Origin of the sequence: Paractinoplanes bogorensis (genome assembly GCF_018829635.1) — a bacterium.
Taxonomy (GTDB): Bacteria; Actinomycetota; Actinomycetes; order Mycobacteriales; family Micromonosporaceae; genus Actinoplanes; species Actinoplanes bogorensis.
On sequence record NZ_JAHKKG010000021.1, the window covers coordinates 1 to 55,574 of the forward strand.

Here is a 55,574-nt window from a genome sequence, read left to right on the forward strand (position 1 = left end):
CAGCGCGGCCGACCCAAACCCCAGGACCAGCACTTCGGAAAAGTCACAACCCGAACCCGCCAACCACCAGCCTAAAACACCACCCACCACAAACCCTTGACAGAGGGGTGCCGGGAGCGACGGTCTGTACCCACCGCCCCGCTGGGACATCTAAGAAATGCAGGCGCAGACGATCAGCGCGGCGCCGAAGTGCGAAGCCGCACTCACCAGGGCACCGCCGTGGCGCTCGGGCGTGCAGATGACCTCGCCGAGCTTGCCGGGAGTCATCCAGTCGAGCACCAAAAACGCCGCGCCCATGATGGCGATGCCGATGATCCCGAAGATCACCGTCGACGCCAGGCCCTGGCCGAACGAGTCGTAGGACGTGAAGATCGCGGTGAAGACGATCGCGGCGATGCCCAGCTGGTTCGCCGCGAGCAGCAGCGACGCGTTGGGGTTGCGCTCCACGAAGATCAGGTCGCGCAGCTTGCCCGGCGTGAGCAGGTCGATGAGCACGTAGCCCACCGCCATCAGCCCGATGCCGACGAGTCCGAACACGATGCTGCGTCCAGCACCCTCGAGCAGATCTTGAAGCACGGCCTCTCCCTGGTCAGCGCGACGTCAAGGAGAGACCGTACAAGACTGGATCTACGTAGTTACAGCGCGCCCAGGTAACGCTGCCGCTCGTAGGGCGTCACCTCGCGCCGATATTCTTCCCATTCTGCCGTCTTGTTCCGGAGGAAGAAGTCGAAAACGTGCTCGCCGAGCACCTCGGCGATCAGCTCGGACTTGCTCATCACGTCGATCGCCTCGGCCAGATTTTCCGGCAGCGCCTCGTAGCCGGCGGCCTTGCGCTCGGCCGGCGACAGCGACCATACGTCGTCCTCGGCGCCGGGCGGCAGCTCGTAGCCCTCCTCGATGCCCTTGAGGCCGGCCCCGAGCATGACGGCGAACGCCAGGTAGGGGTTGGTGGCCGAGTCGATCGAGCGGACCTCGACGCGGGCCGAGTTCGACTTGCCGAACGCGGGCACCCGCACCAGGGCCGACCGGTTGAGGTGACCCCAGCTGACGAACGCGGGCGACTCGGTGATCGTGTTGGGCAGCTGCAGCGGGAAGAGCCGCTTGTACGAGTTCACGTACTGGTTCGTCACCGCGGTGTATTCCCGCGCGTGCACGAGCAGGCCGGCGATGAACGCGCGGGCCGTCTTGGACAGCTTCTGCGGGTCGTCGCCGTCGTAGAACGCGTTGCGCTCGCCCTCGAACAGCGACAGGTGCGTGTGCATGCCACTGCCCGGCTGGTCGGTGTAGGGCTTGGGCATGAAGGTCGCCCGCACGCCCTGGGACAGCGCCACCTCTTTGACCACGTGACGGAAGGTCATGATGTTGTCGGCCGTGGTCAGCGCGTCGGCGTAGCGCAGGTCGATCTCTTGCTGGCCGGGCGCGACCTCGTGGTGGCTGAACTCGACCGAGATGCCGATCCGCTCGAGCGCGAGGACGGCCTGACGGCGGAAGTCGCGGGCCACCGAGTGGGTGGTGTGGTCGAAGTAGCCGCCGGTGTCGACCGGGACCGGCACCGAGCCGTCGAGCGGGCCGTCCTGGATCAGGAAGAACTCGACCTCGGGGTGGGTGTAGAAGGTGAAGCCCTTCTCGGCCGCCTTGGCCAGCATGCGGCGCAGCACGTGCCGCGGGTCGGCCCACGCGGCGCTGCCGTCGGGGAGCAGGATGTCGCAGAACATCCGCGCGCTCTCGCCGCTGGCGCCGCCCTCGAACGGGAAGACCTGGAACGTGGTCGGGTCGGGCATGGCGACCATGTCGGACTCGTAGACCCGGGCGAAGCCCTCGATGGCCGAGCCGTCGATGCCCATGCCCTCTTCGAAGGCGGACTCCAGCTCGGCCGGGGCGACCGACACGCTCTTCAGGGTGCCGAGCACATCGGTGAACCAGAGCCGGACAAAACGGATGTCGCGCTCCTCCAGAGTACGAAGCACGAACTCCTGCTGTCGGTCCACGGTCACCCCTCGTATCTATGCCCTGACTAGCCAGTCTGGCCCGATCCAGTTACGCCGACATTACGCTGGCAGGGTGTGAAAACCTCCACTGACCCCTGACCGCGGCCGATGCCCGGGTGCGACTATCGGATCCAGACCCGGGGACCGCAACCGCGCGGCCTCGAGGGAAGGAGAAGCACGATGTCGGACATCCCGACCCTGTACGGTGGCCCGCCCACCCGACGGGTACGCACGCGTGACCTGATCGCCGCCAAGAGCCGCGGCGACCGCTGGCCGATGCTGACCTCCTACGACCAGTACACGGCCTCGATCTTCGACCAGAACGGCGTGCCCGTGCTGCTGGTCGGCGACTCGGCGGCCAACAACGTGTTCGGCCACGAGACCACCCTGCCGATCACCGTCGACGAGCTGATCCCGCTGGTCCGGGCCGTGGTCCGCGCCACCAAGACCGCGCTGATCGTGGCCGACCTGCCGTTCGGCAGCTATGAGGAAGGCCCGACGCAGGCGCTGCGCACGGCCGTCCGGTTCATGAAGGAGGGCGGCGCCCACGCCGTCAAGCTCGAGGGCGGCCGTCGCGTCGCCGCCCAGATCGAGGCGCTGGTCGGCGCGGGCATCCCGGTCATGGGTCACGTCGGCTTCACGCCGCAGAGCGAGCACACCATCGGCGGTTACCGGGTGCAGGGCCGCGAGAACGAGGGCGCCCAGGTCGTGTCGGACGCCCGCGCGGTCGCCGACGCCGGGGCGTTCGCGGTGGTGCTCGAGATGGTGCCGGGCGACGTCGCCAAGACGATCACCAAGGAGCTCGAGATCCCCACGGTGGGCATCGGCGCCGGCCCCGACACCGACGCGCAGGTGCTGGTCTGGCAGGACATGGCCGGCCTGCGCACCGGCCGGACGCCGCGCTTCGTCAAGCAATACGCCGATATGGCGGGAATGCTGTCGGCGGCGACGCAGCAGTTCGCAGCCGAAGTTCGCGGCGGCGAATTCCCGTCGTCGGAGCACACTTTTTAAGATCTTGATGTCCCCGCGGGGTGGGGCGTACAGACCGTCGCTCCCGCGGGGACCGCGCCGTGCCCCGCTGGCCGCTGGCGCGTCCAGAACGCGGGGCGCGTCACGGCGACGTGCGTGAGTGGTTGCGCCCGAAAACCCCGCTCAGGTCCGTTGCCGGCGCGCCGAACGGACCTGTGTGACTCTGTCACGCCGTACGGGCTGGCTGCTCCTGGCCGCCGCAGCCGCGATCGCGCTGGGTGGCAGCATCGCCGCCCGCCGCCGCGCCAGGCCCGCCGGCGCCGAGCCGGCTTCTGTCAGTCCGCCCGCGGGCGGCCCCGTCCGAGGAGCCGACCCGTCCCGGTCGCTCGTCAAGATGGCGATCGGGGCCGGCATCGTCGTCGTGCTGGCGATCCTCACCGTGATCGTGACCCGGCCCTCGAACCGCAACGCCACCCCGACCGCAGCCGTCGCCGCGATCCCCTACCCGTCGGAGTCCGGCGGCGGCCTCCCGTCGAGACCGCCGATGTCGCTGGCCGACTGCCAGCTCACCCTCGCTGTGAACCTCAACGCGACCGACGGCATGATCTGCGGCTACGAGACGGCCGGCTGGGACCGCGTCTACGACGAGCCGTCGGCCGACCCGAACGACCCCCGCTACGCCGGCGCCGCCCTTCCGGTCGGGATGAACACCGACGGCCGGATCTGCGTGGCCGGCTCCGAACGCCCCGTCCTCGACACCGTGCGCCCGACCCTGTCCGCGTCGTTCACGCCGGTGCCGGGGCTGCGGTACATCAAATCGACGTTCCAGATCACCGGCGTCTACGGCCGCACCGCCGAGGACCAGCTACTACCGGGCGACACCCTCGACCCGCTGAAGGCCACGCTGGAGTTCTTCCGGCACGGCGACCTGGAGCACGGCGAGTCCTACCGATGGCGGGTCCGGGGCACGCCGCCGACCATCGGGGCGGCCGGCTGGTCGCCGTGGTGCGAGTTCACGATTCCCGAGAAGACCCCGGACGACCTGGGTCTCGACGACAACCGCACCTACTCGGCCACGCTGACCGCGGCCGAGTGGAAGCAGGTGCTGGCCGCATACAACGTCACCGAGGGCAACGCCGCCGGCAAGGCCGCGATCGGGGCCGCGATCAAGGACGGCACGGCGCCGGTCACGCTCAAGGGCAGCGACTGGGTCGACCTCGTCAACTTCCTGGCCTGGACGGCCTCCGAGAACCGGGACCAGGCGACCTGGAGACTGGCCGACCTGGTCTCGTCTGCGGTGGGCGGCCCCGACCCGGTGACGATGGGCCACGAGCGTGTCTAGGGCACGAGCACTGTGCGTACGCCGGGCTCCTCCGGGGCCGACCAGGCCCGCTCGACGTCGGTCAGCGGGGCCGTGCGGGTGCGCAGCGACAGCCGGCCCGCGGTGATCTCGTCGATCAGGGACGGGAGCTCGGCCAGGTAGGCCCGCGCCGAGACCGCGCCCTGGCCGTTGCCCTGCAGGCGGAAGTTGGCCGAGCGCAACGCCACCGACGGCAGTTCGATCGTCGGGCCGGCCACCGAGCCGATCTGGATCCAGTTCAGTTCGCGGCTGCGGTCGGCGCGCGCCTTCAAGATGGCCATCATCGCCTCGGACGCGGGCGCACCCCACAGGTAGTCGAGCACCACATCGACCTCGGCCGCCACGGAAGCCACATCGGACAAGGCCACGACCTCCCCCGCCGCGCGACGGGCCGCCCCGACGACCTGACCTGCGCCGAGCAGCGACGCGACCTGCATGGCCATCGCACCCGCGTTGCCGGCGGCGCCCAGCACCAGTACCGACTGGCCGGGTTGCAACGGCACCCGGCGACGCAGGGCGACCCACGACGACATGGCCGGGTTCATGGCGGCGGCGATCCGCACGACGTCGGCGCCGGGCGGCAGTTCGATGCTGCGACGAGGGTCGACCAGCGTGCGCGTCGCCATCGGGCCGGGCACGTCGTCGTCGGCCACGAAGTAGACGGTCCGGCCGTCCTCGAGTCGCCCGACGCCGTCCACGCCGGGGATCATCGGAAGCTCCCCCGTGCTCGTGTAGTGCTGTCCCGACGCTCCGGTCCGGACCCGCGGGTGCAGGCCCACAGCCAGCACGTCGGCGACCTGGAAACCGTCGGCGACCGGCAGCTCGTACGGCTCGTAGGCGGGCGGCCGGTCGAACGAGCTCACGACCGCGGCGTGGATCTTCATGACATCCTCCCCGGATTGGTTTGTGGCACGTACTAATTAGTTTGTACCACGAACCTTCTCGGATAGGATCCCCCTGTGACGGACACCAACCTCGTCGACAACCTGGCCCGGCTCTCGTTCCTGGTGCAGAACACACTGGCCGAGCTGGCCGGGCGGCACGACCTGTCGCTGATCCAGACCCGGCTGCTGGGCGTGCTGCGCGACCACGAGCCGACGATGCAGGAGCTGGGCCGTCATCTCGGCCTCGACAAGTCGTCCATCAGCGGACTGGTCGACCGGGCTCAGCGGCGCGGCCTGGTGACCCGCACGGCGGGCGAGACCGACCGGCGCGTGACCCGGGTGTCGATCACCGCCGACGGCCTGGCCCTGGCGACCGAGGTGGCCGGCGTCTTCGCCGAGCGGATCGCCGAGTTCACGGCCGGCCTCTCCCCGGCCGAGCGCCGCACGCTGGCCGAGCTGGCCGGCCGAATCGTGAGCTAGTCCTGCTCGAACTGCACCTTCCGGGTGGCGGGGTCGGCCGAGACGAGACGGGCCTGGATCCGTACGCCCAGTGACAACGCCCCCGAGCAGCGGGCCCGTACGGCCGGCTCGTCGATCGCCACCGTGCCGCCCGGCCCCCGGTTCTTCGACGCGTCGTCCACGTCGATCACGCCCGCCTCGAACACTTCGCCGACCCGATCCTGCAGCAGCACGGCCTCGGCCAGGTCGATCGCCCCGCGGTTGGCCGAGCCGGCCAGCCGGTCGGAGTCGGACATCGCCTTGGGCAGCCGGGGCAGCGCCGCCCGGGCCCACTCGGGAACCGGGGTGCCGGCCGCCAGCGCCAGGCAGACCTCGGTCGCATACCGGTCGGCCAGCCGGCGCAGCGGGGCGGTGACGTGCGCGTACGGCGCTCCGACCCCGCCGTGCCCGGTGATCTCGGGCGGCGTCCCGTCGAACGGCGTGTACGCCGCACCCCGCAACAGGTCGGCCGCCTGATCGAGGAACGCCGCACCCCGCGGGCTGGCCGGGTCGACCGAGGCCACCACCTCGCCGACCTGGGCGCCGGACGGCCACAACACGCCCAGCGACTTCGCGGCACCCTGCAGCTTGGCGACCGCCTCGGGCTTCGGCGGCGGCATCGTGCGCAGCAGTCCCACCCCGCCGCGAAGCATCAGCTGGGCCGCGGCCATGCCGGTGAGCAGTGAGATCTGAGCGTTGTGCTCCTCGATCGCCAGCGGCGCCCGCAGCACCAGCCGCCAGCCACCGTCATGCTGTTCGACCTCCTGCTCGGGCAGCGGCAGGTTGACCGCGCCGCGATCGGACGCGCGCTTGGCCAGCAGCGTCCCCAGCTCGGGCAGCAGCGCCAGCGGCTCGGGCACCGTGCCCGCGTCGACCTGCTGCTGCACGGCCTCGTAGCTGAGCTTGGCCCGGCTGCGGACCCGCGCCCGCTCCAGCGCGACCGACGTGATCTCACCCTCGGCGTCGAGCTCGATCGTCCACACCACGGCCGACCGGTCGACGTCGGGGAACAGGCTGACCGCGTCTTCGCTGAGCACGGGCGGGTGCAGCGGGATCCGTCCGTCGGGCAGATAGATCGTCTGACCGCGCGCCCACGTCTCGGTTTCGAGAGCGCCACCCGGCCGTACGTAGGAAGCGACGTCAGCGATGGCGTAGAGCACCCGATAGCCGCCGTCCGGGAGCCGGCTCAGGTGCATGGCCTGGTCGAGGTCTTTGGACGTGGCCGGGTCGATCGTCACGAACGGCACATCGGTGCGATCGGCGCCCTCAGGCGGAGCACCCGCCGCCGCCTGTTCCGCCTCGGCCAGAGCGTCGGCCGGAAACTCCTCCGGCAGCTTCAGTTCCCGCCGCAGAGCGTCGAAGTCGATGCGCGGCGCCCACACCCGTCTGATCGGCACGGGTCATTACTACCAGCGATTTCCCCGTACGCCGAAGGGCCGCGCCCACCGGACGCGGCCCTTCGATCGAGTGATCGTGCTCAGCGCCGCCGCGCGGCCGCCTTCCGAGCGGTCGTGGTCGACGCGTCCATCATGTCGGCGGCCGGGGTGTTCCCGAGCGCGGCCTGACGGGCGGCGGCCGCGTTGGCCGCCTTGGCGACCCGGGCCCGGTTGGTGGCCGAGTTCTTGGCCGTGGCGCCGGCCCGCGGCGCGTTCGCCGATCGCGTGGCCCGGGCGCGGGTGGCGGCCGACTCGTTCGCGGTGCTGCGCTTGGCCGTCGGGGTGGCCGCGGGCTTGTTGCCGCCGCGCGACACGACCGGGCTGAGCCCGGCCACCTTGGCCACCGCCGACCGGCTGCCCGCGCCGGTCGTGGCCTTGGGGGCAACCCCTTCCACCGCCGTACGGCCGAGAGCGCGCGGCGTCGTGGTCTTCCGAGCCGCCGTCCCGGTCGCCTTGGTGGCCGCACTCCGGGCGGGGGCCGCCTTCCGGGCCGTGGTCCTGGCCGGGGCCGCCTTGGTCGCCGCCTTCTTTGCCGGCGCCTTCTTGGCGGCCGTCGCCTTAGTGGCCGTCGCCTTGGTGGCCGTCGCCTTCTTGGCCGCGGTCGCCTTGGTGGCCGTCGCCTTCTTGGCCGCGGTCGCCTTGGCCGGGGCCTTCTTGGCGGCGACCTTCTTCACGGGCGCCTTCTTGGCGGCGGTCGCCTTGCTCGCGGTCGCCTTGACCGCCGTCGTCTTCTTGGCCGCCGTCTTCTTGGCCGCCGTCGCCGTCGCCTTGGTCGCGGTCGTCTTCTTGGCCGCCGTGGACTTGGTCGCGGTCACCTTCGTCGCGGTCGTCTTCCGCGCCGCCGTCGACTTGGCCGCCGCGGCCGTCCGCTTGGTCGCGGTCGCCTTCTTGGCCGCCGCCGTGTTCGAAGCGGCCGTCTTCCGCACCGCCGACGACCTGGCCGCCGCCTTCTTGGCCGGCGTGGTCTGCGCGGCCTTGGCCGTCGCCTTCTTGGCCGCCGCGGTCGCCTTGACCCCGGTCGCCTTGGCCGCGGTCCGGTTCGCCGTCGCGGTGGCGCTACGGTTCTCGCCCGCCTTGGCCGACGAGGCCGCCGCCCGGTTGGCCGAAGCGGTCGCGCTGCGGTTGTACCCCGACCGGCTCGTCGTGGCCGCCGCCTTGTTCGCCGCGGCCGCCGCCTTACGAGCCGCCGCGCCACCGGCCGTCGCCGCCTTCGCCGCCGTGGCCGCCTTGCGGGCGGCCGCACCGCCGGCGGTGGCCGCCTTGCTACCGGCCGCGCTCTTGGCCGGCGTCGCCTTGGTAGCCGCGCGACCGGCCGGCGCCTTCTTGGCCGCGGTCCGGCTGGCCGGACCAGTCCCGCCCGCCTTGGCCGGACGCGCCGCCTTGGCCGCCGTGCCCCTGGCCCCGGTCGCCTTGACCGCGGTCTTCTTCGCCGCCGCAGCCTTGGTCGCCGTCGCCTTGGTGGCGGTCGCCTTGGTGGCGGTCGCCTTGGTCGCCGCGCTCTTGGACGCCGTGGACTTGGTGGCGGTCGCCTTGGCGGCCGTCGCCTTGGTCGCCGCGCTCTTAGCCGCACTGGACTTGGCCGCAGTCGCCTTGGCGGCCGTCGCCCTAGTCGCCGCCTTCGTCGCGGTCGCCTTGGCCGCGGTCGCCTTCGCGGCGGTCGCCTTGGTCGCGGTCGCCTTGGCGGCCGTCGCCTTGGCGGCCGTCGCCTTGGCGGCCGTCGCCTTGGTCGCTGTCTTCTTAGCGGCGCCCGCCTTGGTCGCCGTCTTGCTCGCTGTCGTCATCGCCCCAGCCTTGGTAGCCGCCGTCTTGGTGGCACCGACGCGGCCGGCCGCAACCTTGGCCACCCCGGTTGCAGTTCCCGCACTCTTGCCCGCCGCGCCCGCGTTCCCGCGAGACGCCGTGGTCTTCGACTTCGCGGCCGTGGGCCGCTTCCCCTTCGCCGACGCCGCCGACGACGTCGCGCTCCCCGCCGCCGGGTCGATGGTCGCCGTGGTCATGGCCGGCGACGTGCTGACCGCCGCCGAAGTCCGGCGAACACCCGCCCGTCCCCCACCGACCTTCGCCGCCAGCACCTTCGGAGATCCGGCCTGGGCCGCCACCGACTTACCGGTCCGCTGCCGGGGAGCAACAGCCTTCCCAGCACCCTTGGCCACACCCGTCCTGGCCGGACCCGCCTTGATCGCAGTCACCTTGACCGCGCCGACCTTGGCCGCGCCCGCCTTGATCGCAGTCGTCCTGGCCGTGCCCGCCTCAGCGGCACCAGCCTTCACCGATCCGGCCCGGCCCGCAGAAGCGGGAGTCTTCTTAGCCGTCCCCGCAGCCGCCGTAGCGGCACCGGTCTTACCAATCCCCGCGCGCCCCGCAGCCGTCTTGGCCACCCCCGCGCGACCCGCAGCCGCCGTAGCCACACCGGCCTTACCCACGCGCCCCGCAGCCGTCGTGGAAGCGCCGGCCTTGGCCACACTCGCCCGGCCCGCAGCGGTGATCGTCGTCTTGGCAGCCGCCGTCTTCACGGCACTCGCGCCCGACCCGGCCCGGCCCGCAGCCGGCTTGGCAACGGCGGCGCGGCCCGCAGCCGTCGTCGCCGTCTTGGCGGTACCCGCCCGGCCCGCGGTGGTCTTGGTCGCGGCGGCGGGCTTGGTGACGGACTTCGAAGCGACCGACTTCGCAACGACCGTCTTCGCAGCGGTCTTCGTCGCAGCGACCGACTTCGCAGCGACGGACTTCGCGGCGGAAGCGGCGGCCGGCTTAGCGGAAGCAGCGGCCCGAGCCGAAGCGGTCACGGTCTTGGGGGTCGCACCCCGAGCGGCCACCGTCCCCGATCGCGCGGCGGCGGAACGAGCAGCGGGCTCACGCGCCGGCGTACGGGAAATGCGGTTTTTGTCCGCTCTAGTGGCAAGACTGGGGGCCTTTTTGGCAGCGGCCATCTGGGGTGTTCCTCCTTGCGAATGACTGCGCGAATGGCTGCGGGCCCGTCTCCGCGCGGAGACTGCGGCGATCGGTAAACGAGCAGCGATCAGTGATTCAGGTGGTCAGCGGTTCAGCGTGGACTCGGGCGGCGGGCGCCGGCGGTCAGCCGGCCTCCCCGGTCCAACGAGCGTCCTCGGCATCCCACTCGGCATTGCGCTTCTCGACCGTCTCGAGGGCACGCGAAGCTTCGTCGGCCGTGGGGAACGGGCCTAGTCGATATTGAGCAGGACAGACGTCGTCTCCGCTCTCGACCCGATGGTGGCGAAGGCACCAGAAGTAGCCTCCGCCGGGCCCACTGTCGCTCATGCAATCACTATGTCCCTCAAACCGAACATCCGCCACCGATTCGGGCAAAAAGTCCTAGATTTCCACATTGGAGGGTGAGGCGAGCACAACAAAAACCGCCCCGGCCGGGTGGCCGGGGCGGTGAATGAGCTAGAACGCGCGACGCGCGCGCTACAGCGAGGCGGCCACCAATTCGGCCACCTGCACCGCATTGAGGGCGGCACCCTTGCGCAGATTGTCGTTCGACACGAAGAGGGCGATGCCGTTCTCGACCGTCTCGTCGGCGCGGATGCGGCCCACGTAGGACGGGTCTTGACCGGCCGCCTCGAGCGGGGTCGGCACGTCGGTCAGCACCACGCCGGGGGCACCGTCGAGCAGCTCGCGCACCCGGGCCGGGCTCAGCGGCCGGGCGAAGCGGGCGTTGATCTGCAGCGAGTGGCCGGTGAAGACCGGGACGCGCACGCAGGTGCCCGAGACGAGCAGCCCGGGGATGTCGAGAATCTTGCGGCTCTCGTTGCGGAGCTTCTGCTCCTCGTCGGTCTCGTCGCGGCCGTCGTCCACGATCGAGCCGGCCAGCGGCAGCACGTTGAAGGCGATCGGCTTGGCGAACGAGCGCGGCGCCGGGAACTCGACGGCCGACCCGTCGTGGGTGAGTTCGGTGGCGCGGTCGCTGACCTTCTTCACCTGCTCGTCGAGTTCGCTCACGCCGGCCAGCCCGGCCCCGGAGACGGCCTGATAGGTGGTGGCGACCATCGCGACCAGCCCGGCCTCGTCGTGCAGCGGGCGCAGCACCGGCATGGCGGCCATCGTGGTGCAGTTGGGGTTGGCGATGATGCCCTTGGGCCGGTTGTGGATCGCGTCCGGGTTGACCTCGCTCACCACCAGCGGAACCTCGGGGTCCATGCGCCAGGCGGACGAGTTGTCGATGACCACGGCGCCGGCTTCGGCCACCCGCGGGGCGAGCTCTTTGGAGCTGCCCTTGCCGGCCGAGAACAGCACGATGTCGAGACCGCGGTAGTCGGCGGTCGACGCGTCTTCGACCGTCACCTCGCCGCTTCCCCACGGAAGCGTGCGGCCCGCGCTGCGAGCGGACGCGAACAGACGGAGCTCACCCAACGGGAATTCGCGCTCGGCCAGGATGCGCCGCATGACGCTGCCCACCTGTCCCGTCGCGCCCACAATGCCGATCCTCATGCGCACAAAAGTACGGCCTGAACTGCGTACGGAGAAATCAGTTACCCGACCGTGTATCACATAGCGAGATTATTGTCCCACATATGAGGACGGCGGGCGTACGTTGCAAAGCATGGCGACGTACACCCACGGTCATCACGAATCGGTCTTGCGCTCCCACCGGTGGCGCACCGCAGAGAATTCGGCGGCATACGTTCTGCCCCACCTTTCCTCCGGCGTCACGGTGCTCGACGTCGGTTGCGGCCCCGGCACCATCACCGCGGATTTCGCGAGCCTGGTCACCCCGGCGAGAGTTACCGCGCTGGAGGTCACCGAGGGCGCGCTCGACCTGGCCCGGGCCGAGATCACCCGGCGCGGTCTGACCAACGTCGACTTCGCGGTCGGCGACGTGCACCGGCTCGACTTCGCCGACGACACGTTCGACGTGGTGCACGCGCACCAGGTGCTGCAGCATCTCGGCGATCCGGTGGCGGCACTGCGCGAGATGCGGCGGGTCACCAAACCGGGCGGGCTGATCGCCGTACGGGACAGCGACTATGCGGCCTTCGCCTGGTATCCCCGGTTGCCCGAGCTGGACGAGTGGCTCGCCCTCTACGAGAAGGTGGCGCGGGGCAACGGCGGCGAGCCCGACGCGGCGCGGCATCTGCTGGCCTGGGCCCACGCGGCCGGCCTGACCGAGGTGACGGCGACGTCGAGCACGTGGTGTTTCGCGACCCCGGCCGATCGCGCGTGGTGGGGCGGCATGTGGGCCGACCGCATCCTGAAGTCGGACATGGCGGCGACCGCCGAGCGCACCGGCGCCGCGACCCGCGACGACCTCGAGCGCATCTCGGCCGCGTGGCGCGCGTGGGCCGACAACGCCGACGGCTGGATGTCACTGCTGCACGGCGAGATCGTCGCGAGAGCGTAAAGGCGAGATCATCGCGAGAGCGTAAGAACGTCAGGCGGTCGGCGGCCGGTACGCCCAGTGCCAGTTCTCCCGCGGCACGTTGTTGATGAAGCCGTACTTCTCGGCGTTGTCCCGCATCCAGGACAGCGCCTTCGGGTTCAGGTCGAGGTCGGTGGCCATGCCCCAGCCGTGCTCGCTGGTGCCGGGCTTGGCCGCCAGCCCGCCCTGGGAGTAGAGACCCTTGCGGCGGGCGAGATCAACCTGTTCCTCGTACGGGCGGTACGAGTCGGTGATGCCGATGTCGACGCCCTGGGCCTTGGCGTCCTTGATCATGCTGTTGAGCGAATCGGCGGCCGGCGCCCAGAGTTTGTGCCGGGTGTCGCCGACCCGTTCGAGCGCGTTGGCCGGGATCTTCCCGTTGCCGTAAGCGGCCAGTTCGGTCGGGACGCCCTTGCTGTTCAGCGTGTAGGTCTTGTTGCTGGTCTGGGCGACCGCGCTCTCCAGGGCACTGGCGAACGACCCGCCCTCGGCGGAAGACGCCGACTTCGTCGACTGGGCCTGCACGTTCCGGCCGGCCTGTTGCGTCTGCAGCGCGATCATGCGGCTCTGGATGTCCGCGATCCGCGAATGGATTCCCTCGATCCCCACGGACTCCTGTTCGGCACCCGTGCGGAAACCTTAGACAGGCAGCGCGATTGTGTGGCCCGTGTGCGCCACCTTGGCCTCGAGGTAGCGCCGGTTGGCCGGAGACGCGTGCACGGCGGTCGGCACCACCTCGCGTACGGAAATCTGGTTTTTCCGCAGTTGAGATACTTTGTCGGGATTGTTGGTCAGCAGGTCGATCGTGGTGGCCCCGAGATCGCCCAGCATCTGCGCCGCGACGGTGTAGGAACGCTGGTCGTCGCCGTGGCCGAGGGCCCGGTTGGCCTGGTAGGTGTCGAGGCCGGCGTCCTGCAGCGTGTACGTGTCGAGCTTGTTGTAGAGCCCGATCCCGCGCCCCTCCTGCCGCAGATAGAGCAGGTAGCCGCCGGTCGCGCCGATCCGCTCGACGGATTCGCGCAGCTGGGCGCCGCAGTCGCAGCGTTGCGAGCCGAACACCTCGCCGGTCAGGCACTCCGAGTGCAGGCGCACCAGCGGGAACTCGCCGGGCGTGCCGAGCCGGAGCGCGAGGTGCTCCTTGCCGTCGGACAGGCCGTCGAAGGTGATCATCTCGGCGGACGTCGCGAAGCCGTCGGCGAACTGCAGCGGCACGGTGACTCGGGTGCGTACGGGCATGTTCCCGTGATCGGCAGGACGGGTGCCGTCGATCAGAGTTTTACCGGTTCGCGTCGTTCCGAACCTTCGAGCCGGTGCTCCAGGTCGAGGTCGACCTCGGAGGTCTGGTTCCGGCGGTTGGGCAGCATGTTGGTGATCAGCACGACCAGGCTGCCGATGCCGGCGTAGAGGGCGAGCACGATCAGGTGGCCCCGGATCTCGGCGGCCGGGAAGTACAGGTTGTCGCGGACGGCCTGCACGCCGGCGCCGGTGGGCAGGTTGGCCCCGAAGTAGCGGCCGAACGGGGGCAGGAACTCGGGCAGGATGCTGGCCCCCGAGATCACCGTGCCGAGAGTGAAGTACATGGCGCCGATCAGCGCGCCGGCCGGGCCGAAGAGGGCCACCGCACCGGCCGTGGACGCGGTGATGGCCAGCGAGATCAGCGAGAAGATGCCGAGCATGTCGGTGCGGTCGGCGGTGATGCCCACGCCGAACCAGCCCATCGACCACAGCACCGCGGCGGCCGAGCCGACGGCGTAGACGGCCAGGATGCTCACGTGCGCGACGCCCCGGCGCCACGATCGACGCGTACGGGGGATCAGGCGGCCCAGTCCCAGCGAGGCGATCGTGCCACCGAGGGCGAGGGCCTGGGTGAGGAAGCCGAGCGAGACGCCGTTGACGTCGTCGTCGGGCAGCGGCACGACGTCGGTGATCGGTGGGGGCGAGTTCAGCTGCTGGGCCTCGGAGACGGTCATCCGGTCGCCCTCCTTGGCCAGGGCGGCCAGCTGGGCGGCGGCCTGCTGCTGCACCACGCTGGTGAAGGTGGTGCGCAGCAGCGAGGCGGCGGCCGGTCCGGCGGCCGAGGCGACGTAGAGATGCGGGCGCGTGCCGGTGATGTCGACCCCGCCGTAGACGTCCCGGCGCTTGATCGCGACCTCGAGGTCGTCGGCCGTGGCGTAGTCGGTGACCTTGAAATAGCCCCGCTCGGTGAGCAGCCCGGCCACCTCGGCCCGGTCGGCCGCCGGCGACACCAGGCCGACCGGCACGTGGTGCGGCTGGGCCTTGTGCCCCATGCCGAGGTAGTACGCCGTCAGCCCGAGCTGGACGAGGACGCCGATCAGGCAGACCGCCAGCGCGAACCGCCGGAACTGCAGCACCGACTCGGCCGGTTGTTGCTCAGCCACGCCGCTCCCCCTTTCGGCCCGATATGTGAAAGTTTTACGGACGAAAGGCAATCATGAGACCGTTTCGGGCTAACCGACCTTCTCGTCGAGCAGGCTCAGCAGGGCCCGGGCCGCCGCACTGGGCCGCCGCAGCGCCGAGACGGCGACTCCGATCGGCCAGTCCAGGTCGGCTCCGGTCACGGTCTTCAGCACCAGCCCGGTGCGGTCGTCCGGCACCACGAACAACGGCAGAATCGCCACCCCCAGGCCTTCCCGTACGAAGTTGGCCCCGTTACCGATGTCGGTCACCTCGATCGCCACCTGCCGCTGCACCCCGGCCCCGGCGAAGGCCCGGTCGACGACCGTGCGGTTGCCGTAGCCGAGCGGGAAGTCGACGAACGCCTCGCCGGCCAGGTCGGCGATCCGCACCTCGGGCGCCGCGGCCAGGCGGTGACCGACCGGCAGCACGAGGTCGAGCCGCCGCGACTCGATCGGCCGGATCCGGATGTCCGCGGGCGGGCGGCCCGGCACCGACACGATCGCCACGTCGAGGGTGCCGTCGGCGAGACCGTCGAGCAGCCCGTCGGAGCCGCGCGGCGAGGCGATCAGGCGCAGCGTCACCTGCGGGTGCACGCGGTGGAAGGCGCCCAGCAGGGCCGGCACGTCGACCAGCGGGACCGAGGTCATGGTGCCTATCCGGACCGTGCCCCGCAGGCCGCCGCGCACCTCGTCGACGGCGTCGCGGGCCGCTCGTACGGCGTCGATCGCGGCCCGCGCCCGGGGCAGCAGCGCCTCGCCCGCGTCGGTCAGCTCGACCCGCTTGCTGGTGCGGTCGAGCAGCCGGGCGCCGAGTTCGTGCTCGAGCGATTTGATCACCGCCGAGACGCCGGACTGGACGACGTGCAGACGGGTCGCGGCGCGGGTGAAGCTGCGCTCCTCGGCGACGGCGACGAAGTACTCGAAGTGACGTAGTTCCAGCACGATTCGTGATCGTAGCTAGCAGAAATCATCGTTGGCGATGATGCTCGCGCGAAGCAGTCTCGGGGCATGACCACTGCTGTCCTGGAGCGGCCGCGCGCCGGCTCCACCCGCCACGGCCGGGGCTTCTGGCTGATCGCCGCCGTCTACCTGGTGGCGCTCGCCTTCTCCACCGTGCCGACCCCGCTCTACCCGCTCTACCAGCGCGCGGACGGCTTCTCCGCGTTCGTCGTCACGGTCGTCTTCGCGGTCTACGCGGTCGGCGTGATCACCAGCCTGCTGCTCGCCGGGCACATCTCGGACTGGACCGGGCGCCGTCGGGTGCTCTACGCCGCACTCGGTCTGGAGATCCTCGCCGGCGTGGTCTTCCTCACCTGGACCGCGTTGCCCGGCCTGATCGCCGCCCGGTTCCTCACCGGCCTGGGCGTCGGGATGCTGACCGCGACGGCCACCGCCTATCTGCTCGAGCTGCACAAGGCGCACCGTCCGGGGGCGGCCGGGACCCGCTTCGAGGTGGTGTCGTCGGCCGCCAACCTGGGCGGGCTCGGCGCCGGCACCCTGGTCGCCGGGGCGCTCGCGCAGTTCGTGACCGCTCCCCTCCGTACGCCGTACGTGGTCTTCCTGGTTCTGCTGGCCCTGAGCGTGATCGCCGTCGCCGCCGCGCCCGAGACGGTGGACACGCCCGCCGCCCGGCCGAAGTACCGGCCGCAGGGCGTGCGCATCGCCGGTGATCGTGGGGCGGTGGTCGTCGCCGCGCTCTCGTCGTTCGCCGCGTTCGCCGTGTTCGGGCTGTTCACCTCGCTCGCGCCCGGGTTCGTGGCCGGCGCCCTGCACCACCCGAGCCGCCTGCTGGCCGGCGTCGTCGTGTTCGTCGTGTTCGGCGCGGGCGCGGCCGGTCAGGCGCTGAGCCGCCGGTTCACGACCGGGCTGATCACCCAGGCCACCGGCCTGGTCGTGCTCGCCCTCGGCATGGCCACCACGTCGCTCGCCGGTTTCCTGGCCGGCGGGATGATCGCCGGAGCCGGAGCGGGCATCCTGTTCAAGTCGGCCGTGAGCACGGTCGCGGGCGGCGCACCGGCCGCCCGCCGCGGCGAGAGCCTGGCCGGACTGTTCCTGATCGCCTACTCCGGGCTGGTCGTGCCGGTGCTCGGCCTCGGGCTGGCCGGCCGCTACGTGGCCTCGACCACCTCGATGCTCTGGTTCGCCGGCCTGTTGCTGGCGCTGCTCTCCGGCACGGCCACCCTAAGCTGGCGGCGTGGCCGATGACCCCCTCGAACTGGAGCGCCAGGTGTGCTTCGCCCTGTCGGTGGCCTCGCGCAGCGTGGTCGGGCTCTACCGCCCGCTGCTCGAGCCGATGGGCCTGACCCACCCGCAATACCTGGTGATGCTCGCGCTCTGGCAGCAGGCTCCGCTCTCGGTGCGCGAGCTCAGCGACCGCCTCCGGCTCGACCCGGGCACCCTGTCACCGCTGCTGAAGCGGCTCGAGGCGATCGGCTACGTGGACCGGCAGCGCGACCCGGCCGACGAGCGCAGCCTGGCCGTGACCCTGACCGCCTCCGGTCGGGCGCTGCGGGCCGAGGCCGAGAAGATCCCGCCCGCGATCGTGGCCCGATTGGGCATGCCTATCGAGGAGTTGGAGTCGTTGCACGCGGCACTCACTCGGGTGATTGCGGCCACCGACTGATCGATTCCGGAATACGGTGGGAAGTGACCGGGGGCGGAAATTCCCGGTAGCTGAAATTGTTCCACCGGAACATCGACTGGCCGAAATGCGCAACGCTCATCCGAAAGGCGCAGACGACCCGATCGGCTATTGGCAAGGAACGGCAGGTCGATGGGCCGGACGCCCCTGATGCATACCCGCGTCCGGTGTGGATCATGGATATGGTGTGACACGCCGTGCGTTGACGTGCAAGTTGCACGACTCATAGTGTCGAGGCTGTAACACGGGGTATCCGTCCCGGCGTTACGAGTGCCAGCACGATCTTCATCGGCCGAGGAGAGCCTTCCCATGAGTGTCACGATCGGCATCAACGGATTCGGGCGGATCGGCCGAAGTCTCGCACGGATAGTCGCGGCGTCGCATGATCCGGGAATAACCATTGCCGCGGTAAACGACCTTGCCTCGACCGAGAAAATGGCCTACGGGCTGCGCCGGGACAGCATTCGTGGTTCATTTCCGGGCACCGTCACGGCCCGCGCCGACCACCTTGTCGTGAATGACCATGCGATCCGCACGTTCCACCATGAACGCCCGGAACGCATTCCCTGGGCCGACGCCGGGGTCGACGTCGTCATCGAGGCCACCGGGCGGTTCCGGGCCGGCTCGACGGCCCGCACCCACATCACCCACGGCGGTGCCCGCAAGGTCGTGATCAGCGCCTCGGCCGACGACCCGGACGCCTTCCTGATGTACGGCGCCAACCACCACACGTACGACCCGGCGAACCACGACGTGGTCTCCCCCGGTTCGTGCGGCGTGAACGCGCTGACCGTGATGGCCAAGGTGCTGCTCGACCGGTTCGGGCTGCGGGCCGTGAACACCTCGGTCGTGCTGGCCACCCAGGGCTGGCAGAAGCCGCAGGACACGTTCAGCGGCACCTCGCGCGACGACCCGCGCCTGGGCCGGGCCACCGCCGAGAGCATCATCCCGCACAACTACGTGGTCGGTGACCTGGTGCGGGTGGCGCTGCCCGAGATCGGCGAGATGCGCTACAGCTACTACTGCGTGCCGACGCCGATCGGCTCGCTGGCCGAACTCTCCGGGCAGACGAACCGGCCGGTCAGCGTCGAGGAGGTCAACCGGGCCATGGCCGAGGCCGCGGCCGGGCCGCTGCGGCGGGTGCTGGCCTACGACCCCGACCCCACGGTGTCGATCGACGTGAAGAACAACCCGGCGTCCTGCCTGTTCGACCCGTCCGGCACCCAGACCACGGCCGACGGCGGGGTCAAGGTGCGCGGCTGGTTCGACAACGAGTGGGGCTTCTCCAACCGATTACTCGACATCGCCCGGCTCGTAGGTGAGCGCACTCCCGTGACATCGCGACAGGTGTCCTGGAGCATCGCCTAAGGTTTCCGGGTGACATCGGTTCAGATCGACGACGTACGGGCGGCGGCCTCCCGCATCGCCGGACGCGTCCGCCGCACCCCGGTGATGCGGGCCGACGACGGAGTCTGGTTCAAGCTCGAACACACCCAGCACGCCGGTTCGTTCAAGACCCGCGGCATGGTCAACCAGATCCTCGCCGCCGCGTCGATCCCCTCGGCCGGCATCGTCGCCGCCTCGGGCGGGAACGCCGGGCTGGCCGCGGCCTATGCGGCGCGCGAACTGGGCGTGCCGGCCGAGGTCTTCGTGCCGGTGACCGCGCCCGCGGTCAAGGTGGCCAAGCTCGGCAAGCTGGGTGCCCGGGTGGTCCAGGTCGGCAACGAGTACGCCGAGGCCTACGCGGCCGCGGTGGTGCACGCCTCGTCGACCGGCGCGCTGTTCTGCCACGCGTACGACGACCCGGCCATGGTGGCCGGCAACGGGACCCTCGGGCTGGAACTGCTCGAGCAGATCCCCGACGGCTTCGACACCGTGCTGGTCGCGGTGGGCGGTGGCGGGCTGATCGCCGGGGTGATCGCCGCCCTGCACCCGTTCGTCCGGGTCGTGGCGGTCGAGCCGGTCACGGCGTCCGCCCTGCACTCGGCCCTGGAGGCGGGCGGCCCGGTCGACGTGCCGGTGTCCGGGGTGGCGGCCGACTCGCTCGGCGCCCGGCAGGCCGGCCGGATCGCGTACGACCTGGCCGTGGCCGCCGAGACGCCGTCGGTGCTGGTCGACGACAAGGCGATCGTCGACGCGCGGCGCCGCCTGTGGGACGACTACCGGCTGGCGGTCGAGCACGGGACGGCGGCCGCGTACGCCGCGCTGACCTCCGGGGCCTACGCGCCGGCCGACGGCGAGCGGGTCGTCGTGCTGCTCTGCGGCGCCAACACCGACCCGTCCGACCTGGCCTAGTCCGTACGGCCGTAGGTGAACAGGTTGACCAGGGTGCCGTCGGGATCGCGGAACAGCAGCGAGCGGTTGCCCCACGGCATCGTGGTCGGCTCCTGCACGAGATCGTCCAGGTGGTCGCGCAGACGGGCGAACTCGGCGTCCACGTCGTCGACCTGGAACTCGACGATCGCGGTCCGGTTGGCCGCCGCCTCGGCGACTCCCGCGCCGAACAGCGCGACCGTGGCCGTGCCGCCGATCGCCAGGGTCGCGCCCGGCGTGACGATCTCGGCGAAGACCGGGGTGGCGCGCTTGGCGGTCAGGCCGGTGACCAGCTCGTAGAAGGCGGCCAGACGGTCGACGTCGGCGGTGATGATGCGTACGGATGCGAGATTCATGCCCCCGACGCTAGGCCGGATACCGGACAGGTTCCGCCCGGTATTCTGACCCTCATGAGCCGGCCGACCGCGAGGGTGCTCGCCCTGCTCGAGATCCTGCAGGGCGGCGGCACCCACACGGCGGGTGATTTGTCGGTACGCCTCGGCGTGGACGAGCGGACCGTACGCCGTTACGCCGATCATCTGCTCGACCTCGAGATCCCGATCGAGTCGGTGCGCGGGCGATACGGCGGCTACCGGCTGGCCCCCGGCTTCCGCCTGCCCCCGCTGATGCTGACCGACGATGAGGCGCTGGCGATCCTCCTCGGGCTGCACACGGGCCGGTCGGCCCAGGCCGCCGACAGCGCCGCGGCCAAGGTGCGGCGGGTTCTCCCGCGCGGGTTGGGGGCTCGTCTCGACGCGCTCTTCGAGACGGCCGACCTGTCCGCGCCCGGTCCGGCCGAGGCCACCACCCTGCTGCGGCTGGCCACCGCCGCCCGCGATCGGCAACCCGTCTTGATCAGTTACACGTCCCGCGACGACCGACGCAGCGAGCGCACCCTCCACCCGTACGGCATCGTCGCCCATCACGGCCGCTGGTATGTGACCGGCGCCGACTCGGCCTCGGGTGAGGTGCGCACCTTCCGCCTCGATCGCATCGCCTGGGTGCGCCCCACCACCGGCACGTTCGAGGTGCCGTCCGATTTCGATCCGACGGCCACGGTCCTGACCGGCTTGGCCTCCGCGCCGTGGCGGCACGAGGTCGTTTTCCGCGTACGCGGTGGGACCGCTCGCCTGCCCCGATCGGTGGCCGCCGTCGCCCCGCCCGACGCCGACGGCTGGTCGACCGTACGCATGCGCGCCGAACGTCTCGACTGGTTGCCCCCGATGCTGGCCGGGCTGGGCGTCCCGTTCGTCATCGAGAAGCCGGCCGAGCTGCGCACCCTGACCCGCGAGTGGGCCGAGCAGATCGCCGCTTACGCCGCTTAGTCCAGGCCGGCTGCTCCGGCTGCGTCGCGGCGTTTGTCAGGCCGGCTGCTCCTGCAGCGTCGCGGCCAGGCCCTCCAGCTCGGGGAGCTGCTCGGCCCGGGCCAGCGATTCGGCCAGCACCCGGTCGTGGATCGGGCGGGCCTCGGTGAGCAGCGCCAGGCCCGCCGCGGTGAGCTCGGTGTAGATGCCACGCCGGTCGTCGACGCAGAGGAACCGGCCGAGCAGGCCCCGATTTTCCAACCGGGTCACCAGGCGTGTGGTCGCGCTGCTGGAGAGCGCGGCGGCGCGGGCGAGCTGCTGCATGCGCATGCGGTGCTCGCCCTGGCGGCTCAGCGCGTCGAGCACGGTGAATTCGACGACGGACCTGTTCGCGGGCAACATCGCCGGCGGCTGGGCCGCCGACCGGAACCTCCCCCGCACCCTGATCGTCACGCTGACCGCGCTCACCGCGGTGCTCGCCCTGTTCGCCCTGACCGCGAGCAATCAGATCGCCGCCGTCGCCGGCCTGCTCCTGATGGGCGGCATCGGGTTCGGCACCGTGCCCGCCCTGCAGATGCGCGTGCTGAGCCAGGCCGAGCAGGCTCCGACCCTGGCTTCCGGGGCCAACATCGGCGCCTTCAACCTGGGTAACAGCCTGGGCGCCGCGCTCGGTGGGCTGACCATCGACGCCGGCCTCGGCTACACGTCACCGCTGTGGGTGGCGGCGGCGGTCACCGCCGGGGCGCTGCTGGTCTACCTGACGGCGACGCGGCTGCCCGGCGGCGAGTTCGCGGCACGGCCGCCGACGCCCGCCCTGTCCAGCCGCTGACCGCCGCGCTCTCGCGTCGCCGATCCGCCGCAGTGCCCCAGCCGCTGACCGACACGCTCTCGCGTCGCCGATCCGCCGCGCTCTTGCGCCGTCTATCCGCCGCGCTCTCGCGCCGTCTGTCGCGCGCCGAGGTACCGCGGCGGATGACTGCGGCCCGGTCGGTCAGGCCGCGCTGCTCCACGATGGTCAACTGGAGGGCGAGCGGCGGCACGCGCACCTCGTGACCGCGCCAGTTGACCGTCTCCAGGTGGGCGCCGGCGTACGACCCGGACTCGATCGGCTCGGGCGCGGTGGCCTCGGCCGTCCATTCGAAGAGTGCGCCGTGGAAGGCCCGCCCGGTCCAGCGAGCCACCCAGTCGAGTGGACCGGTGACCGGCTCGACCAGCAGATCGTCGAAGATCCGGGCGGCGTGGTGCGACCGGGTCGCTCGTCGTCACCACGAAGATGGCGATGTCACCGTCCACGCGCAGCGTCGTCTCCAGGTCGGGGATCAAGCCACTCTCCGCACGCGTGGGTCGCGACCGAAACCCCACGCACGGCGGCCGGCAACGCGAGCAGGATTTCGGACTAAAGCGACACGGCCGAAATGTCGGGTTTGCCGAGAGCGGAGCCCGATACTCTCCCGATGACCGCAGCCGTGCACCCGCCGCCGACCCCGACCAAGGCGACCTGGACCGACGCGGACTACCCGATCATGGCGTGGCACGACTGCCGCATCCACGGGATCAGCCTGGCCGGCCACGACGAGCTCCTTTCCGTACGGCTGATGATCGACCTCGACTACATCGTGCGGTGGGTCGACCCGGTCGCGCCGGAACAGCACCTCACCTTCTGGATCGCGCCGGCCACGCTCGTGTTCGAGAACGCGTGGGGGGTGTGCGGCGAGTTCGGGCCGGTGTTCGAGCAGCTCGAGATCGCCGACATCCACCGCCTCGACCCGACCGACGACCACCCGTCCCCGTCGTGGCACGTCGAGGGCGAGAACTTCGGCTTCCATCTGCGCGCGACCGGGTTCCGCCAATATCTGCGGCGCGCTCCACAACTCGTACACCGGAAGGTTTTGACCTCGGCCGAACGCGGTGGGGTCAGCTTTGCCGAGGAGTCGTTCGGGTAAGCCCGAAATGGCGGATCGCCAGCTCGGCGACCTCGTCGGGCGACCGATTCGTATTGTCCACGCGCAGGTGGTCGTCGCGCCCCTCGAACTCGTTCGTCGAATTGAGCTGATAGGTCTCGTCGTCGCGGATCAGCCGGGCCCGGGAACCGGCGAGGTCGCGTTTGGAGGCCTTTTCGGCCAGCCGGTCCTCGCCCACGTTGCGTTCCAGGCGGGCCTGCTGCGACGCCTCGAGCTCCAGGTAGAGCACCCGGCGGCCGCGCCTTTCAAACGGTTTCCCGTACGCATCCACGACCGCGGCGTCACCCGGATGGCCAAAGGCCCACACGAATGTGAACACGAGACCCGGAAGGTCACTGGCGGCCACTTCCTCGAGCACGCTCATGCGGAAGCCGTCCACGATCCGCTGAAATGGTGGCGTGCCGAACTCGAAGAACCGCAGAGCCGGCTCGATCGCCAGGTGATTGTGGAACACGCGGAACCCGGTGCGGGCCGCGATCGCATTGCCCACCGTCATCTTGCCCACGGCGGGCGGCCCGATCACGAACAACAGAGTCATGGCTCGCTTTTTCATCAGGTCAGGTCAGGGCTCGGTAGAGCAGGAGCAGGCCGATCGCGGTGCCGAACGTGACGATCACGGCGCGCAGCACGCCGGCGGGCAGCCGCTGGGCCAGTTTGGCGCCCGCGTAACCGCCGACGATGGTAGCCGGGGCCAGCACGAGGACGGCGGCCCAGTCGACCGGGGCGAAGAACGCGAAGACCAGCACGGTGATCAGGCCGACCGAGGCCGAGAGGACGTTCTTGAGGGCGTTGATGCGGTTCAGGGGTTCGTCGAGGATCAGGGCGAGAGACGCCACGTACATGACGCCCAGGGCCGCTCCGAAGTAGCCGCCGTAGACCGCGCCGACAAAGACGACCACCTGCAACGTGATCGCTGCACGCCGCTCGGACATGGCCCGCGGATGCCCGACCAGCCCGCGCAGCCGCTGCTGAAACGCGAGCGTCGCCGCGGCACCGAGCACCAGGAACGGCACGATCAGTTCGAAGGCGCTCTCCGGCGTCACCAGCAACAGCACACACCCGGCGGCCGACCCGGCCACACACGTCGGCAGGACCCGCACGAGGCGACCGCGCTGCCCCGCCAGGTCGGCACGGCTGCCGACGACGCTGGAGACGTACCCCGGAAAGACCGAGACAGAGTTGGTGACGTTGGCCGCCACCGAGGGCAGCCCCGTGGCGATCAGGCTCGGAAAGGTGATCAGCGATCCGCCGCCGGCGATCGCGTTGACCGTGCCCGCCGCGAGCCCGGCGACAACCAGTAGGAGCACGTGTGGGAGATCCATGGCAGGCTCGAATCTACGGCCTCGTACACTGGCGGGGCGACGGACGAGTCGGCCAGGCGGTCGCGTCGGCACCCTCCGGGGTGTCGCCGAGGAACGTCCGGACTCCGCAGAGCAGGGTGGTTGTTAACGGCAACCCGGGGCGACCCGCGGGACAGTGCCACAGAGAACAGACCGCCGGCCCCTCGTGGGCCGGTAAGGGTGAAACGGTGAGGTAAGAGCTCACCAGCACCCCGGGTGACCGGGGTGGCTAGGTAAACCCCACCCGGAGCAAGGCCAAGAAAGGCCACGGCCGCAAGGCGGTGGCCGGCGCAGGCGTTCGAGGGCTGCTCGCCCGAGCCTGCGGGTAGGCTGCACGAGCCGAGCCGGCAACGGCCGGCCTAGATGGATGACCGCCCAGGGCGACGCAGGTCGCCCGGACAGAATCCGGCGTACAGGCCAACTCGTCCGTCGCTTCCAAGATTGGCGCCGAGCCGATGATATCGTGATATCATCGGCGGCTCGGAGGTGCTCATGCCTAACATCCTGATCCGCGATCTGAGCCAGGAAGCCATCGACCGCATCGATGCCTCGGCCGCCAATCTCGGACTTTCTCGTAACGAGTATCTGCGCCGCAAGTTCGAGGAGGGCCCACAGCCGACCGGTGAACGAATGGTCACCGACGAGGACTGGCAGCGATCCGCCGACGCCTTCGCCGATCTGACGGACCCCGCGGTGATGGGCGACGCATGGCGGTGACGAGCTGGCTGATCGACAAGTCCGCCTACGTGCGGCTGCAACTCGGCCAAGCGGCAAACCGCGGTGAATGGAGCGCGCGGATCAGTCGCGGACTCGTCCGGCTGTCCACGATCACCCGGCTCGAGCTGGGCTATTCGGCCCGCTCCGGCGACACCGGACGCCGTCAGTTCGCTCTGCCTCCCCTGTCCTTGATGCCGATCGAGCATCTGACACCGGCCATCGAGGACAGAGCCTTCGAGGTGCAGATGCTCATGGCCGACCGCGGCCAGCATCGCGCACCATCCATTCCCGACCTGCTGATCGCGGCAACCGCCGAGAAGACCGGGCTGACCGTCCTGGCAGTCGACAAGGATTTCGACCTCATCGCCTCGATCACCGGCCAGCCCGTCGAGACTCTCGCGAGCTGACTGCCGGCCTGGGCCGCTCCTCCGCCTGCGCGCTTGCCGGGCCCTCGCGGACCAACGCAACTTTCCTGGCCTAGATGGCCGGCGCCGGCGATGAGTAGCTTCGGCAACCGCCCGATCGGGGTGTTTACATTTCCTCCGGAAAGCGTCAGTTGCTGACTAGCAAGCGTTGACGGGCCGGCCCGCCGGTCAGCCCGGGAGGGCCGGCCGCTCCACCTTTCGACCGATGCGGGCCGACAGGGCGGGCCGATCCGGGCCGGACACACCGTCGGGCCCGGGGGCGGCGCGGCTGCCCGGGCCGATTCCGCTCAGAATCATGGTGCTCAGATAGGCGAAGGCGGCCGCCATCAGCGGGCCAACGATCTCGGGAGCGAGCAGGCTCGACTTGGGGTTGCTCCGGTAGAGGAACGCGATTCCCGCTGTCACCAGGACCAGGGGGATGAGCTGGAGAAGGCCGCCGCCGAGGCGAAGCCGTCGCCGCGGCACCTCACGCGGGCTCGATGTCTGCTCGGGAGCGCCGGTCACGTCGATCGACTCCCATGCACCCAGCTCGCCCCGGGCCGCCGAGATCAGCAACTTGGAAACGCTCTCCCGCAATTGTTCGTAATCGCCGGCCCGTGGGAGCAGGCAGCGGTGGGCAAGCACTCGCACATGGTCGGCCACTCCGGACAACTGCTGACGAACGGAGGTCTGCAGCGCCGTCCCCTCACCGAGACCGAACCATCTCGGAAGACGATCCTCCATGCAGGACGCGACGTGATTCAGGGTGCTGCCGGCCCGTATCGAGTGCCCCGCCAAGTCACCCCGAGCCCCTTGACCGTTGGACGCTTTCTCGGCTTGATCCAACCGATGAAGGACCGATGCGAGGCTCTGCACTATCTCCTGATCGGTGTACCTGGACCAGGTATGGCGATAGGTGAGAGCGATCACGACGCGAGACACCTGGGTCACCATGGCTACCAGAAGGAGGAGCGTGAACGAGAAGAACGCTCCCACAAAGATGGCTTCGCTCCAGAACGAGCCGATCCGGTAGAGGTCAAGCAAACCGTAACCGGAGGCGACCAGGATCAACGTTCCGATACCGTTCCGCCAGCTCCGTGCGGTGATGAGTCTACTTTCACTGATCAGGAGCAGAAGGAGGAAGGTCCCGAACGCGCTGGCCAGCGCGACCACCAGGTAGAGGGCTCCCAGACCCAGCCGAGACCACGAGAATTCCTGGACGACATGGACCGTGGCGGCAACAAGGCAGCCGGCGAAGGTTCCGCCGGCAACCCAGCTGAGGACGCTGTCGCTGTACTCCGAGTCGACCAGCACGTAATCCCAGACCTGGTACGAATTTATGTCGACAACCGCCCTTTTCGCGGCCTCCTCGGCGGCCCCTCCCCCGTTGAATTGGCGGATCGCCCCGACCGCCTGCGCGTATTCGGCATCGACGGTCTCGCGGAGAAGGCGCGTGTAAACCTTGCGCGCGCCCAGTATCGCCGCCGCGGATCGGGCCTTCCGGGCCGCGTCGAGCACGTCGTCATCGATCCTGGGCGGCTGCGTTTCGGCCGCCGCGGACTCATCGTTTTCCATGCGCTCTCACCCCGGTCGATCTCCCGGCGTTCCGGTCGTTCTGACGTCTCTCGGCTTAGCCGGAGCCGGGGCTTGACCACAAGCGGGATTGTTACTGTGCACTCCCGTCTGTCCGGAACAGGACCGTCAGCCCTTGAGGCCGGTGTGGGCCAGGCCCTCGATGAACTGGCGCTGGGCGATCACGAAGACGATCAGGACGGGGATGGCGGTCATGGACGCCGCCGACAGTTGGACGTTCCAGAGTTGGCCCTGGTAGGCGTCGGTGAACTGGGTCAAGGCCTGCGGCAACGTGTATTTCGTCCGGGTCGAGATGTAGACGACTGGTTCCAGGTAGAGGTTCCAGCTGTGCAGGAACGTGAAGATGGCTACCGCTCCCAGTGCGGGGCGGGCCAGTGGCAGGGCGATTTTGCGGAAGATGGCGGGGCGGCCCAGGCCGTCCATGCGGGCCGCCTCCTCCAACTCGCCGGGGAGCGTGATGAAGAACTGGCGCATGATGAACGTGGCCAGGACGCTCGGCGGGCCCAGCATCGGCACCAGGATCAGCGGCCAGTGGGTGTCGACCAGGCCCAGGCTGTTGAAGATGCGGAACAGCGGGACGATCGTCACCTCACTCGGGATGAGCAGGCCGACCAGGACGACCAGGAACAGGAAGTTCTGGCCGCGGAAACGGATGCGCGCGAAGGCGTAGCCGGCCATCGACGAGACGACCAGGGTGCCCAGCGTGACGACCACGGCGATGTAGGCGCTGTTCCAGTACTGCTGGGCGAACGGCTGCATCTCGAAGACCTGGCGCCAGGGCTCGAACGTCCACGTGGAGGGCCACAGGGACGGCGAGAAGATGTCGGCGTTCGGTTTGAAGGAACTCGTGATCATCCACCAGGTGGGGAACACGAATGGTACGCAGAGGACGAGCAGGATCCCGTACAGGAAAAGCTTGGTCCTAGTTCTCATGGAAGACCCACCTCTTGCGCATCTGCCATTGCAGGACGGTCAGGGCCAGCACGATCAGGAACAGCAGGATCGACAGGGTCGAGCCGTAACCGAAGGCGTGGAACTGGAACGCCTGCTGATACAGGTAATAGACGAGCACCGTGGTCGACGTGCCGGGGCCGCCCTGGGTCAGGACGCTGATCTGGGCGAAGACCTGCAGCGAACCGACGACCGTGATGATGGACGTGAGCAGAATGGTGGGGCTGATCATCGGCAGCGTGATGCTGCGGAAGACCCGCCACGGAGAGGCGCCGTCAACTCGGGCTGCCTCTTGCAGAGAGACGGGAACACCCTGCAGCGCGGCCAGGAAAAGCACCATGTTCAGGCCGACGTTCTTGAAGACCTGGACGATGACGACCGAGATCATCGCCGTTCCGCCGGAGCGCAGCCAGTTCGGGCCGTCGATTCCGATGGCGTTCAGAATGCCGTTCAGGCCGCCGTTGTCCTGCAGCAGGAAACCCCACACGATCGTCCAGGCCAGCAACGAGACGACGACCGGCGAGAAGAACAGCACCCGGAAGAACGTGGTGCCGCGTAGTTTCTGGTTCAGCAGCACGGCCAGCAGCAGGGCCAGGGCCAGATTGAAGACGACCAGGCCGATCGAGAAGAACGCGGTCGCGCGCAGAACGGCGGGCACGTTCGGGTCATCGGCCAGCTTGCGGTAATTGTCGGCGCCGACGAAATTGAACGTGTCGGCCAGCACGTTCCATTCGTGCAGGCTGTACCAGACGACCAGGGCCAGCGGCAGGAACACGAACGCGAGCGAGCCGAGCAGGGCCGGCGTGATGAAGACATACCCGGTCAGTTGATCGCGCCGCCGCGTGGTCCAGAAGCGGCGGCGCGTCAACGGGGTGCGAACGGTCATTTGGCGAGCAGCGGCGTGATGGCCGTGCACACGCCACTGAGCACCGCGGGAACGTCGGCGTCGGGCTTCCACAGCGGGTCCAGAGCCGCCCGTACGGCCTGATTGATCTCGGCACTGCCGGTGTGGCTCGGCTTGACCACGCCGTCGGCGATGCCGTCGATCACCACGTCCTGCAGCTGGTCGGGCTTGAGCAGCGGGTTCGCCTTGGCCAGCGTCTCGGCGTTGAGCTGGGACTTCCGGGGCGGCGGGAAGAACTGGGCCAGCTTCGCGCTGTTGGCCTCGTTGGTGAAGAACTTGACGAACTCGGCCGCGGCCGACGCGTTCTTACCCTTCTTGAGTACGCCGAGGCCGCCCTGCCCGATCACCGAGTAGTCACCGGCGGGACCGGCCGGCAGCGGCACCAGCGTCCAGCCGAAGCCGTCCTCCTTGAGCAGCGACGCCCGCGAGATCTGCGCGATCGTCATGGCCGATTCGCCGGCGAAGAAGTCGGCGGAGACGCCGGGGGCGGGCAACGCCTTGTCGGTGAAGATCGCCTTGTGCAGGAAGGTCATCGCGTCGACCATCGGCTTCTGGTCGAAGCCGCAGGTCTTGCCGTCGGCCGACCACGCCTCGGCGCCCCAGCCGCGGAAGACCGAGGTCAGGTTGGTCCAGTCCTTGTAGTCGAAGTCGCGGACCACCAGGCCCTGTTTGCCGGTCTTCTTCGCCGCGGCCGACGCCGCCGCGATGGCGTTCTCCCAGGTCCACTGGGCCGGGAGCGTCTTGACCATGTCGGTGTTGACGAAAACCCCGAACGGCGACGTCGAGAACGGGTAGGCCATCAGTTTGCCGTCGGACTTCCACAGGGCGGTCGCGGCCGGGACGAGGTCGGCGGCGTTCTCGATGCTGTCATCCAGGGGCGCCAATGCCCCCGAGGCCACGAAATCGGGCGCCGACCCCTCGAGAATCCACGCGATGTCGGGCGCGTTCCCGCCGGCGATCTGCGTGGTGACCGTGGTCGTGTAGTTCTCGAACGGCAGCGCGTCGAACTTCACGGTCACGTCGGGATGGGTCGTCTTGTATTCGGCCGCGATCGAGTCGAACAGTTTGACGTGGGCCTCGTTGGCCGACCAGGTCGTCATGCGCAGCGTGATCGGGCCGTCCGACCCGGCGTCATCGCCGCCACCGCACGCGGTGAGCGAGCCGAACAGGGCAACGGTGGCTATTCCGGCGAGAAGGCGTCGCATAGAAGGTGCTCCTTTCTGCATGAGAATCAGTAACCGCTGATGTCGGGCCAGCGCAGCTCGACACCGTCGGTGATCAGGTGGGCTTGGAATTCGGCGAGCAGATCGGGGGTGTTGCGTACGGCCCGGGGTGTCACCGACCGGTCGAGGCAGAACGCGGCCAGCGCGCCCGCCACCTCACCGGTGTTCCACTCGACCGGGTGCAGCCGATAGGAGCCGTTGGTGATGTGGGTGGTGCCGAGGTTCTTGCCGGCCGGCAGCAGATTTTCCAGGCGCTGCGGAATCAGGGCGCCGAGCGGGATCTCGAACGGGCAACTGGCCACGTCGATGTAATTGTCGCCACCGGTCGAGGGGTGCAGATCGATGCGATACATACCGACACCCACTGCGTCCCCGTATGCGACAGCGCCTTTGTCACCGCGTACGGAAAGGGAAAGATCTTGCTCGACAACCGTGTACTCGGCCCGGATGCGACGGCCTTCCCGCACGTACGGGGCCATCGCGAGCCCGTCCGCACTTCCGGTGACGTCGCCACGCAGTCGCAGACTCGGCCAGCCCGTACCCCCGTCCGGGCGCGGCGCCTCGGTCTGCAGCCAGTAGAGCACCGAGAAGGACAGCTCCCGGGCGTTGGCCTCGACGATCAAGGGATCAGGACCGTCCACGTACGGCTGCTCGAAGTAGTCGATCATCGGCCAGTTCACCAGGCAGATGTCGCTGGGGTAGAACCCGTCGGTGAAGTTGCGGCGGGCGGCGATGCGCCGGAACGTCCACAGGTTGCCGTCGCCCGGGTTGACCCGCTGGTCGGCGTCGACGAGCCACGGGTCGTCGTCCGGGTTGGGGGTGAACGAGCGGGTCGAGAGCTGCAGCGTACGGGGGTTGGGTGTCTGCCACGACAGCATGCGCGCGCCCCAGAACGGGGGCTGGTAGTCGCGCCAGAACCCGTACGAGGACGGCTTGTCGATGGTGTGATCGCCGTCGACGTGATCCACGGCGAAGCACACCGAAAGCGCCTGCATGTTGGCCGGGTCGCCGATCTCGGGGGCGCTGGGCTCGCCGGTCTCGGCCTGGGACTCAGCCCCGGTCACGTATTCGGCGCCGGTCATCGGCAGCAGGTCGCCGGTCTCGGTCGCGTCGAGGATGTACGGCGCGGTCAGCACGTGATCGTCGCCGTGGTGGCGGACGGTGACGGCGGTGACCCGGTCACCGTCCGTCTCGGCGGACACCGGCACAGCAGGTTGCAGGACGGTCAGCCGGCCCGACCCCCGGTACGGCGCGAGCATCGCCTCGAGCACGGCCACGGCGACCCGCGGCTCGTGACAGAGACGGCTCACATGGCCGGCCCCGGGGTTGAGATCGCGGGTGCGGCGGGCCCGGTCGGTGAGCGGATAGTTCGCGCGGTAGTACTCCCGGATGCCGTCGCGCAGGGCCCGGTAGCTGGCCGTGACGCCGAACCGCTCGACCCAGCTGTGCTCGTCCGGCGGCACGGCCTGGCTGGTCAACTGGCCGCCGAGCCAGGCGAACTGCTCGGTCAGGATCACCGAGCGACCGGCTCGGAGGGCGGCCAGCGCGGCCGCCACTCCCCCGAGGCCGCCGCCGATCACGACGACGTCGGCGTGCATCTCAGACATGGGCCACCGCCAGCGTCGCGCCGGCGACCGGCTCGCAGGGCAGGATGCGCTGGGTCTCGCCGCCGGTCCCGTCCAGGATCGCGGAGAGTACCTCCACCGCCTGCCAGCCCATCTCCCGTCGCGGAATGCGATAGCCGGTGAAGTCGAGATCCGTGCTGGCCGGCCGGGTGGGATCACCCAGAGCCACAAAGGACAGGTCTTCCGGTACGCGTAGTCCCCGCCGGGCGGCCTCGTCGGCGAGCACGGCCCCGTCCGCGAACTCCTCGACGAAGATCGCCGTGCAGTGCGCCGCCAGGGCCTGGTCCAGTGGTGATTCGTCGGTTTTGAAGTGCAAGCCGGTGATGCCAGCCTCCTGGGTTGCGGTGGTGAAGCCGTGGAAACGGTCGGCGTGCGACTCCGGGCCGGCACCCTGCCCGACGTAGGCGATCCGTCGATGGCCGAGCTCGGCTGCACGCCGTACCTGGGAAGCAGTTGCCTTGGGGTAGTCGGCGCCCACGTAGGGAACCGGACCGCCGGCGTCGTCGCGACGGCCGACGCTGACGAACGGCTGCCCCTCCGCGATCAGCCGGGCCAGGTCGGCCGGGTCGAGCCGGCGACCGAGCAGGACGCAGCCGTCGGCCAGGCGCAGGCGGTTGTCCTGCGAGAAGATCCGGCGGCGGCCGTCGATGACCGGCGCGCTGGTGAACAACAGCAGATCGCAGCCGATGCTCTCGGCGCACTCCTCGATGCCGACCAGGAACGGGTGGTAGAAGTCGCCCAGCCCGGCCGGGAACACCGGCTCGTAGGTGAAGACGCCGAGGAAACGGTTGCGCTGGGCGGCCAGGCGGCGGGCGATCGGGTCGGCCACATAGCCCGTACGCCGGATGGCCGCGAGCACGCGTTCCCGGGTTTCCGGCGCGATCCGGACGGCGGCGTCGTCGCGCTCGTTGAGCACGATCGACACGGTCGTCTGGCTGACGCCGGTCATCCGGGCGATGTCCTGCTGCGTCACCCGCCGGCTGCTCGATGGCACGTCGGTGTCTCCTCTGTTACGCCGCTAATACGCATTAACAAACGTGGACCGATCGTCGGGCCTGTCGATGGGGCGCGTCAAGGAATCCCCTGCACTAATACCTATTAGCGGGTTGACCGGGGTTGTTAACGGTGGTGAAACTTCTGGGCATCCCCCGCTTCTTCGTCGGCTTGGAGGCCTTCCCCATGGATCGACGCTCACTGATTCGCGGCGCTGCCGGTATAGCCGGAATCGCCGGACTTGGCGCTTTCCCGGACGCGGCTCGCGCGGCCGGACCGGCCGGCATGCCCACCTACACGTATCTGCGTGACGCGCTCAAGATGCCGCTGCGCTACAACCCGACCGGGGAGTTCATCTTCCCGTGCATCCGGGGCGTCTACGACAAGGTCAGCGGCGCCCGCAGCCGCTACTACCTGTACTACGCGCCGCACGAGAAGCCGGGCGGCATCTGCGTCGCCGGGGCCGACTCGCTCAACGGGCCGTTCTCGGAATACTCGAACAACCCGGTGATCGACAACGTGCTGCCCAGCACGACCGTCTCGCACGTGTCATCCCCACACGTGACCTGGGACGCGGCCACCAGACAGTTCTTCCTCTACTTCCACGGCGAGAACACCACGACCCGCGTGGCCCGGTCGTCCGACGGTCTCTCGTTCCGCGACGAAACCCCCATTTTGAGTACGAACCTCGTCTCCGGGCTCACCGAGACGTCGTACGCGCGGGTCTTCGAACACTCGATTCCCGGCAAGGGCAACAAGTACACGATGGTCTACATGGGAGTGCTCGGCGGGAAGCGCTACATCTACCACGGCTGGTCGCCCAACGGCTGGAGCGGCTGGCAGTTCGCACAGACACCGCTCGTACGCCCGCAAGGCGACGGGCTCACCGACATCTCGGGGCCGTCGCTGGTGTTCCGCAACAACACGGTCTACGTGGCCTACCACGGCAACGACGGCAAGATGCGGATCACCGAGGTCGGGCCGTCGTTCGACCGCGAGAACCACCTGGGCGTCTTCTACTCCCCTGCCGCTTCGGACAACGGCCGGGCGGCGGCGCCCTCCTTCGGCACCGACGGCGGGACGCAGTACATGTTCTACGAGGCCGGTCCGCGGTTGAGTGCCCGCATCTGCATCGCGCGAGCCGCCTGACGGGCCTACCTTTGGTTGATGGGTGCTGTCACGTATCCACAGATCCTGGCCCGGGCAGCAGTGCGGGCGGGCTTGACCGGCGCTTGGGTGGCGGCCGGTGAGCTCGCCCCCGCGCGGCGCCGAGCCGTACGGGCCGGCATGATCGCGGCGCGGGCCGTTGCCAGCTTCGAGCGCGGCGCCTTCGAGCGCGGCGCCTTCGAGCGTGACGCTTCCGAACGCGGCACTTCTGAACACGGCGCCTTTGAGCGCGGCGCTTCTGAACACGGCGCCTTCGATCGCGGCACCTCTGAACACGGCGCCTTCGACGGTGCTCGACGACCGACGGGTGAGCCGCCGTCGCTGGCATTCGGCGCCGCCGCTGCAACATTGGTGGTCACGTCCATCGTCATCCAGCGCCGCTTGGAGAAACGCTGGCTGGCTCGTCTGGCGGCCCAGGGTCACCCTCATCCCGTGCGCGGTCTCGCGTGGCGCGTAACCATGATCGATTTTGCCGGAAGTGTGGCCGCGCAACTGCTCGCCCGGAGCCGGGCGCGCTGATCTTGTTGCCAGGCGGGGCTACCGTCGATCCATGGCTTCATACCCGCGCGCCCTCGCGATGGCGGCTCTGCAGGCAACCCTGAGCGGCACCTGGATCGCCGCCGGCGACCTCTCACCGGCCCGGCGCCGGCTGACGCGTGCGGGAGCGGTCGCGGTGATCGGAGCGATCGGATACGCGGTGTCGCCGTCGTCCTCATCGTCTTCGTCCGCGCCGGACGGTCCGGTCTCGTTGCGTCTCGTCGCGCCCGGGTCGGAGCATTCTCTCGGCATCGCCGCCCCGGATCCCACCTCCGGCGACCCGGCCGCACCCATCGACCCGGCGTCACCCGGCCACCCGGCATCCCCCAAAAGCCTTGCATCCCCCAGCGGCCCGGCATCGTCGGAACCCGACGGATCGTTCGACAAGCGCAAGGCTGTGCTGGCGGCGGGGGTCATGGGTCTGTCGGTGGCCGCGTTGGCCGGCCGTCGCGTGCTCGAGAAGCGCTGGCGGGCCCGCCTCGCCTCGGCCGGGCACGCGCACCCGACGCGGGCGCTGGCCGTCCGGATGGCCGGGGTCGAGTTCGCGGTCCAGTTGGCCCTGCAGTTGGCCGACATGCGCAAGGCAGACAAGGCACGCTGAGGGTGTGGGCGCACTGGCGGCATCCCTGGTCGTTCTCGCGGCGGCCCTGACGGTCGACGTCTGGGTCTATCGCGACGCCCAGACACGCCAATCGCGCGGCGACACCCCGACGGTGTCGCTCGGCTCGCTCCGGATCGAGACGCCGGCTGCCTGGTTCCTAGGGTGCCTCATTCTGTGGGTGGTGTTCGTGCCGCTCTACCTGACCGCGACCGGCCGCAACCCGTTCACCCGCTAAAGGGGACAGCCCCCATCGTCCGCTGACCGGCGCGCTCTCTCCCGCTGACTGGCGCGGCGCCTTCACCCACTGACCGGCGCGGCGCCGTCCCCAGTTTGCCGGCGCGGTGCTTTCTCCCCCTCACCGGCCCGGCGCTTTCTCCCGATTGCCGGCGCGGCGCCATTTCCCGCTGACCAGCCGACGCCTTTCTACCGGCGCCAGCCCCTCCAAAGCTGACCAGCCCGACGCCATCGCCCAATGACCGACGCGACCCCTCCAAAAGCTGATCGGCCCGACGCCATCGCACGATGACCGGCGCGACCCCTCCATCAGCTGACCGGGGCGACGCCTTCTCCCCATGACCGGCGTGGCGTCGCCGGTACTCTCGCTGGATGGATCTCGATCAACGACTGGTCGATGCGGCAGTTGATCAGATGAACCGCCGCTGGCCCGCCGAAGAATACGGCGGCGCGGCGGCCCTGTACCTCGAGGACGGTCAGATCCTGACCAGCGTCTGCCTCGACAACATCAACGCCGGCGTCACCCTGTGCCACGAGACCGGGGCGATCTGCCAGGCTTACACGCTCGACAAGCGGGTGACGGCCTCGGTCTGCGTGGGTCGTGAGGCCGGGACCGCTGAGATCTTCGTGCTGGCGCCGTGCGGCATCTGTCAGGAGCGGCTGGCCCTGTGGGGTCCCGGCGTGCAGGCCGCCGTCGCCGACCCGGGCGGCTGGCGCGCGCGGACCCTGCTGGAGCTCAACCCGTACTACTGGGCGACCCGTTTCGGCGACGGGGAAAACTGGCCCTCCACCACGGCTCACACATCCTGACCGGTGTCGTTCCAGGCCCAGCCACCCGCGATGGAGCCGACCTCGGCCATCGGGATGCGGGCGACCAGCACGATCACCCTCCGACCGCCGGCGCCTCGGCTGACGATCTCGAGAATTTCCTGCTCATCGGCGGTGGCGTCGGCCAGGATGTGGAACTCGGCGTTGCCGTTCTCCTCGTTGTAGGAGTCGGCCGCGAGCTCGAGCACCGCGCCCGACCTCAGCGTCACGACCCACTTGTTGGGCGGACCGGCGGCGAATTCCATGACCGGCAAACTACCAACGCCGTGACCTCCCGGCCACGCACGACCTCGTCGCACAGCGAGTCGCCGCGCTCAGTCGACCGTTGAGGCGCCCGGTCCCGGATCGAGGAGGCCGGAAAATGGCGGCTGCGGTCACGGTGTTCATCCGGCCCCGTGGTCGGCTGAAACGCTGTCAGCAACGGAAACCGGCCCGCAGTTCCTGTTTCCACCCGCTCGGCGGGGCCAGGCCCACCCCACTCAGCCGCGATCGCCGGCGTCCAGGTGGCCGCGGCGGCGCCCGCTTCGGCCGCGCCCCGAGGTGCTCCTTTACGACGCGAGGCAGGCGCAGGAGTTCGTCTCGGTGGTCAACCAGGCCGCACAGATCTGGAACAGCCGGGCGACGAACGTGCGGCTCGAGCCGGTGACGGCCGGCGCCAGAGTGGCCCTCGTCCAGCCGCCGCGGGGGGAGAGAACGAGCGGCCTCGACCATCGCCGGCGAGATGTCGGCGCGGAGTGACGGCCCCTGATAGTTCATCGAGCCAGTCTGCGCGGAAACGGCCGCCCTGGACTGCCGTCTGTGGACAACCGCCAGCCTGTGGATATTGCCATCGGGTGGGGCTGGAAATCTGTGGCCGGGCCGGACGGTGATCAACGATGATCGACGGGTGGACGGGGCGCTGGAGCGGATGCGGCTGGCGGCCGCCCTGTGGAGTGTGGACGGCGCGCAGAACGGCCCCGAGATCATCGACGCCGCGTGTGAGTTGCTCGCGTCGGGATATGACGGGGTCAACCTGGCCGTGCTGGCCGGGGTCATGCGCCAGCACGCCGCGGACGAGGTACCGGAGTTTCTCGAGGCCGCGCTTCACGATGTCGGGCTCGATCTCTATCCGCCCGACGCGCACGAGGCCCAGGCGATTGCGGTCGGGCATCTGGCCGCCCGTACGGTCGCGGGGGAAATGTCGCCCGAAGAGTTCGTGGAGTGGGCGCTCACCGGGGCCGAGGATTTCGCGGAACCGCTTCTCGCGCTCGGCAGCGACTACGTCAACTCGGCGCGGCCGAGGCGGGAGATCGATGCGGAGGTGCTCGTGGAGGCGCGGCGGCTGGCGTTCGATTTCGAGCAGTACGCACGGCGGGTGGCCGACGGGCCCTGTTTCGTTTGCGCGACCGTCGCCGGGCACCCGGATTATCGGCACCACGTGGTGTTCGAGGACGACGAGACGATCGCCTTTCTGAACCGGGAACCGACGTTGCTCGGCTACACGCTGGTCGGCCCGAAACGGCATCTCGAAAGCTGGGTGGACGACCTCGACCAGGCGGCTTTCGAGCGCTTTCAGGGCACCGTGCACCGGGTCGCACGCGCGATCGCGGGCACCCTGCCGACCGAGCGAATGTATTCGATGAGTTTCGGCAGCCGGCTCGGGAACAGTCATCTGCACTGGCATCTGGCGCCGCTTCCGCCCGGAGTTCCGTACGAGCGTCAGCAGTTCCACGCCGTGATGGCCGAGAACGGCGTTCTGGACGTCAGCGACGAGTCGCAGGCCGAGTTGGCCCGCGAGATCCGGAGTCGAATGTGATGGAAACGCTGATCCGCAACGTCACCGAGAACTGGGGTGATGACGGGCGGCGCTGGCTGTCCGACCTGCCGGCGCTGATCGACGAGGTGGCGGCCGATTGGGACGTACGGGTCGGGGCGCTCTATCCGATGACGTTCCACTGGGTCGCGGCGGCCGCGTGTGCGGACGGGACGAAAGCGGTTCTCAAACTCGGTGTCGCCGACGGGCACCTCGCCCCGGAGGCGGAGGCGCTCCGCGTTTTCGACGGGCAGGGCGCCGTCCGGCTGCTGGCCGAGAACCCGGCCAGAGGCGCGCTTCTCGTGGAACGCGCCGATCCGGGAGGACCGGTGCCCATCGGGGGCGAGGCGGCGCTGGTCGAGGTGGGGAACCGGCTTCACCGCGTACGGGAAACCGGTTTTGATCTGCCGCATCTGCGCAAGCTACGCGGAGGATTCGAGCGTTATCAGGATGGGCCGATTCCCCGGCGCATGGTCGATCGGGCGGCCGAACTGTTCGACGATCTGTGCGACAGCGCGCCCCGGGAAACGGTGCTGCACGGCGATCTGCACCACGGCAATGTGCTGCGCGGGCGGGACGGGGAATGGCTGGCCATCGATCCGCATGGATGGTTTGGGGATCCGGGATACGACGGCGGGGCGATGCTCTACAACCCGGATCCGGAGCGGCGTGACCCGGAAATACTGGCGCGCGTTCCGGAGCGGATCGACATGCTGACGGCGTACGAGGAAAGGGAAAGAGTTGTCGCCTGGGGTTATGTGATGGGCGTTCTCTCCGAATTGTGGACGGTCGAGGCGTCGGGTCAGGCGCGTTCCCGGGCGCTCGACGTGGCCCGGATGCTGGAGCCACAACTGGATTAGCGCCGCAGGACCGAGGCGCCGGCCGTCATGACGACCATCAGGCCGACGATGATGCCGAACGAAACGGTCAGCGAGGTCGCGTGGGCGATTCCGCCGATGATTCCGGGGGCGATCAGGCCGCTTCCGTACGCGATTCCGGCGACCCCGGCGATGCTTTTCCCCGGATGTTCGCCGCTGCGCCCGGCCGCCGCGAAAACCAGCGGAACGACCACCGCGATACCGATGCCGAGCAGCCCGAACCCGGCGATGACCAGCGCGACCTGGTCGATCAGCACGACCATCAGCACGCCGATCGTGGCGATCGCGCCGCTGAGCCGAACCGTGGCGACCGGTCCGATCTTCTGCACGACCCAGTCGCCGCCGAAGCGGGCGACCGCCATGCACACCGAGAATATCGACACCGTGGCGGCGGCGGTGGCGGCCGGGCTGCCGAGCAGGTCGCGGACATAGACGGCGGACCAGTCGAGGCTGGCCCCCTCGGCGAACACGGCGCACAACGCGACCAGACCGATCGGCAGCACGGCCTTGCTGGGCAGGGCGAACGCGGGCGGCTCCTCGAGGCTGGGCGCCGGTCGGTGCGGGACGATCCCCTGCGACGCGACCAGCACCACCACGACCAGCACGGCGACCGCGATGCCGAAGTGGGCCGGCGCGCCGAGGCCCTCGCGCGCGGCGAACACGGCGATGGCCGAACCGCCCAGCCCGCCGAGACTCCACCACCCGTGGAAACCGGACATCACGGACCGGCCGTAGCGCTCCTCGACCAGCACGGCGTGCGCGTTCATGGCCACATCGGCGAGCCCGGCCGTCGCCCCGTAGACGATGAGCGTGACGCAGAGCAGCCACAACGACGTGGGCAGCGACGGCAGCATCAGGGCGAAGACCCAGGCGAGCATCAGGACGCGTACGAGGGAACGCAGGTCGAACCGATGCACGAGCCGCCCGGACAACGGCATCGCGAGCAGCGCCCCGACACCGGGCATGAGCAGCGCGATCCCCAGTCCGCCGGGCCCCACCCCGACGTGGTCGGCGATCCACGGCACACGCGCCGCAAACGTCCCCGTCACGGCGCCATGAGCAGCAAAGATCGCCGACGTGGCCACACGCGCCCGCCGGGCGTCGAAAACCTCGGTGCTGGTCACAAACCTGACAGTAGGCGAAGAGGGGCCTACGCCGGGCCCGCCTCCGGCCCGTCCTGCGACGAGATCGCCGTCGAAATCAGCGCAGGCGACACCGGCTCCACGACGACGTCCTCCGGCGACCGCAGTCGCGGCGGCGCCTGCATCCACGGCTTGAGATTCTGCAGCACCTGCTTATAGAAATCGTCGACGGCGTCCAGCACCGAGTCGATGAACGACCCACGCCCGGTGCCCCGCTTCGTTCCGGCGGCGGAGTTGGCCGCCACCCGGAATGCCTTCAACTCCTTGGCCGGATCATTGATCAGAAGACCCGGATTTTCCCGTACGGCCTTCAGCAGTTCGGTGTTTCCGGGGCCGCGCGAATAGGCGGCGAACGCCTCCAGCCGCACACTTTCCGGAGCTTGCTTGAGCTGCCGGACAAGCCAGTTCACACGGGTGGTCGGCCGGCCTTCCCGCGGCGCATCGACGTCAACATGACAGGTGATTCGCGCGGCCCGGACGTCGGCCTTGATGAAGAGAGCCCCGACCGCGCCAGGAATCCGCAGACCGGCGGTCATGGTGCCGTTCGAGGTCAGTTCAGCCACCAACGCCTGCGTTCGTACGGCGGGTTCCGCCAGTTCACGGCGACTGAGTGCGGGGACGATCTCGGTTCCCAGGCTCCGCCCGAGCTTCAGACCGGCATAGCGTACGAGCGCATCGAATCGCCCGACGACCTCAGCGGCGCCGGCATCAGTCGCGCGAAGCGTTCCGGCACCGACCGACTCCCGAATCGGAACCCAGTTCGGACCCATGTCACTGAAGTCGAGGGCCCCCGACTTGGTGTGTTCGAGGTATCGGATCAGTTCACCCAGTACCCAAGCCTGATCCGGGTCCGCGACGCCCCGATACTCCTTCTGCATCACCGCGGTCGTGAGCACCTCCGACCAGGGCAGATGATGGAGGGCAACTTTCTTGAGCCGCCGTTTGTCGACGGCCGTCGGATGCTGGCCGGGCACCGGCGGGATCTGGTTGGAAATCGTGACGACGGCGTCGAATCCTTGCTCGCGGGCTACGTCGAGGTAGTTCTCGATCTGTTCCGCTTTGAGTTCGTTGCCGCCGGTCTTGACCTCGACCAGCGCTGTCCATTCGCGCTGGCCGCGGGAGACCCGGACAAGGCCGTCCGGGAAGACTCGTCCGTCGCCGAGCTTGAAAGGCACCTCGATGTAGGCCTGGACCGTTCCGGCAGGCGCACCGAACGGCTGCGTCAGTGCCCGGCCGAATTCCCGCACCGCGCACATGACCGCAAGAAGCGCGGACGTAGCTCTTCGCTCCTGTTCGTCGGCACCGTTGATCCCCGAGGTGGGAATGAGCCGGGCGGCCAACCAGGTGTCTTCACTCATAAGTCACACCCTCCGTCAAGAACGTGCACGAAGATTACGCTGCCGTCGGCATTGCAATCGGGTCGATCGACGCGACGATCAGTTACGGGAAATCGGCCGACTGTCCACGCGCGACTGTCCACCGGTGGAACCGTTCTCATTCCGGGGACGAGCTGATCTTGAGTTACGGATGGGGAATATTTGCGCGAATCGGGTCGCGGATCGGGGGGAATGTCGGTTGAATGGGTGTGGATCAGTTCATCGACCGAGATGGGGGCTGTGTGCCGCTTCGGAGGCGTAAGCAGTGGTGGGGTGTGACTCTGGACGCTCCGGACGGGATCGAGCTCGGGCGCTTCTATTCCCGCCTGCTCGGCTGGACCTTCTATCCGGCCGACAACGGGCTCGGCGGCGCCGTCGCGCCCTCCGAGACTGCGGGATACAACCTCGGCTTTCAGACCGAGAAGAACTATGTGCGCCCGGTTTGGCCGGCCGAACCGGGTAAGCCGCAGATGTCGATGCACCTGGAGATCGAGGTCGACGATCTCGAAGAGGCCGTGGCGCACGCGACGAGTGTCGGCGCTACCGAGGCGGAGTTTCAGCCCCAGGATTCCGTACGGGTGATGCTCGATCCCGCCGGGCATCCGTTCTGCCTATACCTCGACGAAATGGAACATGCGTAACCCGGCCACGAAAGGCGACGGATCCCGGGTGAGCCGGTGCACGCCGACCCGGAAACGCGCGTCGTGCGGCTCGCAATAGGCGAGTTCCTCGAAACCGTTGGTGACGAACAGATCGCGTACGGGGGAATCGCCCGCCCGGGTCCAGACCACAGTGCTGCCGGGAGCCAGCAATGCGGGCAGAGCGGCAATCGTCCGGCCCACGTCCGCGTCCGTGATGTTGCCGAAAACGCCGCACGCGAGCAGAACGTCGGCGGGAGCCACCGCTGCGTACGGGTCGGTGATGCCCGCGTCTCCGGTCACCACCGTCACTCCGTCGGGCGCGGCACGGCGGGCCCGGTCGGCGAGTTCCGGGTCCTGCTCGACGAGCACGGCCGGCGATCCGGGCGGCAGCAGCGGCAGCACATCGCGACCGTCGCCGGCGCACATGCTGATCACCCGGCGTGGCGCCGGGAGCAGCGGCCGCAGGAAACCCCGCACCACCTCGAGCCGGCGGGCCAGCGACGAGCCGGGCACCTCGTACTCGTCATGCCATCTGATCCAGTCCCGAGCCACGACCGCCATTCAACGCGAAAGCGCCGCGCCCCGGGGACGGTGGGGCGCGGCGCTTTCTGGAGCGGGCCAGGTAGAAGGGCCGATCAGGTGGACGACTTGTGCTCGACCGCCGCCGCGACGTCCTTGTCGATGCGCGGGTCGCCCTCGTCGGCGTAGTAGTCGGACAGCGTGGTGCCGTCGACGCCGTCGGGGGTCTTCATGGCCCGCAGGATCAGGGTCACGATCGCCGCCACCAGCAGGTTGAGCAGCACGGTGACGAAACCGACGTAGATCGTCCGCTTGGTGTCGAACCCGAGGTCGGACAGCGGGAACGCCGAGCCGCCGAAGTGGGCGCGGCCGGTCGCCGGGTTCGGGATCTGCCACAGCATCCACATCGAGACGCCCATGCCGACGATCCAGCCGGCGATCAGCCCGCCGCGGTGCATCCAGCGGGTGAACAGGCCGAGGGCCACCGCGGGCGCGGTCTGCAGGATGATGATGCCGCCGATCAGCTGCAGGTCGATGGAGAACTGCGGGTCGAGGAAGACGATGCAGGCGACCGCGCCGACCTTCACCACCAGCGAGGTGATCTTCGAGACCCGGGCCTCGGCGGCCGGGGTGGCGTCCTTGCGGATGTACTCCTTGTAGATGTTGCGGGTGAACAGATTGGCCGCGGCGATCGACATGATCGCGGCCGGCACCAGCGCACCGATGCCGATCGCGGCGAAGGCGACGCCCGCGAACCACGACGGGAACTGCATGTCGAACAGCAGCGGCACGACCGTGTTGCTGTCGACCTTGCCGGTGGCCGGGTCGGTGATCGGCTTGACGCCGGACGCGATGGCCGCGTAACCGAGCAGCGCGAGCAGGCCGAGCAGGAAGCTGTAGGCCGGCAGGGCCGACATGTTCCGCTTGATCACGTTGCGGTTCTTGCTGGCCAGCACGCCGGTGATGCTGTGCGGATAGAGGAACAGCGCCAGCGCCGAACCGAGGGCCAGGGTGATGTACTGGATCTGGTTGTTGGCGTTCAGCGTGATGCCGTCGTTCGGGTTGGGCGAGGCGGTGAACTTCGCCTCGGCCGCGTCGAAGATGCTGCCCCAGCCGCCCAGCTTGTAGGGCAGGTAGATGACGGCCACGATGATCACGATGTAGATCAGCGTGTCCTTGACGAAGGCGATCAGCGCCGGTGCCCGCAGACCCGACTGATAGGTGTAGGCGGCCAGGATCGCGAACGCGATGATGATCGGCGCGTGCCGGGCGATGGCGCTGTCGCCGGTCACCCCCATCGTCTTGAGGACGGCCTCGATGCCGACCAACTGCAGGGCGATGTACGGCATGGTCGCGACGATGCCGGTGATCGCGATGAGCAGGGCCAGTGTGGGCGAGTCGAACCTCGTACGGACGAAATCGGCCGGAGTCACGAAGCCGTGCCGGTGCGACACCGACCAGAGCCGGATCAGGATCAGGAAGAACAAGGGATAAATGACGATGGTGTACGGCACGGCGAAGAACCCAGCCGCACCGGCACCGAAGATGAGGGCGGGTACGGCGACGAAGGTGTACGCCGTGTAGAGGTCGCCGCCGACCAGGAACCAGGTGATCCAGCCGCCGAAGCTGCGGCCCCCGAGTCCCCACTCGTCGAGGTGCTCCATGTTGTCCGGCCGCCGCCAACGCGCGGCGACGAAGCCCATGCCGCTGACCAGCAGGAACAGAAACGTGAAGACGATGATCTCGGTGATGTGGTCACTCATGGCGTCACCGCTTCTTCGTCATCTGGTAGACGAGCGAGGTGGTGGCCACGCCGACGAGGATGAACATGAACTGCAGCCAGTAGAAGGCCGGGAAGCCCCACAGCCGGGGCGAGTCGTGATTGAACAGGAAGGTCATCACCGGCAGCACGATCGGGATGATCAGCAGCCAGTTCCACGGGCTGCGGTCGCTTCGAGCTGCGGGTTCTGATTCGGGAGTCTCGGGCTCCGCCATCAGCCGTACCTCCTCGTAACTGTGGAGACGGTCACAGTCACGCTAACGACACACGCCCGTTACAAGCGATCATCGTGCGCCGAACGGCGTACGACCTGCGCCGAACGGTGGCCCTCGATGTCTGCCCGGCCGCCCCGCTACGATCACGGACATGGCTCAGGAGTCGCTGGACACGAACGTTCCGCAGACCGCTCGCATCTGGAACTACCTGCTCGGCGGCAAGGACAACTTCGCCGTCGACCGGGCAGTCGGTGATCAGATCATCGAAAACGTCCCGCACCTGGCCGAATACGCCCGGCTCTCGCGCAAGTACCTGGTCCGCGCGGTGCACTATCTGGCCACCGACGGCGGCGTCGCGCAGTTCCTCGACGTCGGCACCGGCCTGCCCACCGCCGGCAACACGCACGAGGTGGCCCAGGCGGCCAACCCGCGGGCCCGCATCGTCTACGTCGACAACGACCCGCTCGTGCTCACGCACGCCCGCGCGCTACTGACCAGCAGCCCCGACGGCAAGACCGACTATGTGGACGCCGACCTCCGCGACCCCGCCAAGATCCTGGCCGCGGCGTCGGAGACCCTCGACCTCGACCAGCCGGTCGCCCTGATGGTGATGGGCATCCTCGGCCACGTCGAGAGCGACGACGAGGCCCGGTCGATCATCGACCAGTTCATGTCGAACCTGGCCCCGGGCAGCTACCTGGCGATGTACGACGGCGCCGACACCAACCCCGACGTGGTCGAGGCGACCCGCATCTGGAACGTCTCGGCCAACCCGAAATACCACCTGCGCAGCCCCGAGCGGATCGCCGGCCTGTTCGCCGGGCTCGACCTGGTCGACCCGGGCGTCGTGCCGGTCACCCGCTGGAAGCCGGACGCCGAGGCCGCGGCCCAGCCCGAGATCGCCCAGTACTGCGCAGTCGGCCGCAAGCCCTGACCGAAGAAGGGCGCCCCCGGGAACGGGGGCGCCCGAGAACACTACGGGGTCCAGAGGCCGGTCGAGACCGCCTTGGTCAGCGACGCGTTGGTGTCGTCGCCGTCGAGGGACCACATCATGGCGCCGCCCAGGCCCTTGGCCCGGATGTACAGCGTCTTCTGCAGCATCATGGCCGGGTCGTCGTAGGTCCAGAACGTGGTGCCGTCGAAGAGCCACGAGTGGCCCGCCTTGAGGTCACGGTAGACCTTGAAACCGGGCAGGGTCTTGACCGTCTTGTAGTCCTCGGTGCCGGCCGCGAACTTGCCCGGCGCCGCACCCGTGGCCGGGGCGAACAGGCCGTTGCCGCCGGCCGTGATGCCGGTCCAGCCCTGGCTGTAGTAGGGCAGGCCGAGCACCAGCTTCTTGCGCGGGGCGCCGACCGACAGCCACTTGTTGATCGCCACGTCGGACGAGAAGTCCGGGTTGTCCGGCGCGCCCTTGGGCACGAACAGGGCCGACTGCTGGTTGGCGCGGGCCTCCCACGAGCCGTGGAAGTCGTAGCCCTGGACCGTGCCGAAGTCGAGGTACTTGAAGATCTTGCCCTCGAAGCCGGCGTCGACCTTGACCGGCGCGGCGGGCAGGAACGCCGTGAGGTCGTAGCGGTGCCGGGTCGTACGGGAAAGGGAATCCAGCTGCTTGCGGAATTCGGCCGTCAGCAGAGTGAAGTTCTGCTTGTCCTCGGGCCGGATGATGTTGCCGACCTCGCCCGCCGAACCGGGCCACTCCCAGTCCAGGTCGATGCCGTCGAAGATGCCGGCGCCGGTGCCGTCGGGCAGCCCGGTCAGGTTGCCCTTGATCCACAGGTCGACGCAGGACGTCACGAACTTCTTGCGCGACTCGTCGGTCAGGGCGGCGTCCGAGAAGTACTTCGAGCCGGTCCACCCGCCGAGCGAGATCAGCACCCGCAGCTTCGGGTTCTTGGCCTTCAGTTCCTTGATCTGGTTGAGGTTGCCCGAGATCGGCTGACCGGCGACGTCGGCCACGCCGTCGACGCTGTTCTCGGCCGAGAACGGGGTCTGCCAGTCGGCCCAGGCGTCGGCCGAGGCGCACAGGCCGTCGGCGGTGACCGGGCCGAACGCGTAGTTGATGTGGGTCAGACGGGACGCGGCGCCGGACTTCTGCACCTTCGCGAGCTGGAAGTCGCGACCGTAGATGCCCCACTGGGTGAAGTAGCCGACCTTGACGTACGGCTTGACGCCGGTCGCCTGTGCGGGAGTCGCGGCGACCGTCGACGCCACCGCGGCGAGAGCCGCCACGGCGACGAGACGCCGGGTAAAGACGCGCATGAGCCCTCCAGGGCCGAAACGTTGAAGAAAGTTTCCTAATCGAGGAAGCTAAACGTCTCGGCACGGAGAATCAATGCTCGTCGTCGATGGGCCCGACAGGTCCGGTTTGCGGCCCGACCGGATTTGCGCGGATCAGCGGAGATGCGCCGTTTCGTTGACCGAGCGCACCGCGATGTTGCCGTCGGGCCACACATCCATCGTGGACACACCGGCCGCGTCGAGGAACATGCGATGCAGGAACGCGTCGGAGGCGGCGAGCGCGTCGCGCAGGATCAACTTGATCGGCGAGACATGCGAAACCACAACAACCACCCCTTCTCCGTACGAGGAAAGGATCGTCGCCATCGCCCCACGCACCCGTTTGGCGGCCGCCTGGAACGACTCGCCACCCGGCGGCGCCACGCTCGTCGAGGCCAGCCACGCGTTCATCTCGGTGGGCCAGCCCTCCTGCACCTCGGCGAAGGTCAGGCCTTCCCAGAGCCCGAAATCGACCTCGATCAGGTCGTCCACCACGGTCACCGGCACGCCGCCGACCTCGGCCGAGATGTGCTCGGCGGTGCGCACACACCGGCGCAGCGGCGAACTCACGATGGCCGTCACGTCGCGCGAGATGCCGGCCACCCGGCCGCCCGCCGCCATGGCCTGCGCCTCGCCCTGATCGGAGAGCGGCACGTCACCGCGACCCGAGTAACGACCCTGCTGCGTGTACGCCGTCTCGCCGTGCCGCACCAGGATGAGCCGGGTCGCGTTGTCGAGCGACGGCGGCGCCCAGGATTTCGGGGCCGCGGGTGTCACCACCTCAGGCTCGATGCGATCAGAGACCGGCTTGCCCGCGGCCTCGTCCATCGCCCGGTTGGCCAGCGCGTCGGCGGCCTTGTTGCGCTCGCGCGGGATCCACTCGAAGGTCACCCGGCCGAACCGGGCCACCAGCTGGGCGGCCTCGGCGGCGAGCGGCCGCAGCCCGGCGTTCTTGATCTGCCAGCGCCCGGACATCTGCTCGACCACGAGCTTGGAGTCCATCCGCACGTCGACCTCGGTCGCGCCGAGCTCGTGAGCGGCCCGCAGGCCCTCGATCAGGCCGGTGTACTCGGCCACGTTGTTGGTGGTCGTGCCGAGCGCGCCCTGCCGCTCGAGCAGCACCTGACCGTCGGTGTCGCGCACGACCGAGCCGTAGCCGGCCGGCCCCGGATTGCCCCGGGACCCACCGTCCGCCTCGACGACAACCCTCACAGACCGGATTCCTTCGTACGGACCATGATGCGGCGGCACTCCTCGCAGCGCACCACGTCGTCGGGCTCGGCCGCCTTCACCCGGGCCAGGTCGGCGCCGTAGAGCTCGATCCGGCAGCCGCCGCAGCGCCCGGCCTGGAACAGTGCCGCGCCCAGCCCCGAGTCGAGCCGGATCTTGTCGTAGAGCGAGACCAGGTCGGCCGGCAGGTCGGCGGCCAGCGGGCCCCGCGAGGAGTTCTTGAACTCCTGCTCCTTGGTGATGTCGGCGTACGCCTCGTCGCGGCGCTGCTCGGCCGCCCCGCGCCGCTCGGCGGCCGCGTCGAGACGCTGCTTCACCTCGGACAGCGCCTGCTCGGCGGTCTCCCGCTGCTCCATCAGCTCGAGCTCGGAGTCTTCGAGCTCGGACTGGCGGCGGTTGAGGGTGGCCAGCTCGTGCTGCAGGCCCTCGATCTCGCGCAGCGCGCCGCCGGCGTCGAGCCGGGCCTGGTCCTTGTCCTTGCGGAGGCGGACCTGCTCGATGTCCTTCTCGAACCGGCTGATGTCGCGGTCGAGGTCGTCCACGGCGACCTGGGCCCGGACCCGCTCGTCCTCGAGCGCGGACAGCTCCCGCGACACGGTGTCGATCTCGGCCAGCTCGGGCAGCGACTTACGCCGGTGCGCGAGCTGGGCCAGGGCGGTGTCGACGGCTTGCAGGTCGAGCAGTCGGCGCTGGGCTTCCGGCGAGGCCTTCACGGCTGGGGCTCCTTTTTCTCGGGTACGTCCCGGGCGTGGACGGTCCAGGGGTCTGTGTCCACGTCGGACACGATGGTCTCGGCGCCGAACTCTTCGCGCAGCCAGGCCGCGACGTCGTCGAGCCAGGGGCGTTCGGTGGCCCAGTGTGCGACGTCGAGCAGCGCCGGGCCGGCCTCGGCGAGATGCTCGCTGGCCGGGTGATGGCGAAGATCGGCGCACAGGTACGCGTCGACGCCCGCCCGCGCCGCGTCGGCGAGGAACGAATCGCCCGCACCGCCGCAGACCGCCACGGTCCGCAGCGCCCGGGACGGGTCGCCGGCCGCGCGCACCCCGGCCGCGGTCGCGGGCAGGCGGCTCGCCGCGAAGCCGGTGAACTCGGCCAGGTCCATCGGATCGGCCAGCTCGCCGATGCGGCCGATGCCCCGGCCCTCGCCCGCCGCGGCGCCGGTGGCCGGCACGAGGGGGCGCAGGTCGCGCAGGCCGAGCCGGGCCGCGAGCGCGTCGGACACGCCCGGGTTGGCCACGTCGGCGTTGGTGTGCGCGCTGTAGAGCGCGACGTCGTGCCGGATGAGCCGGTGGATGATCCGGCCCTTGTAGGTGTCGGGCGCGATCGACGACACCGGCTTGAGAAGCAGCGGGTGGTGGGCGACGACCAGATCGGCGCGTACGTCGAGGGCCTCGTCGACCGTCTCGGGCACGCAGTCGACCACGCAGAGCACGCGCCGGACCGTACGGGAAAAATCTCCGAGCACGAGGCCGACCCTGTCCCACGACTCGGCCCAGTCGCGCGGATAGCGCCGGTCGAGAGCGTTCACCACGTCGAGGACGGTGGGTGCGGCGGCTGTGTCGGTCACGGCCGCCAACTCTATCGGGCCCCGGCCGCGGAATCGGCGGTACGGGCCCTACGCCCGTTCCACCTGGCCGCTGCTGCTCATCGAGACCGGGTTGCTCACCGCCTGGAGAGCGCGCCGCCACGGGAACTGGCCGCGAAACCGGTCGGTCTGTCCCGGCCCGCCCAACCGGCACACGTCTTCGCCGTAGAGCACGTGCACGCCCCAGTCACGGAGCTTGGCCAGGCTCTCGTGCAACGCCGGATGCAGGGCCATGACCTTGTTCGTGTACGGGACCACGGCGGTCGGAACGCCGTAGCCGTAGCCCTCGACCAGCAGACCGAGCACGAGCGTGTCGGTGATCCCGGCGGCCCACTTGTTGACGGTGTTCACCGTGGCCGGCGCGACGATCATCGCGTCCGCCGCGGGCAGCACGTCCGGGTCGCCGGGACTCTTGTAATAGGTGCGTACGGGGTGGCCGGTCTGCGCCTGGAGTGCGGGCACGTCGACGAACTTGCGGCCGTCGGGCGTGGTGATCACGCAGACCTCCCAGCCTTCCGACTGGGCCAGGTCGACCAGTTTGCCGACGTCACGGGCCATGGGTGAGCCACAGACCAGGACGTAGAGCACACCGGCCGCGGGGTTACCGGTCGTCACGTGCGGACCCCCACCGGACTGAAGGCGCCCGTCATACACCGACTCCCATCTGCTCGGCCAGCTCCGCGATGGGAGCCGGCGGAGTGCCCCGCGTCCGGCGGAGCACGTCGGAAAGAACCTCGTGCGCGAGCGGGCGGCAGCGGATCTCGGACGGGGCGAGCCGGTCGCCCTCGAGCAGCATCTCGCTGGCCTTCTCGACGTTGCCGATCTGCGTGTAGCCGCGCGCGATGTCGAGGAAGTGGTGTGCCCGGCGTTCGGGCAGCATCGCGTTGAAGCCGATCACGTCGATCTTTTCGTGCGTCTCGACCGCCGTGCGGCCGTCGCCCAGCTCGACCGCCGTGGCGCAGCGGTGCAGCTGCACGTTGGTCGGGCCGAAACTGGTCCAGTAGTGGTTGAAGTCGCCGCCCAGCTCGAGCGACGCCTGCTCGGCCCCGCACAGCAGGTCGCGGACGGTCGCGCTGTCGCCGATGCGGGCCGCCGCCATCGCCCCGTTCAGCAGCAGCATGCCGTAGACGGACAGGCGCTGACCTCGTACGTCCTGCTCGGTGAACTGGGTCGGCGCGAGCCGGTTGGCGATGTTGACGTTGACCTCGAGCGCGGGACGCACCCGGCCGAGCGCCAGCAGCGCGCTGCCCACCCGATAGCTGGCCAGCCCGGCCAGCAGCTGGTCGCCGGCCCGCTGGGAGACGGCGATCGAGCGGTCGGCGGCCAGCCAGGACAGCTCGTGCTCGCCGACCTTGCGCAGGGCGGACGACGCGATCTGGTAGACCTGCCCGAGCAGGTGCGCCGCGTCCTTGGCCTCGGCCCCGGTCGCGTACGCGCTGTCGGCCGCCTGGGCGTCCCGCAGCAGCTTGGGCAGCATCCGGGCGAGAACGCCGTATTTGGCGTGCTGATAGGTCAGCCAGGCGTGGCTGACCGCTTTGCGCATCTCGGTGAGGGGCGGCGAATGTGGCACCGCCTGGAAGAACGCGCTCATCTGGTCATAACGCTCCAGAGCGGCGCGGATCTCCTCGACCTCGACCTGGTCGATGCAGTTCTGTGTTTCCGGCCGGCGTTCCACATCTTTGCCCAGCAGCAGCTGGACATCGACCTGGAGCACGTCGGCGATCTCGTAGACGACGGAGAACTTGTCGAGCCGGCGGACTCCCCGCTCCACCTTGTCGACCCAGCTCTTGGACTTCCCGAGCCGGTCTGCGAAGACCTGCTGGGACATTTTGCGTCGGCCGCGCCAATAGGCGACGCGACGGCCGATCGGCAGCTCGTCCACGGTGCCTCCCCCGACTCACCGACGACCCCCGCCGGCAAGCCCTTGTGTCATCTGCAGTCTGAACCCTCCACGTGCGCGCACGTCGCACAGCGTGTGTGATCGCCTGCTCACCGATGCTCGTAGTTTTTGATGCAACTTGCAAAGGGTGGATCTGCCGGAACCAACGAGGTGTGTCGCGCTTGGATACGGCGTCACTGGCTGATATAGCACCGGACCACCTAGATCGGGGGTTATCGAGCCATGCAGTGGACCGTCCATCGACCGTTCGTACCGCCTGGAGTTCTCGATCGGCTCCGGTTGCGCCGGGCTGCCGCGCGCTATGCCGAGCACGGCTGGGCCGTGACTCCGGGCGCCCGGCTGAGCGGCCACCGGTTCGCCTGTGGACGCCCGGGCTGCCCGATCATGGCGTGCCACCCGGCCCTCGAGTCGTGGGAGGACACCGCGAGCGTCGACCCGGGCCAGGTGCAGGCGTGGTGGCGGCACGAGCCGTACAGCGTGCTGCTGGTGACCGGGCGGCGGTTCGACGTGCTCGACGTGCCGGCCGCTCTCGGTCTGCGGGTGCTCGGCAGCACCCGGCTCAGCCGCCGCCGGGAGGCCTGCGGGCCGGTGGCCGTGACCGCCGCCGGGCGCTGGATGTTCCTGGTCGGGCCGGGCGTGCCGCTGCGGTCCGAACTGGATCATCGGCTGGACATCGTGCGGCACCGGCGTGGCTCGTGGATCCCGGCCGCGCCGAGCCGGATGCCCGAGGGGACGGTGCGCTGGGCCGTGCCGCCCGAGCAGACACAGTGGCGGCTGCCGGACGCCGAGATGGTGCAGGCCATGCTGACCGACGCGCTCGGCACCGCCCGAGGGCCCCGGCTCACCATTCCGCGGCAGCTGTCGACCGCCCGCCGGGGTGGATGACACAGACCTCATCGAGTGACAACCTAGTGCTCCGGAGCGTGACGGTCGAGTCACTCAAACGGATGATGTTTTCTTCGGACGCGCCCGGACGTGGATCCGCGCACCCTGCGCGTCGAAGATCGACAGGAATTCCACCGCCCGGCCCTCGGCGCTGCCGAACCAGTGCGGCACCCGGGTGTCGAACTCGGCCGCCTCCCCGGCCGGCAGCACCAGGTCGTGCTCGCCGAGAATCAGCCGCAGCCGGCCGCTGAGCACGTAGAGCCACTCGTAGCCCTCGTGCGTCTTCGGGTTCGGTGTCTGCCGGTCGCCCGCCGCGATCAGATGCTTGAACGCCTGCGGACCACCCGGATTGCGGGTCAGCGGCAGAATCGTCTGGCCGAACCGGTGGATCGGCCGCGCGTAGACCCGCGGGTCACCGGTCGGCGGCGCGCCGACCAGCTCGTCGAGCGGCACCCGGTAGGCCTGGGCCAGCGGCATCAGCAACTCGAGGGTGGCCTTGCGCTGCCCCGACTCGAGCCGCGACAGGGTGCTGACCGAGATGCCGGTGGTGTCGGCCAGCGCGGTCAGGGTGATGCCCGCGTCACGCCGCAGTGCCCGCAGCCGGGGACCGACCTCGGCCAGGAAGTCTTTTGCCGTCATGGCAAAGAAGTTTCCCTCTTTCGGCCGGGCCCGCCCACGATGGGCACATGACTTACGACGTGATCGTTATCGGAGGCGGACCGGCCGGACTGAGCGGCGCGGTGGCGCTGGGGCGGGCGTTGCGCTCGGTGCTGGTGATCGACTCGGGCCAGGGCCGCAACGCGCCCGCCGAGGGCATCCACAACTTCCTGACCCGCGACGGGATGAGCCCGGCGGAGTTCCGCGCGGCCGGGCGGGCCGAGGTCGAACGCTACGGCGGAAAGGTGATCGAGGGCGAGGTCGCCTCGGCGGGCGGCGACGTCGAGCGGGGCTTCGAGGTGACCCTGGCCGACGGCAGCGTCCACCGGGCCCGGCGCCTGCTGGTCACCACCGGGCTGGTCGACCGGCTGCCCGAGGTGCCCGGGCTGGCCGAGGGCTGGGGCAAGACCGTGCTGCACTGCCCCTACTGCCACGGCTACGAGGTGCGCGGGACGGCGATCGGCGTGCTCGGCGACCCGGGCGACGAGATGACCCAGCACGCGCTGCGGCTGTGGGGCCAGTGGAGTTCCGACGTACGCCTGGTGCCGCTGGACGAGGTCGCGGCGGTGGAGAAGGACGGCGTACGGATGAAGGACGGCTCCCTGATCGAGCGGGACTACCTGGTCGCGCGGGGCCGGTTGGAAGCGCGCGCCGGGTTCCTCGACTCGCTCGGGCTCAAAGCGGTCGAGCACCCGATGGGGATCGGCACCTTCGTGGCGGCGACCGATCCGAGCGGGCGGACCGAGGTCCCCGGCGTGTGGGTGGCCGGCAACGTCACCGATCCGATGGCTCAGGTGATCTCGTCGGCCGCGGCCGGGCTGACCGCGGGCGCGATGATCAACTTCGACCTTCTGCCGCCAGTTCCCGATAAGCAGTGATGACCGCGGCCGTACGGTCGGCGAGCTCGGGGCCGGCCTCGGCGGGCCCGGCTCCGGGCTGTTCGGTCAGCCCGGCCAGCACGAGCTCGGCCTGCCGCGCGGTCTCGCCGATCTCGCGCTCGCGCAGGAACGCCTCCCCCGCCAGGGCGGTGCGGTCCAGGCTGCGCAGCAGGTGGTTGGCCCGCTCGCCGGCCTCCCGCCAGAGCTGGTCGGCCCGCTCACGCTGAGCGGCCAGCGCCAGCACGGCCGGACTGTCGGCCGGGACGTCACCGTGGCGTACGGACTCGAGCCCGGCGCGGAGCCGGCGCAGCTCCTGCCGCCGCTCGAGCAGCGCGCCCAGGTCGTCGAGGGTGCGGGTCAGCGCGTGGTCGGCCCGGTCGGGGTCGATCATGCCGGTCAGGCCGGGCCAGGTCCGCCGGATGCGGCGGGCCACCGCGGCCGCGCGCTGGAGGACGGCGCGCTCCTCGGGCGACCGCAGCACGCGGCTGCCGTCGGCGGTGGGCAGTTCGAAGCGGGCGACCTGGGCGGCGCGGGCCTGCCGGCGGGCCACCGTGGCCACGGTCGCGACCGACGCGGCGAACGGCAGCCACCAGGGCACACCGGCGGCGTAGAGCACGGCCGAAGCGAAGATCAACGGAAGGCTGAGGCGGGCGGCGAAGGCCAGACGGGCTTCGCGGCTGACCCCGCTCGGGGTGGCCGGCACGACCTCGGTCACGGAGCCCGCCCGGTGCCGGGTGGCGCGGCCGGTGCGCAGGCTGAGGGCGTACGGGGAAAGGACGGTCTTCTCGTCGTCGATCCCGATGTGCAGCTCCGACGGCATGCGCCTGTCCTCCCCTGACCCGATGGTGATGCCGTCAGCAGGGCGGGCCCGATCGCCGGGGGGATGCCGACCGGGGCCCGCCCGCCGGCGGGGCATCCCGCCGGCACCAGAAGGAATCGGTGATCGCGCGGGCTGGTTGAGGGGGCGCCCGGTTGCAGGACGGGTGCCCTTGTCCTCGTAGGGTGTGGTGCTCATGGACGCCGTACGCACCGCGATCGCCGGGGAACGTCACCGCATCGCCGACCTCCTCGACGCGCTGAGCCCGGGCCAGCTCGGCACCACCAGCCTGTGCGGCGCCTGGACCGTCCAGCAGGTGGCCGGGCACCTGCTGGCCGCGGTGGACGCCCCGCGCGGCCTGGTGCTCTCCACCCTCGCCGGCAGCGGCTTCCGCATCCACGTGGCCAACGCCCGGCTCGCCGTCGCGATCGCGAAGCGGCCCGCGGGCGAGATCGCCGACGGTCTGCGCCGGCACGCCGGCAACCCGTTCCGGCCGCCCATCGTCGGCTATCCGGGTCAGCTCACCGACCTGCAGGTGCACGGGCAGGACATGCGGCGCCCGCTCGGGCTCCCGCACGGGCTCCCGCTCGACCACCTGCGGATCTCGCTCGACTTCCTGACCAGTGGGCGGGCGGTCGGCTTCACCCCGCGCAAGCGGCTGGCCGGGCTCCGGTTCGAGGCCACCGATCTGGGCTGGGCGTACGGGGACGGTGCCCTGGTCAGCGGGCCGGCCGAGG

58 protein-coding genes, 1 other RNA gene and 1 pseudogene (1 of these 60 running past the window's edge) are annotated in these 55,574 nt (G+C 69.7%); 25 read left to right on the forward strand and 35 right to left on the reverse strand.

Annotated features, from left to right (window positions below):
- Positions 1-150 precede the first annotated feature (150 nt).
- The gene (locus KOI35_RS44230) at positions 151-576 is read right to left on the reverse strand and encodes a DUF350 domain-containing protein (protein ID WP_215795769.1); all 426 of its coding nucleotides are present in this window, start codon (positions 574-576) and stop codon (positions 151-153) included.
- Between the two features lie 59 nt (positions 577-635).
- Positions 636-1,988, reverse strand: a complete 1,353-nt coding sequence (locus KOI35_RS44235; RefSeq protein ID WP_215795866.1) for a glutamine synthetase family protein — start codon at positions 1,986-1,988, stop codon at positions 636-638.
- A 180-nt stretch (positions 1,989-2,168) separates the two neighbouring features.
- On the opposite strand from KOI35_RS44235, the gene panB reads away from it, so the two are divergent.
- Both panB and KOI35_RS44245 read left to right on the forward strand, forming a co-directional pair.
- A complete protein-coding gene (panB, locus tag KOI35_RS44240; RefSeq protein ID WP_215795770.1) occupies positions 2,169-2,999 on the forward strand; it encodes a 3-methyl-2-oxobutanoate hydroxymethyltransferase in 831 nt (276 codons plus the stop codon).
- 175 nt (positions 3,000-3,174) lie between these two features.
- On the forward strand, positions 3,175-4,299 hold the full coding sequence (locus KOI35_RS44245) for a hypothetical protein (RefSeq protein ID WP_215795771.1): 1,125 nt from the start codon (positions 3,175-3,177) through the stop codon (positions 4,297-4,299).
- Here the strand turns inward: KOI35_RS44245 and KOI35_RS44250 are convergent.
- Entirely contained in the window at positions 4,296-5,201 is a 906-nt protein-coding gene (locus KOI35_RS44250; protein ID WP_215795772.1) for a zinc-binding alcohol dehydrogenase family protein, read from the reverse strand. The genes KOI35_RS44245 and KOI35_RS44250 overlap by 4 nt on opposite strands.
- 75 nt (positions 5,202-5,276) lie before the next feature.
- On the opposite strand from KOI35_RS44250, the gene KOI35_RS44255 reads away from it, so the two are divergent.
- Positions 5,277-5,681, forward strand: coding sequence for a MarR family winged helix-turn-helix transcriptional regulator (locus tag KOI35_RS44255; RefSeq protein ID WP_215795773.1), 405 nt, complete (start codon positions 5,277-5,279; stop codon positions 5,679-5,681).
- Here the strand turns inward: KOI35_RS44255 and KOI35_RS44260 are convergent.
- The 3 genes from KOI35_RS44260 to KOI35_RS44270 all read right to left on the reverse strand — a co-directional run bounded on the left by KOI35_RS44260 (position 5,678) and on the right by KOI35_RS44270 (position 11,584).
- Complete coding sequence (locus KOI35_RS44260; protein ID WP_215795774.1) at positions 5,678-7,096, reverse strand: RNB domain-containing ribonuclease; 1,419 nt, start codon at positions 7,094-7,096, stop codon at positions 5,678-5,680. The genes KOI35_RS44255 and KOI35_RS44260 overlap by 4 nt on opposite strands.
- A gap of 80 nt (positions 7,097-7,176) precedes the next feature.
- Positions 7,177-9,405 carry a hypothetical protein gene (locus KOI35_RS44265; RefSeq protein WP_215795775.1) on the reverse strand — a complete coding sequence of 743 codons (2,229 nt, stop codon included), beginning with the start codon at positions 9,403-9,405 and terminating at the stop codon, positions 7,177-7,179.
- A gap of 1,156 nt (positions 9,406-10,561) precedes the next feature.
- Complete coding sequence (locus tag KOI35_RS44270) at positions 10,562-11,584, reverse strand: aspartate-semialdehyde dehydrogenase (RefSeq protein ID WP_215795776.1); 1,023 nt, start codon at positions 11,582-11,584, stop codon at positions 10,562-10,564.
- 112 nt (positions 11,585-11,696) lie between these two features.
- On the opposite strand from KOI35_RS44270, the gene KOI35_RS44275 reads away from it, so the two are divergent.
- On the forward strand, positions 11,697-12,494 hold the full coding sequence (locus tag KOI35_RS44275) for a class I SAM-dependent methyltransferase (RefSeq protein WP_215795777.1): 798 nt from the start codon (positions 11,697-11,699) through the stop codon (positions 12,492-12,494).
- A gap of 30 nt (positions 12,495-12,524) precedes the next feature.
- Here the strand turns inward: KOI35_RS44275 and KOI35_RS44280 are convergent, their stop codons facing one another.
- The 4 genes from KOI35_RS44280 to KOI35_RS44295 all read right to left on the reverse strand — a co-directional run bounded on the left by KOI35_RS44280 (position 12,525) and on the right by KOI35_RS44295 (position 15,871).
- A complete protein-coding gene (locus tag KOI35_RS44280; RefSeq protein ID WP_215795778.1) occupies positions 12,525-13,121 on the reverse strand; it encodes a M15 family metallopeptidase in 597 nt (198 codons plus the stop codon).
- A gap of 30 nt (positions 13,122-13,151) precedes the next feature.
- Entirely contained in the window at positions 13,152-13,748 is a 597-nt protein-coding gene (locus KOI35_RS44285; protein WP_215795779.1) for a GTP cyclohydrolase II, read from the reverse strand.
- 32 nt (positions 13,749-13,780) lie between these two features.
- A complete protein-coding gene (locus KOI35_RS44290) occupies positions 13,781-14,911 on the reverse strand; it encodes an ABC transporter permease (RefSeq protein WP_215795780.1) in 1,131 nt (376 codons plus the stop codon).
- Positions 14,912-14,980: 69 nt separating this feature from the next.
- Positions 14,981-15,871 (reverse strand): LysR family transcriptional regulator, encoded by an 891-nt coding sequence (locus tag KOI35_RS44295; protein ID WP_308121433.1) that lies wholly within the window; start codon positions 15,869-15,871, stop codon positions 14,981-14,983.
- Positions 15,872-15,937: 66 nt separating this feature from the next.
- On the opposite strand from KOI35_RS44295, the gene KOI35_RS44300 reads away from it, so the two are divergent.
- The 4 genes from KOI35_RS44300 (at position 15,938) to KOI35_RS44315 (ending at position 19,865) form a co-directional block, all read left to right on the forward strand.
- Entirely contained in the window at positions 15,938-17,134 is a 1,197-nt protein-coding gene (locus tag KOI35_RS44300) for an MFS transporter (protein WP_215795781.1), read from the forward strand.
- Positions 17,124-17,552, forward strand: coding sequence for a MarR family winged helix-turn-helix transcriptional regulator (locus KOI35_RS44305; RefSeq protein ID WP_215795782.1), 429 nt, complete (start codon positions 17,124-17,126; stop codon positions 17,550-17,552). Before KOI35_RS44300 ends, KOI35_RS44305 begins: the two co-directional genes overlap by 11 nt.
- Before the next feature lie 327 nt (positions 17,553-17,879).
- Positions 17,880-18,938 carry a type I glyceraldehyde-3-phosphate dehydrogenase gene (locus tag KOI35_RS44310; RefSeq protein WP_215795783.1) on the forward strand — a complete coding sequence of 353 codons (1,059 nt, stop codon included), beginning with the start codon at positions 17,880-17,882 and terminating at the stop codon, positions 18,936-18,938.
- A 9-nt stretch (positions 18,939-18,947) separates the two neighbouring features.
- Positions 18,948-19,865, forward strand: a complete 918-nt coding sequence (locus KOI35_RS44315; RefSeq protein WP_215795784.1) for a threonine/serine dehydratase — start codon at positions 18,948-18,950, stop codon at positions 19,863-19,865.
- On the opposite strand, the gene KOI35_RS44320 is transcribed toward KOI35_RS44315, so the two are convergent.
- Positions 19,862-20,239, reverse strand: coding sequence for a VOC family protein (locus KOI35_RS44320; protein ID WP_215795785.1), 378 nt, complete (start codon positions 20,237-20,239; stop codon positions 19,862-19,864). The genes KOI35_RS44315 and KOI35_RS44320 overlap by 4 nt on opposite strands.
- Positions 20,240-20,293: 54 nt before the next feature.
- Here KOI35_RS44320 and KOI35_RS44325 point away from each other — a divergent pair, with 54 nt between their 5' ends.
- Complete coding sequence (locus KOI35_RS44325; RefSeq protein WP_215795786.1) at positions 20,294-21,208, forward strand: helix-turn-helix transcriptional regulator; 915 nt, start codon at positions 20,294-20,296, stop codon at positions 21,206-21,208.
- Positions 21,209-21,244: 36 nt separating this feature from the next.
- Here KOI35_RS44325 and KOI35_RS44330 read toward each other — a convergent pair whose 3' ends face one another.
- The gene (locus KOI35_RS44330; RefSeq protein ID WP_308121434.1) at positions 21,245-21,553 is read right to left on the reverse strand and encodes a MarR family transcriptional regulator; all 309 of its coding nucleotides are present in this window, start codon (positions 21,551-21,553) and stop codon (positions 21,245-21,247) included.
- A 1-nt stretch (position 21,554) separates the two neighbouring features.
- Between KOI35_RS44330 and KOI35_RS44335 the strand changes: the two genes are divergently transcribed.
- Positions 21,555-22,016, forward strand: coding sequence for an MFS transporter (locus KOI35_RS44335; protein ID WP_308121435.1), 462 nt, complete (start codon positions 21,555-21,557; stop codon positions 22,014-22,016).
- A 625-nt stretch (positions 22,017-22,641) separates the two neighbouring features.
- On the forward strand, positions 22,642-23,130 hold the full coding sequence (locus tag KOI35_RS44340) for a hypothetical protein (protein ID WP_215795789.1): 489 nt from the start codon (positions 22,642-22,644) through the stop codon (positions 23,128-23,130).
- Here KOI35_RS44340 and KOI35_RS44345 read toward each other — a convergent pair.
- A complete protein-coding gene (locus KOI35_RS44345; protein ID WP_215795790.1) occupies positions 23,102-23,686 on the reverse strand; it encodes an AAA family ATPase in 585 nt (194 codons plus the stop codon). The two genes, KOI35_RS44340 and KOI35_RS44345, sit on opposite strands and share 29 nt — an antisense overlap.
- A gap of 19 nt (positions 23,687-23,705) precedes the next feature.
- Positions 23,706-24,470 (reverse strand): sulfite exporter TauE/SafE family protein, encoded by a 765-nt coding sequence (locus tag KOI35_RS44350; RefSeq protein WP_215795791.1) that lies wholly within the window; start codon positions 24,468-24,470, stop codon positions 23,706-23,708.
- A gap of 44 nt (positions 24,471-24,514) precedes the next feature.
- Here KOI35_RS44350 and rnpB point away from each other — a divergent pair.
- From rnpB to KOI35_RS44365, 3 genes are all read left to right on the forward strand, one after another.
- An RNA gene (gene rnpB, locus KOI35_RS44355) (RNase P RNA component class A) lies at positions 24,515-24,917 on the forward strand.
- A gap of 63 nt (positions 24,918-24,980) precedes the next feature.
- The gene (gene vapB / locus KOI35_RS44360; protein WP_215795792.1) at positions 24,981-25,205 is read left to right on the forward strand and encodes a type II toxin-antitoxin system VapB family antitoxin; all 225 of its coding nucleotides are present in this window, start codon (positions 24,981-24,983) and stop codon (positions 25,203-25,205) included.
- Positions 25,196-25,612, forward strand: coding sequence for a PIN domain nuclease (locus tag KOI35_RS44365; protein WP_215795793.1), 417 nt, complete (start codon positions 25,196-25,198; stop codon positions 25,610-25,612). The genes vapB and KOI35_RS44365 overlap by 10 nt, the downstream gene beginning before the upstream one ends.
- 186 nt (positions 25,613-25,798) lie before the next feature.
- Here KOI35_RS44365 and KOI35_RS44370 read toward each other — a convergent pair whose 3' ends face one another.
- The 6 genes from KOI35_RS44370 to KOI35_RS44395 form a co-directional block, all read right to left on the reverse strand.
- Positions 25,799-27,184 (reverse strand): hypothetical protein, encoded by a 1,386-nt coding sequence (locus tag KOI35_RS44370; protein ID WP_215795794.1) that lies wholly within the window; start codon positions 27,182-27,184, stop codon positions 25,799-25,801.
- A gap of 126 nt (positions 27,185-27,310) precedes the next feature.
- Positions 27,311-28,135, reverse strand: a complete 825-nt coding sequence (locus KOI35_RS44375) for a carbohydrate ABC transporter permease (protein ID WP_215795795.1) — start codon at positions 28,133-28,135, stop codon at positions 27,311-27,313.
- Entirely contained in the window at positions 28,125-29,039 is a 915-nt protein-coding gene (locus KOI35_RS44380; protein ID WP_215795796.1) for a carbohydrate ABC transporter permease, read from the reverse strand. The genes KOI35_RS44375 and KOI35_RS44380 overlap by 11 nt, the downstream gene beginning before the upstream one ends.
- Positions 29,036-30,262, reverse strand: a complete 1,227-nt coding sequence (locus KOI35_RS44385) for an ABC transporter substrate-binding protein (RefSeq protein WP_215795797.1) — start codon at positions 30,260-30,262, stop codon at positions 29,036-29,038. Before KOI35_RS44385 ends, KOI35_RS44380 begins: the two co-directional genes overlap by 4 nt.
- Before the next feature lie 26 nt (positions 30,263-30,288).
- Complete coding sequence (locus tag KOI35_RS44390) at positions 30,289-31,887, reverse strand: FAD-dependent oxidoreductase (RefSeq protein WP_215795798.1); 1,599 nt, start codon at positions 31,885-31,887, stop codon at positions 30,289-30,291.
- Positions 31,880-32,899 (reverse strand): LacI family DNA-binding transcriptional regulator, encoded by a 1,020-nt coding sequence (locus KOI35_RS44395; protein WP_308121436.1) that lies wholly within the window; start codon positions 32,897-32,899, stop codon positions 31,880-31,882. The genes KOI35_RS44390 and KOI35_RS44395 overlap by 8 nt, the downstream gene beginning before the upstream one ends.
- A gap of 131 nt (positions 32,900-33,030) precedes the next feature.
- Between KOI35_RS44395 and KOI35_RS44400 the strand changes: the two genes are divergently transcribed.
- Positions 33,031-34,047: a glycoside hydrolase family protein gene (locus KOI35_RS44400; protein WP_308121437.1), complete on the forward strand. Its 1,017-nt coding sequence runs from the start codon at positions 33,031-33,033 to the stop codon at positions 34,045-34,047.
- Positions 34,048-34,290: 243 nt separating this feature from the next.
- On the opposite strand, the pseudogene KOI35_RS49270 reads toward KOI35_RS44400, so the two are convergent.
- Positions 34,291-34,494, reverse strand: a pseudogene (locus KOI35_RS49270) (hypothetical protein); the annotation flags it as partial.
- Positions 34,495-34,615: 121 nt separating this feature from the next.
- Between KOI35_RS49270 and KOI35_RS44410 the strand changes: the two are divergent.
- The 3 genes from KOI35_RS44410 (at position 34,616) to KOI35_RS44420 (ending at position 36,247) form a co-directional block, all read left to right on the forward strand.
- A complete protein-coding gene (locus KOI35_RS44410; RefSeq protein WP_215795800.1) occupies positions 34,616-35,203 on the forward strand; it encodes a hypothetical protein in 588 nt (195 codons plus the stop codon).
- A 4-nt stretch (positions 35,204-35,207) separates the two neighbouring features.
- A complete protein-coding gene (locus KOI35_RS44415) occupies positions 35,208-35,438 on the forward strand; it encodes a hypothetical protein (RefSeq protein ID WP_215795801.1) in 231 nt (76 codons plus the stop codon).
- Positions 35,439-35,809: 371 nt separating this feature from the next.
- Positions 35,810-36,247: a cytidine deaminase gene (locus tag KOI35_RS44420; protein ID WP_215795802.1), complete on the forward strand. Its 438-nt coding sequence runs from the start codon at positions 35,810-35,812 to the stop codon at positions 36,245-36,247.
- Here KOI35_RS44420 and KOI35_RS44425 read toward each other — a convergent pair.
- Positions 36,235-36,510 carry a hypothetical protein gene (locus KOI35_RS44425; protein WP_215795803.1) on the reverse strand — a complete coding sequence of 92 codons (276 nt, stop codon included), beginning with the start codon at positions 36,508-36,510 and terminating at the stop codon, positions 36,235-36,237. The genes KOI35_RS44420 and KOI35_RS44425 overlap by 13 nt on opposite strands.
- A 641-nt stretch (positions 36,511-37,151) precedes the next feature.
- On the opposite strand from KOI35_RS44425, the gene KOI35_RS44430 reads away from it, so the two are divergent.
- Both KOI35_RS44430 and KOI35_RS44435 read left to right on the forward strand, forming a co-directional pair.
- Positions 37,152-38,060 (forward strand): HIT family protein, encoded by a 909-nt coding sequence (locus tag KOI35_RS44430; protein ID WP_215795804.1) that lies wholly within the window; start codon positions 37,152-37,154, stop codon positions 38,058-38,060.
- Complete coding sequence (locus KOI35_RS44435) at positions 38,060-38,917, forward strand: aminoglycoside phosphotransferase family protein (RefSeq protein ID WP_215795805.1); 858 nt, start codon at positions 38,060-38,062, stop codon at positions 38,915-38,917. Before KOI35_RS44430 ends, KOI35_RS44435 begins: the two co-directional genes overlap by 1 nt.
- On the opposite strand, the gene KOI35_RS44440 is transcribed toward KOI35_RS44435, so the two are convergent.
- On the reverse strand, positions 38,914-40,059 hold the full coding sequence (locus tag KOI35_RS44440; RefSeq protein WP_215795806.1) for an MFS transporter: 1,146 nt from the start codon (positions 40,057-40,059) through the stop codon (positions 38,914-38,916). The genes KOI35_RS44435 and KOI35_RS44440 overlap by 4 nt on opposite strands.
- 26 nt (positions 40,060-40,085) lie before the next feature.
- A complete protein-coding gene (locus KOI35_RS44445) occupies positions 40,086-41,435 on the reverse strand; it encodes a stress response protein (RefSeq protein WP_215795807.1) in 1,350 nt (449 codons plus the stop codon).
- Between the two features lie 227 nt (positions 41,436-41,662).
- On the opposite strand from KOI35_RS44445, the gene KOI35_RS44450 reads away from it, so the two are divergent.
- A complete protein-coding gene (locus tag KOI35_RS44450) occupies positions 41,663-42,094 on the forward strand; it encodes a VOC family protein (protein WP_308121438.1) in 432 nt (143 codons plus the stop codon).
- On the opposite strand, the gene KOI35_RS44455 is transcribed toward KOI35_RS44450, so the two are convergent.
- The 3 genes from KOI35_RS44455 to KOI35_RS44465 form a co-directional block, all read right to left on the reverse strand.
- Positions 42,065-42,646, reverse strand: coding sequence for a class I SAM-dependent methyltransferase (locus KOI35_RS44455; RefSeq protein WP_215795809.1), 582 nt, complete (start codon positions 42,644-42,646; stop codon positions 42,065-42,067). The two genes, KOI35_RS44450 and KOI35_RS44455, sit on opposite strands and share 30 nt — an antisense overlap.
- 83 nt (positions 42,647-42,729) lie before the next feature.
- Positions 42,730-44,376, reverse strand: coding sequence for a monocarboxylate uptake permease MctP (mctP, locus tag KOI35_RS44460; protein WP_215795810.1), 1,647 nt, complete (start codon positions 44,374-44,376; stop codon positions 42,730-42,732).
- Between the two features lie 4 nt (positions 44,377-44,380).
- Positions 44,381-44,608, reverse strand: coding sequence for a DUF3311 domain-containing protein (locus KOI35_RS44465; RefSeq protein WP_215795811.1), 228 nt, complete (start codon positions 44,606-44,608; stop codon positions 44,381-44,383).
- A gap of 121 nt (positions 44,609-44,729) precedes the next feature.
- Here KOI35_RS44465 and KOI35_RS44470 point away from each other — a divergent pair, with 121 nt between their 5' ends.
- Entirely contained in the window at positions 44,730-45,542 is an 813-nt protein-coding gene (locus tag KOI35_RS44470; protein ID WP_438870664.1) for an SAM-dependent methyltransferase, read from the forward strand.
- A gap of 41 nt (positions 45,543-45,583) precedes the next feature.
- Here the strand turns inward: KOI35_RS44470 and KOI35_RS44475 are convergent, their stop codons facing one another.
- From KOI35_RS44475 to KOI35_RS44500, 6 genes are all read right to left on the reverse strand, one after another.
- Positions 45,584-46,867 (reverse strand): glycoside hydrolase family 18 protein, encoded by a 1,284-nt coding sequence (locus KOI35_RS44475; protein WP_215795813.1) that lies wholly within the window; start codon positions 46,865-46,867, stop codon positions 45,584-45,586.
- A 132-nt stretch (positions 46,868-46,999) separates the two neighbouring features.
- Positions 47,000-48,097 carry a bifunctional RNase H/acid phosphatase gene (locus KOI35_RS44480; protein WP_215795814.1) on the reverse strand — a complete coding sequence of 366 codons (1,098 nt, stop codon included), beginning with the start codon at positions 48,095-48,097 and terminating at the stop codon, positions 47,000-47,002.
- Positions 48,094-48,828 (reverse strand): zinc ribbon domain-containing protein, encoded by a 735-nt coding sequence (locus KOI35_RS44485; RefSeq protein ID WP_215795815.1) that lies wholly within the window; start codon positions 48,826-48,828, stop codon positions 48,094-48,096. Before KOI35_RS44485 ends, KOI35_RS44480 begins: the two co-directional genes overlap by 4 nt.
- Positions 48,825-49,682 (reverse strand): Nif3-like dinuclear metal center hexameric protein, encoded by an 858-nt coding sequence (locus KOI35_RS44490; RefSeq protein WP_215795816.1) that lies wholly within the window; start codon positions 49,680-49,682, stop codon positions 48,825-48,827. Before KOI35_RS44490 ends, KOI35_RS44485 begins: the two co-directional genes overlap by 4 nt.
- A gap of 48 nt (positions 49,683-49,730) precedes the next feature.
- Positions 49,731-50,315 (reverse strand): flavoprotein, encoded by a 585-nt coding sequence (locus tag KOI35_RS44495; protein WP_215795817.1) that lies wholly within the window; start codon positions 50,313-50,315, stop codon positions 49,731-49,733.
- Between the two features lie 31 nt (positions 50,316-50,346).
- Positions 50,347-51,582 carry a helix-turn-helix domain-containing protein gene (locus KOI35_RS44500; protein ID WP_215795818.1) on the reverse strand — a complete coding sequence of 412 codons (1,236 nt, stop codon included), beginning with the start codon at positions 51,580-51,582 and terminating at the stop codon, positions 50,347-50,349.
- A 240-nt stretch (positions 51,583-51,822) separates the two neighbouring features.
- Between KOI35_RS44500 and KOI35_RS44505 the strand changes: the two genes are divergently transcribed.
- Positions 51,823-52,485: a bifunctional DNA primase/polymerase gene (locus KOI35_RS44505; RefSeq protein ID WP_215795819.1), complete on the forward strand. Its 663-nt coding sequence runs from the start codon at positions 51,823-51,825 to the stop codon at positions 52,483-52,485.
- 54 nt (positions 52,486-52,539) lie between these two features.
- Here KOI35_RS44505 and KOI35_RS44510 read toward each other — a convergent pair whose 3' ends face one another.
- Entirely contained in the window at positions 52,540-53,124 is a 585-nt protein-coding gene (locus tag KOI35_RS44510) for a helix-turn-helix domain-containing protein (RefSeq protein WP_215795820.1), read from the reverse strand.
- A gap of 47 nt (positions 53,125-53,171) precedes the next feature.
- On the opposite strand from KOI35_RS44510, the gene KOI35_RS44515 reads away from it, so the two are divergent.
- The gene (locus KOI35_RS44515; RefSeq protein WP_215795821.1) at positions 53,172-54,020 is read left to right on the forward strand and encodes an NAD(P)/FAD-dependent oxidoreductase; all 849 of its coding nucleotides are present in this window, start codon (positions 53,172-53,174) and stop codon (positions 54,018-54,020) included.
- On the opposite strand, the gene KOI35_RS44520 is transcribed toward KOI35_RS44515, so the two are convergent.
- The gene (locus KOI35_RS44520; protein WP_215795822.1) at positions 53,980-54,840 is read right to left on the reverse strand and encodes a hypothetical protein; all 861 of its coding nucleotides are present in this window, start codon (positions 54,838-54,840) and stop codon (positions 53,980-53,982) included. The genes KOI35_RS44515 and KOI35_RS44520 overlap by 41 nt on opposite strands.
- Positions 54,841-55,033: 193 nt before the next feature.
- Between KOI35_RS44520 and KOI35_RS44525 the strand changes: the two genes are divergently transcribed.
- On the forward strand, positions 55,034-55,574 hold the 5' portion of the coding sequence (locus KOI35_RS44525; protein WP_215795823.1) for a maleylpyruvate isomerase family mycothiol-dependent enzyme. The gene runs 89 nt beyond the window's last position; 541 of the gene's 630 nt are visible here — the first part of the coding sequence; the start codon lies at positions 55,034-55,036; its stop codon lies beyond the right edge, outside the window.

Bases quoted from the DNA above. Each gene is read 5' to 3' on its own strand.
- panB (WP_215795770.1), top strand. From the start codon at position 2,169: ATGTCGGACATCCCGACCCTGTACGGTGGCCCGCCCACCCGACGGGTA.
- KOI35_RS44250 (WP_215795772.1), bottom strand. From the start codon at position 5,201: ATGAAGATCCACGCCGCGGTCGTGAGCTCGTTCGACCGGCCGCCCGCC.
- KOI35_RS44270 (WP_215795776.1), bottom strand. From the start codon at position 11,584: ATGAGGATCGGCATTGTGGGCGCGACGGGACAGGTGGGCAGCGTCATG.
- KOI35_RS44275 (WP_215795777.1), top strand. From the start codon at position 11,697: ATGGCGACGTACACCCACGGTCATCACGAATCGGTCTTGCGCTCCCAC.
- KOI35_RS44285 (WP_215795779.1), bottom strand. From the start codon at position 13,748: ATGCCCGTACGCACCCGAGTCACCGTGCCGCTGCAGTTCGCCGACGGC.
- KOI35_RS44300 (WP_215795781.1), top strand. From the start codon at position 15,938: ATGACCACTGCTGTCCTGGAGCGGCCGCGCGCCGGCTCCACCCGCCAC.
- KOI35_RS44310 (WP_215795783.1), top strand. From the start codon at position 17,880: ATGAGTGTCACGATCGGCATCAACGGATTCGGGCGGATCGGCCGAAGT.
- KOI35_RS44320 (WP_215795785.1), bottom strand. From the start codon at position 20,239: ATGAATCTCGCATCCGTACGCATCATCACCGCCGACGTCGACCGTCTG.
- KOI35_RS44325 (WP_215795786.1), top strand. From the start codon at position 20,294: ATGAGCCGGCCGACCGCGAGGGTGCTCGCCCTGCTCGAGATCCTGCAG.
- KOI35_RS44340 (WP_215795789.1), top strand. From the start codon at position 22,642: ATGACCGCAGCCGTGCACCCGCCGCCGACCCCGACCAAGGCGACCTGG.
- KOI35_RS44345 (WP_215795790.1), bottom strand. From the start codon at position 23,686: ATGACTCTGTTGTTCGTGATCGGGCCGCCCGCCGTGGGCAAGATGACG.
- KOI35_RS44350 (WP_215795791.1), bottom strand. From the start codon at position 24,470: ATGGATCTCCCACACGTGCTCCTACTGGTTGTCGCCGGGCTCGCGGCG.
- vapB (WP_215795792.1), top strand. From the start codon at position 24,981: ATGCCTAACATCCTGATCCGCGATCTGAGCCAGGAAGCCATCGACCGC.
- KOI35_RS44365 (WP_215795793.1), top strand. From the start codon at position 25,196: ATGGCGGTGACGAGCTGGCTGATCGACAAGTCCGCCTACGTGCGGCTG.
- KOI35_RS44370 (WP_215795794.1), bottom strand. From the start codon at position 27,184: ATGGAAAACGATGAGTCCGCGGCGGCCGAAACGCAGCCGCCCAGGATC.
- KOI35_RS44375 (WP_215795795.1), bottom strand. From the start codon at position 28,135: ATGAGAACTAGGACCAAGCTTTTCCTGTACGGGATCCTGCTCGTCCTC.
- KOI35_RS44380 (WP_215795796.1), bottom strand. From the start codon at position 29,039: ATGACCGTTCGCACCCCGTTGACGCGCCGCCGCTTCTGGACCACGCGG.
- KOI35_RS44385 (WP_215795797.1), bottom strand. From the start codon at position 30,262: ATGCGACGCCTTCTCGCCGGAATAGCCACCGTTGCCCTGTTCGGCTCG.
- KOI35_RS44390 (WP_215795798.1), bottom strand. From the start codon at position 31,887: ATGTCTGAGATGCACGCCGACGTCGTCGTGATCGGCGGCGGCCTCGGG.
- KOI35_RS44410 (WP_215795800.1), top strand. From the start codon at position 34,616: ATGGCTTCATACCCGCGCGCCCTCGCGATGGCGGCTCTGCAGGCAACC.
- KOI35_RS44420 (WP_215795802.1), top strand. From the start codon at position 35,810: ATGGATCTCGATCAACGACTGGTCGATGCGGCAGTTGATCAGATGAAC.
- KOI35_RS44425 (WP_215795803.1), bottom strand. From the start codon at position 36,510: ATGGAATTCGCCGCCGGTCCGCCCAACAAGTGGGTCGTGACGCTGAGG.
- KOI35_RS44435 (WP_215795805.1), top strand. From the start codon at position 38,060: ATGGAAACGCTGATCCGCAACGTCACCGAGAACTGGGGTGATGACGGG.
- KOI35_RS44445 (WP_215795807.1), bottom strand. From the start codon at position 41,435: ATGAGTGAAGACACCTGGTTGGCCGCCCGGCTCATTCCCACCTCGGGG.
- mctP (WP_215795810.1), bottom strand. From the start codon at position 44,376: ATGAGTGACCACATCACCGAGATCATCGTCTTCACGTTTCTGTTCCTG.
- KOI35_RS44465 (WP_215795811.1), bottom strand. From the start codon at position 44,608: ATGGCGGAGCCCGAGACTCCCGAATCAGAACCCGCAGCTCGAAGCGAC.
- KOI35_RS44475 (WP_215795813.1), bottom strand. From the start codon at position 46,867: ATGCGCGTCTTTACCCGGCGTCTCGTCGCCGTGGCGGCTCTCGCCGCG.
- KOI35_RS44505 (WP_215795819.1), top strand. From the start codon at position 51,823: ATGCAGTGGACCGTCCATCGACCGTTCGTACCGCCTGGAGTTCTCGAT.
- KOI35_RS44510 (WP_215795820.1), bottom strand. From the start codon at position 53,124: ATGACGGCAAAAGACTTCCTGGCCGAGGTCGGTCCCCGGCTGCGGGCA.
- KOI35_RS44515 (WP_215795821.1), top strand. From the start codon at position 53,172: ATGACTTACGACGTGATCGTTATCGGAGGCGGACCGGCCGGACTGAGC.
- KOI35_RS44520 (WP_215795822.1), bottom strand. From the start codon at position 54,840: ATGCCGTCGGAGCTGCACATCGGGATCGACGACGAGAAGACCGTCCTT.